Below are 57,671 nucleotides of genomic sequence, written 5' to 3' on the forward strand. Positions count from 1 at the left end.
AATCAGGCTCGTATCGCCGCTTGATGTGCTGCAATTGAACGATGATGTCCGGGGCAACCTCACCGGTTATGTTGCCGATATGATCGCGGATATCACGATCGATGATCTCCGCCCAGGATGTAAACGGCCCCTGCTCTCCGATCGGAACCCATCCGAACCCGGTGCCCAAGGGAAGCTCGGACACCTTGCGCTGGAAAACGATGATCTGTCCGGCGAGATCGTCCAATTGTTCATCCGTCATGCCCTCAAGCTCATATCGCAGATCACGGCCCGGAACATGCTCCAGCATCATGTATGCATAGGGGACCTTCTGAAGGGACACATCCGTTCGAATCACGCTCGGTACCGGCAAGCCCAGCGATGATAGGATCGCTATGTTGTTTGCAGTATGCTTCAGGACGTCGGGCTTGCGATTGGTTCGGAGAATGATTTGCCGGTCCGGAAATGTTACGCTGTACACCTGATTGGTATGGCCGAATGACATGGGCTCGACCTTAAGCGGCAGAATGCCGTATACCTCTGTCATCAACTCTTCGACGTTCAACATGAACACCTGCCTTAACGGTTATTGATTCGCCTCCCGGATACGTCCCAGCTGTCTGATATGCAGGGTCTCGTGTATCGCTATAAAATGGGCCCATTGTTCAGCATTCAGCTCGAATCCATACGGGTGAGGATCGTGCAGATCATTCGTATTTCGCTCAGCCAGCTTCGTTATGATCTGCTTCGTTGTTTCCCGTACTCGATTCAGCTTATCCATCGTTTCATCATAAGATAATATACCGGTGGGCATGGCTTGTTCAGAGGCTTTAAAAATAATGCTTCGATTCACACCTCTTCATAATGTTCTACAACAGGGAACGGATCATAAAAGTGATGCAGCCGTTGTTTCCAGTCCTGATATTCCGCCGATTCCCGAAAACCTATCGTGTGATCCTCCAGGGTCTCCCATTTCACCAGCAGAATGTACTTATGATCATCTTCCAAGCAACGCTTCAGCTCATGATGGATGTAGCCCTTCATCTTCGAGATGATTCCTGACGCGACTTGGAAATTCCGTTCAAAATCCGACGTTTGTCCTTGCTTTACCTGCAGCATGGCGACTTCGAGTATCATACATGCCTCCTCCTTTGGATTATGTTAAGGTATGACGGCCTTTCTATCCTTTATACTCAAGCTCAGGAGAAGCCTGGAACGCAAAAGCGCCGTCCTTATCCGCCTCCAAACGATAAACCTTCCGGACCGCATTCAGGTTTAACCCGCCATAAATATGCGGATACAGCTGATTCAGCTCATATAAATCCTCAAATATGATCTCCGCGTCCACCTGATCTTCTTGAATCCCCAGAACGATCAGATCGGTTCTGCCAGTGTACATTGTGTTAGCTACGCCGCTGACTTGCGCCTCGGTCGAGCAGTGAATAAATCGGTCCGTCTGCAGGCTTGGCGGCTCGTACATGTCCTTGCCTTGCGCTTCCATCCATGCTTGCTTCGAAATAATATGATAGATCATTCCGTCCAATCTCCTCCGTCTATTTTCCGTTTATCTTGACACACTTGCGATAGAAAAACCAGATCCCCGATACGTTATTTCAAGGTGACCTTCTTTTCGGATGAACTATATCGGATGAACTATAAAAGAAGACATCCTTCAAGATGTCCTCTTCACAATCGTATATCGGTCCTCGTCAAAATCCTCGTAGGTTACGGTGTAGACGGATTCCCCCAACGAGGACGCCAGCTGTCCATTGATAAAAACGGCGCATGCCTGCTCATCAATGCCGATGCCGTAACGCACTTTCCTTGTTTTCATTCCTTGCAGCAGGTTGGACTGGTCGTCCCACTCCGTATAATGGACGCTGATCAAGACATTCGAGAACAGCCCTACGCCTTGCTTAAACATCATGATGCCTTGTTCATTATCAAGCGGGGATATCAGGCATGTCTCCGGAAGAATTAGGGCACCTGCCGAATTGCCAGCAATCGGAACGCCGTTCTCGTAGCGGTCGATTAACAGCTCTTTAAAAGGCCCCGTCGCGTAATAGCGATGGTATTTCTCCGTGTTGCCCCCGCCAATAAATATTCCCGTGGCCCATGACAGCACCTGTTCAGCTTGTTCCATGTCCAGATTCCCGTCTTCATCGGGAACGATCACGCTCACGTTCTGGGTCATTCCCGCTTCAGTCCACATCTGCTGAAACAACGGGACATACTCCTCCCAGCCCGGCCGGTTCATGATGCATAACGCAATCCTGGCATGAGAACCGCCCGCTTGCTCTAGAAACCGTCGATTGGCTTCGGCTTGAAAGGAATGACCGCCAAGCAAAAATAGATATCGATCCTTCAAGATATCCCCCCTTACTTTTTCTTTCCCGAATCCCGTTTGTAAACAGAGTACAGCAGTACGGATATAAAATAGATCGGCAGCAGGATGATGCCAATCACGGCGCTTAACAGAACGATGGACAGTTGGCCGCGCTCAGCGATATCGTCATAATTCATATAACCGTATACAATCCAGACCAGCCAAACCAACGTAACGGCATAACCTATTTTATAAGGTAATCTCACAGCATCCATCACATCCTAGAAGTTGTTTGCTTGGCACATTTATAAACATTTCGAATACAACATCTCAACAAACTCATGTTGATTCCGTTCCATCCATTCTTTTCTGATCATAAGTTGCTTCAACATTAGTTGAAAATAGGAGGCGATGTTCCTTCCGGCCAAATGCTGTCCGATATAGATGCTTAATAACGAAACATAATATAACTGCATGGTATAGGGAATCCAATCGATCTCTGCACGGGTTAACCTCATATTTTTTCGATACTCATCTAAAAATAATTCGACCTTCGTCAAGGTCTGGTCCTCATGCTGAAGAAGATGGTTCAGACAGATGGATAGTTCCCATATCCGTATGTCCCTAGCGGCAAAATCAAAATCCAATACACCACTCATCTCCCTGGACTGGGGATCGATCAAGAGATTGAAAACTAAAATATCATGATGGACCATTTGCTTTGGCAGCACATTCAATTCAGGTGCACGGTTAAACCCACATTCATAGTATCCTTGCAATACCGCTATCTGTTCGGCATCAATCTCAAATGGAGGGCGTACCAAAAACTCATTAATTTTCGTCTGATTGGCTAGAGAATGGAGGTTGTAAAAATCATGGAACGCAATCGCAGGATAAGCTACATCAACGGAATCCGATTCGAATTGTTGAAGAGCATATGATATTTCCCCAACTGTCCGCCCATAACTAAGCACATCGGACATGCTGGATAGGTCAGGTACCTCTCCTTCGATAAACCATGTCAGGGAGCCCAGGGAACCATCCGATAGAACCACGTACTTGGCATCATCCTTACTGGAGACGAAACATGGAACATCAAACGATAAGCAACAACTTTCCAGATAGGCTGTTAGTCCAACCTCAAACCGTAATCTCTCTTCATTCTTCGTGTGACGATTGTATATTCTCGCGACGTATTTCTTTTGGTTCATTACGACAATTCGGGAATCATTCGTCATGCCGAAAGGCACGGTCTCGATCGAAGACACAGGGCCATGAAAATAATGCTGTAACAGCTCCTGAAATAAGTGTTCCAATATCTACACCTCTTTTCTGAACAGCGCGCTCCCCCTATGATCGAACTTATAAAACCCATCCTGATTCATGGTCTCACTCAGCAACTGCCCCTCGATTCGGGGAAATTTGGGGGTGGAGCTCCTCATGCAACTTATTTCTCAGACGACCATTAAACGCCTTGCTCCTCCCTATAATGACTGACATCCCCATGCAGGAGGATGGAAGGGACGTCATCGGTCAGCTCGATCTTGCTCAGGCATGTCGGATGGATGTAAGGCAGATCCCACAGTCGATCCAAACTTCTCCCCTCAAAATAAGCCATTAACAGCTTAACCACCACGGTATGCGTGACCAGCAAAATACGGGAACCTGGATATGAAGCGACAATTTCGTTCAGCTTGCTAACCGCACGCTCTCTGACCTCGTGAAACGTCTCGCTCCCCTCGACACCGAACAGCTCCGGATGATTCCAGAAATGATCCAGCTGCTGAGGATACATTTCTCGGATCCGTTCCTGGATCTCTCCTTCCCATACCCCCAGATTAATCTCTCTGAATTCATCGCACGCCGTAATTTGAACATTCCGGTTCCCCTTGATGAGCTCGGCCGTATGGTATGCCCTTGAACTGGTACCGGAGAAGATGAAATCAAATGGTTCATGCTGCAAGGCTTCGCCGAGCCATTCCGCTTGCTGAATGCCCAGCTTCGTCAGCGACGAATCCTTATGTCCTTGAAAACGATGCTGCACGTTCCACTCGGTTTGTCCGTGTCTGACAAGATAAATGGTGGTTGTCTCTTTCATGTTCCTTCCTCCCTACCTAGTGAGTCATCGTCGATTACTCTAAGCGGTCACCTTGTCGTATGGTATATGCCAGCTTGTAAAGATCCGCGATATCCTGCCTGTCCGTCTCCTCCAATCGTCTTACGGCTACCTCCAGATCAACCGCCTCCACTGCGATGACCTGCTCCCCATCCTTGGGATTCAACGGCTCCCCAACGATGCGTACATCCCCGTACCCAACCAATCGGACAAATTGAGGATGGGGAATATGCGGCCGATAAGGCGTCTTGCTGCTGGACTCGCAGCGAAACTGGCCAAAGACCCGGTATGACTCGAGTTCTGCGCCAAGCTCCTCCCTTACTTCCCGCCGGAGTCCCTCGATATAAGACTCGCCAGGCTCCAGGGTTCCGCCAGGAAGCTCCCAGCTGCCGTCCGCTATCTGAAAAATAACGCAGCGTTCCCCGGCGAATGGAATAATCGTGACATTGCTGACCATCGATTCTTCGAAATCTTCGCCCAGGGCAAAACGGGCTCGCACCACGCCCCAATGGATATCGTTCGATAGGGCCGGATACAGGGTTAGATCCGTGCTTTTTTTCATAAGCGTAATTCCTCCAGCCTTGCAGATATTCATACAACCTATGTAGCGTTGTAGTCGCGGACCATAAGCACCTGCTCCATCGAGCTGGCGAACCCAAGCGCCTCCAGCACATCCACCAATTCCTTATGCGAAGCCCTGATATTGAATGCGGATCGCTTGCAAGTGGAACCAGGCTGCATCATCTCGAGCGCGGCTGCCTTCAACACGGCTTGGGCTTCCCGGTAACCAGGAGCGGCTTCACAGCGGAACAGCGTGGTGGCCTGCAAACGGCCCGCAGCATCGAACGCCCGCTTGAACAAACCGTAGCCCACAAGTTCTTCCCCTTCATAAACAAGCACGCACTCGCCGTCCTTGATACTGGCAGCGTCTGTCTGCCAGACTTCGCCGGATCGATAGAAGTCTGCGGAGGCAGCCTCCGCGGCTAGGCCTCTGACCAACGTAAACGGAGTCGATGCATTCTGATGATCCTGCGTCTCTAACGATTGATCATTTGTCATGATGAGCAGCCGATCGATGATTTCATATCCGACGCTTTCATAAAGGCGAATCGCGGCCGCATTCGTGCTAATCGCCTCTAAATAGGCACGACGCACGCCTTGCTCCTTATAGAGGTCGTCGTTTTTCTCCATCATGGATTTGCCGATCCCTTTGCCCCGGAAATCCGGAGCTATTGCCGTCCCTCCGTTACGCGCAATGGATTCGCCGCGATCCAATCGAAAGCTGTTCATGACGATGCCGGCGGGTACGCCATCCACGTAACAAGCGAGTGAGCGCTCCAGACATAAAGCGTCATTCCCGATCCGGGCAATGAAGCGGTCCAGCGGCATGGAAGCGTTCACCATGTAGCCTTCAAACGAGAGATTCCAAAGCTCGGATACTTCCCGGATCGGAAGCTCGCTTAACGGTTTGTACGTAATCATGGTCTTTATTCCTCCTGGTTTATGGGCATTAAAAAGTGAGTCGCGTTTTGAGATGCTCACTATGAAAAACATGCAGGAAACACCTGAGTATGTACCCACTCGTGTGCTCCTGCATGTCTTTGCATAACTTATTTACGATTTAAAGAGCTGTATCGTCCACGCTGTCCAGCCAAGCTTCGATGCTGCCGATGACGGAAGTGACGCAGCCATCCTCGAATGGAGAGATCAGTCCTGCGACCTTCACCAATTCAGTGAAGGATTTGCTTCCGCCTTGACGGCACAGGTGCAGATAATCCGCCCATGCCGCGGATTGGTCCTCGTGCATCTTCTTCCAGAATTGGAATGCACAGATTTGAGCCAGCGTATAGTCGATATAATAGAACGGCGAATTGAAGATATGTCCTTGTTTATGCCAGAAGCCGCCTTGCTCCAGATACGTATTATCATCATAGTTCCGGTGCGGCAGATATTTCCGCTCGATCTCGCGCCATGCCTGTTTCCGTTCCGCCGGCGTAGCATCCGGATTCTCGTAAACGAAGTGCTGGAATTCATCAACCGTCACCCCGTAAGGAATGAAGATGAGTCCGCTCGCCAGATGGTCGAAGCGGTATTTATCCGCCTCGTCCTCGAAGAAGCGGTCCATCCACGGCCAAGTGAAGAATTCCATGCTCATGGAATGGATTTCGCATGCCTCATAAGTCGGGAATCCATACTCCGGCACCTCGAAACCTCTGCTCTCGTACACTTGGAACGCATGACCGGCTTCGTGCGTCAGCACGTCAATATCGCCGGAAGTCCCGTTGAAGTTGGAGAAGATAAACGGTGCGCCGTACTCGCTGATATAGGTACAGTATCCGCCGCTCTGCTTGCCTTTTTTGGCAACCAGGTCCATGAGGCCGTTCTCCTGCATGAAGGTGAAGAACTCGTGAGTTTCCGGAGACAATTCCTCGTACATCTTCGCGCCGTTGTTCACGATCCAGTCCGGGTCGCCCTTCGGCGTGGCATTCCCCGATTTGAAGGAAAAATTCTCGTCGTAGTACAGCAGTTGGTCCACATCGATCCGCTTCTGCTGACGTTCTTTCAGCTTGGACGCAACCGGAACGATATGCTCGAGCACCTGGTTACGGAAATTAGCCACCATCTCCGCATTGTAATCCGTGCGGGCCATGCGGGCATAACCCAGCTCTACGTAATTGTTGAAGCCAAGCTTCTTGGCAATCTTGGTTCTCACTTTAACCAGATCATCATAGATGCGATCGAAGGTGGCTTCGTTCTCGGCCATGAAACCGCTGGAAGCCTCCATTGCGCGTTTGCGCATATCGCGATCCGTCGATTGCTGGAACGGAATCAGCTGCGACAGGGTGCGTTCTTCGCCTTCGAACTGGATTTTTGCAGAAGCGATCAGCTTCGCATATTCCGTGGTCAGCTTGTTCTCCTGCTGCAAATCCTCGATGATCTCAGGGCTGAAGGTTTTGAGCGATAACTCTGCCAGCTGGAACAGCTGCCGTCCCCATTTGTCCTCCAGCTGGGCTCTGAATTTCGAATCCACGAGGGCGCGGTAATAATCCGTTATGTATTCCTGGATGACCGGTCCGTTCTCGTCGAAGAAATCCTGCTCTGCCTTATAGAACTCGTCGTTCGTATCAATCGAGTGGCGGATGTACACCAGTTGGCTCAGGGTATCCATCTCGCTGCGAAGTTTGTTAATACGGGTCATCGCCTCATCCTGTTCCTCGTACGTGCCGGCGGAGGTGAAGGCGTTCAGTTGTTCCTTGAACTTTTGCTCAAAAGCTTTTACGTCGGGGCGTTCATAGCGATACTCGCTGAATTTCATAAGATACACCTGTCCTTTCCAAAATAAAAAATGCATCCTGGCGTTTGATTGCATAGCTTCAAATCACCAAACTATATGTAAATTCTATATACAAATCCGAATATCCTTCACAGTCTATGAAATTCTGTACGCCCCGACTGGTTACGTCATAATCTTAAGTCCGATGGCTGAAGCAAGAATCAAAGCGATGAAGAACATACGACGCCATTCCTTCGGTTCTCCGAACGCAAACATCCCCAGCAGCGTGCTTCCTGCCGTCCCCATTCCCGTCCAAATCGCGTAGGCGGTTCCCATGGATATGAAATTCATCGCATACGTCAGCAGCAGGAAACTGGAGCCAAGCGAACAGGCTAAAAAAACGTAGGATCCCCAGCTGCGATGCAGGGTTACCCGTCTTAAGGCAATGACACCCAGTACCTCGCACAACCCGGCTGCAATCAGAGCGATCCATTCCATTAGACGCCACGCTCCTTCGCTTGACGATCCGTATCCTTCGTGACCAGCTTAAGCCCCAGCACGCCTGCGGCCAGCATGCCAATCAGTAGGAGCTTGACGGGATTCGCTTCCTCGCCAAACACGAGAATCTCCACCAGCACCGTGCCGGCTGTGCCGAGTCCCGTGAAGATCACATAGACCGTGCCGATGGGAAGCTTCGCCGCGGAGTCCAAAAAAACTTTAAAACTGAATACGATCGATGCGATGGTGATGACCCACTGCCACCATACATCGGAATGTTTTAAACCGGATACCCAGACAACCTCCAGCGCTCCCGCCAATAATAAGAGCCACCATGCCTTCTTCATCCTCCAACATCCCTTCCACTCTGTATTTGTTTAAATCGGGTTATGATGTCGTTGTGATTGTAATCCAAATTTGGCATGCTGTATAATGATCATTAATAATGATGCCATCATTTTTAGTGATGTCTGAAGGAGAGGAGTGTTGGCATGGAGCTTACTGATCTAAGGGTTTTTCTCAGGATTGCGGAGGAAGGTAACATCACCCGCGCCGCGGAGCAGCTTGGGTATGTGCAGTCGAATGTAACGGCACGGGTCAAAAAACTGGAGAATGAATTGGGGGTTCCCTTGTTTAACAGGCACTCCAATGGAGTAACCTTGACGGAGAAAGGGCGTATGTTCCTGGACTATGCGTGTACCATCATCAACCTGACCGAAGAAGCAGTGAGAACCGTGCAGGAACAGCCGTATCCAAGCGGTTCATTAGCCATTGGCGTCGTGGACACGGTTCATTGCGGGCACTTCATTCAATCCTTGTCCGACTATCAAACCAAGTACCCTGACGTCACGCTGTCCCTGTTGACCGGCAGCTCCTCGGAGCTGATTACTCAAGTTCTGAACTATCAGCTGGACGGGGCTTTTGTGACAGGAACCATTCCGCCGAAGCTGGTAGCCGATTATATAGAAGAGGATGAAGTCATGCTGTTGACCAAATCCAAAGAGCAGCCCTTTCCCGATCTTGCGGTAACCAAATGGGCCGTAGCCCCCGCGGGATGCCCGTTTCGAAGCGCCCTTGAAGCATGGTTGCTGAGCGAAGGCATTCCGCTAACCAATATGATCGAGGTCTCCTCGTTGGAAACCCAGCTCAGCATCGTGCGGTCAGGACTTGCGGCTGCGCTGCTCCCCAGCTCCGTCTTAAGCGGAGAATATGCCAATCTGGGCAGCTTCTCGATCCCGGAAGCCTTCCGGCACACCTCGACAAGCCTGGTCCGGCGCAACGACCGGTTCAGGAACAACGCGTTTTCCGCTTTTGCCGAGCTGGTTAAGGTCAATTTTGAGATGAAGGGAAGATCATGAGTTATAAATAACGACGGAGGTCTGAACATCACGCTGAGATTTAACCAGCCGTGAGATGCAGGCGATAGTTCCTCTTGAACAAACCGTCCGGCCGTTGAAATGTTTCGTAATGTTCTTCTCAAGCCTAATCAATATTCCCTGCAGCTAAAAGCTCCTCCATTTTGAACAGGGAATGCAAAGTAAGACCGGCTTCCTCCAGTTTCTGTCTTCCTGCCGGATTACGTTCAATGACGCAAATGACATGCTCGACGACCGCTCCAGCTTCTCTCAAATCGTGAACGCTTAACAAGATTTGTCCTCCTGTCGTCACCACGTCCTCAATCACACATACGCGTTTACCCTTAATGTCCGCACCTTCCGCCAATTTGCAGGTGCCGTATTCCTTTGCTTTTTTTCTTACAAATGCGGACGGAGTGCCTGACTTCAAGGATAGCGCAGTTGCAATCGGAATTCCTCCCATTTCAAGTCCTGCTAACACTTCCGTGTCTTCAGGGATAAGCCCGACCAGCTCCTCAGCTACTTGGGCCAGAATAGCGGGATCTGACTCAAACATGTATTTATCAAAATACTCATGAGACGTTTGACCCGAGCGTAAAGTAAAGGTTCCTGTTAAATGGGTTACATCATAGATTTCCTTTGCCAAATTCAACGTCATCATGATCCTCCCAGTGTGGATATAATCGTATGCTCTCCCGCCAGTTCCATCTGCTGCTCGATATAATGCGCCACGCCATCCAGCTCATTCGAGTCGATAATATGATCAGCCAGCTGCTGGATTGTCTCGTGCGCATTCCGGACCGCGATCCGCGTGCCTCCGGCCTCGAACAAGCCGACATCATTGATGTGGTCGCCGAACACCACCGTGTTCTCCAGATCAATCCCCATGTGGGCGGACCATAATTGGAGGCCGTCTCTTTTGTTTGCTTTGGCATGGCTGAATTCGAGGAAATAGTGGTTGCGAATGTAATAATCCGGCATCATATGAGCATGAATCACGTCGCCGTATAATGCCGTGACCTCTTGCCGAATCGGCTCCAATTCTTCATGTAATCCGATGTAGGTAAGAGCCAACGTCCGGTAATCCGGTGGACAGTTCAAGTTCTTCACTTCCAGGAACCGCGGATCATGGGGGCGGCCGGCATAGAACGTCATCTCTCCCTCTCTGCGCAGCGTCTCATGCAGAACACGCTCCCGCTGGTCCTTATCGAGCGAGAAATAAAAGGGTGTAATGCCGTGCTTTTTCCCAACGCAGATAATCTCATTCGAAATGTCGCGCTCCAGCCAGTATCCATCCACAACGGTTTGATTCGACCCGTCATATATCAAAGCGCCGTTATATAGAATCACGGGGTATTTCCACGGGATATCCGAAACGACGCTTTGAGCGCTAATATAGCCGCGGGCAGTCGCATACGTGACGATCAAGTCCCGCTCCAATGCATCCGTGACAACGTTCATCGTATAGGGTGATAAGGTTTGATCCGATCGCAGAAGCGTCCCGTCGAGATCCGTAATATATGCTCTTTTTTTCATAGTGAAGCAGTCCTCCTTCGCCGTCCGGTATGTGACAAAACCCAGCCTTAGAATAGCTCATGCCAAGACTGGGCCATACGTGTGAGTTAGACGTCTTCCATGATTATACAACTTCCGGGATGAAGATGGTAAAGCTTAATTGCTTATTTCGCTTCAATGTGCGTTTATTTCTGAGCCAGGGCTGTTAGCGCCGCATCGGGAAGGCTTCACCGCTCGGAATGAAGGCCCCGCCGGGCAAATGAAGCCGTTGAATCCTAGTACATCGGGTGTTGGATACATTGTTTGCAGGCATTGGGAACGAATGAACGGAGAGCAGGCATGACTTGCCCTTTCTTTGGTAACCTTACACACCGAGAATCAGGTATCCCAGTGTCATGTATAGAAAAAGAAATAATAGCAGTACGGAATGCCCTACAACGGCTGTGATACCGGTTCGTGATAGTTCACCACGAGTCATGCTAATGAGTGCCAACAGAATCCCCACGGGCGACAACAGGAGTATCGACGCATACGACAGTCCCTGTAAGGGACTGCCTGCCTCCGGCGGAAACATGAAGCTGTACAGCGTGAACAAGGTGATGCAGATAAATAGTGTCAGAGACACATGGGATAAATACCATCTCATCACGTAACCTCGGCCAGCATGCCCGACAGAATGCCGGCTCTGCGAACGACCTCAATCTTTAGAGGAATTTCCCTTATAAAACTCAGCATAGGGTTGGCACCTCCGAAAATTATTTAGTGATATGCGGCTGAAGATACCCCAAAACTTCTTGTATGTCCTGAATCTCGGCAAACGGAAAAACTCCCATGCGGTTCATTTTGGCGATGTCCCCACGATATGCGATAAACGGAATTCCGGCGCTCTCGGAGGCCTTGCCGTCCACCCAGGCATCTCCGACAGACAGCCATTCCTTCGGCGATGTATGGTGAAAATGCCTCAGCACCGCCATATATCCATCCGGTGCAGGCTTTAATAAGCCCATGGCTTCCCTGCCGATAATGAGATCGAAGTAATGAGCAATCCGGTTCTCTTCGAGTGCAGTCATCGCTGCTTCTACCGCGTTATTCGTCACGATAGCAAGATGCAGCTGTCCATATAATTCCTGGACGAGCTCCATAGCCCCATCTTCAAGTTTTGCTCCCATCATCCCTTGGATCTCATGTTCCTTGGCGATATCCCACATCATGCAGCTCAGCTCTTCCGACAGCTGCCCCGTATTCATGGCTTCAGCGATGACGGTTGAGGTGGTATGGGTGTCCATGGATAGGCCGGGGGGCAGAATGCTATGACTGCACAAAAAGGCATAGATGTCTCTTTTCATCGCTCCAATATCAATGCTGGAATGCAGCAGCGTATTATCCATGTCAAAGACAATCCCTTTTATCTTAAACTCGATATCTAATCAACTCCCGTCATGGTAACGCCATGAATGGCTGCTCCGCTAGGTAATCCTGATTTGCGTAACCCCTTCATTCCCTAATCATATACAACTTCCGTACCGGCGATAAAATCGTGCAGCGAACGCTTATCCTCGCGCAGCGCAACCATAAAGATGCTCACAATAATCCCGATTCCTAACGTTAACGCGTATACGATACCGGCCACGAGATTGCGAAGCAGCATCGTCCCGAGGCCCGGCGGCTCAAGAAAATCGAATTTGCGGATACGAATGCCGCACATGCGCTTACCGATCGTATACCCATTCCAATACACCGGCACCAGGATACCGTATAAACCGAATATCAAGTTACTGATCGGCTCATTCTCATAATTCCCCGTGATAAGTCCAGCTATGATCGTTAGCGGAAGCGACACAATAAGTCCATCCAGAATGTTGGCCCCTAGCCTGATCCAAAAGCCGGCCACTTGGTTATCGGTCATCTCGACTCCCCCTTGAATTCACTCCATACTCAAAAAAGACTTCCTGCCGACACTTCATTTGTTATTAGGCGGATCGAATTCCTTCCAGTTCTTCTTGATCTTATTCAAATCTTCCGAATTCCATTTGCCGATGCTCGGACCTAAGAAACACAAGATGCCGACAATCAGGCAGATCCAGCTTAATACCAGCGGGCCTTTGCCTACATAGGTCAACATCGAATCAAACATCTCTTTGCTCCATGACGTCAAGTTGGATCCGAATATGGCAGCTGCCAGATACCGCACAGCATACAAGAATACCGAAATGCAGATAAATATCATACCCATCGCTTTATGGTTCATAGAACGCCTCTTTCCACACAACATTTTCCAAATCCCTGATATCATTGTAAGCTTCGGTTCCCGATCGAACAATAGTTTTTCCACTTTTCCCCATTCCGTTGTCATCATACCAAGGAGTAAATAACCTTTACACGCAACAACATTCGCCACATAAAAGAAAGGAATGACTTCCTACGTTGTAGTGAAGCCATTCCATTCTGTTTGTTATACACTATTGTGCCGTTGGCCGGATTATGCAGCTATCCGCTCCTCCATTTCCTGACGACCCCCAGCAATTCACGAATATTTGTCCAAGACAAAATCCTCGATCATTTCAATATTTCTCCGATCCATAGCGTACTGTCTGATGTGTTTCTTAATATTCGGATACAAAATAATGTCGTCCAGCTGCTCGAGCGGTATCCATTTCACATCGGTTTGATTCGGATCTGGCACGGCCGGAAGCTTCGGAAATGACCCTTCAAGCGGATAACATTCGAACACGATGTATAACGTATGGATGCCCGATATGTTATCTCTGGACTGTTTATGCGGAGCATACTCGTACACGAATGCGACAGGCCCCACCTGCGCCTCCAGCGTGGTTTCCTCACGCAATTCCCTCAAGGCTCCCTCCACGATCGACTCCCCCGGCTCGGCCCCGCCCCCTGGCAAATTATAATGCAATCCGTTCTCATCTACATACTCGACTAATAACACAGACTCATCCCTCAGAACCAAGGCTGTCGGTCTCACCCGAATGTGATACGTCATCATAACCACCTCTCCCGGCTTACAAAAAACGGCCGAACGTACTTGATCTGTCTATCATACAATCAACGCGGCCGATATGGAAATATGATGCATCCTTTCCTCAGTATATCGCTAGTCAGTATATCCCGTGTTTGTTCTGCTATCATTCACTTCGATCGCTATCCTCCAGTCTCACGTTTTCTCCCGTTACGCGGGAAACATTCGCCGCCTCCAGAAAACGAACGATCTCCAGCGTTTCGGATAAGGGAACATCGGAAACCCCCGTCGTGAACATCTTCATGATCTGATCCAGCAGACTGGCATAATAGGGCTTGGGGTGCTCCATGATGTCCACGAAGCTGCTGGCCTCCGCGCGATGAACGGTCAACCCGAAGCGATCGTTGCCTGCCCGATTGCCCCGTATCGTTCCGATCCTCCCGTCATTCCAAACCGCCGTTAACACCTCGTGCAGCTCCGTTGCGGCTACATGGACGCTTACGCATCCGGGTCCGAGAACACGGTACAGCATTTCAGCCGCATGAATGCCGTACCAGAAAAATCCCGGCTGCGTACGTTGAAGGGGAAGCGGTCCTGCGCAATCCACGCCAATGATATTATCCGCCCCGCCCCGAGCCAATTCATCCTGTAATCCTTGCGCATACCGGAGAGACGAGCAACTCATAACGGTCACCTGATATTGCTCCGCCAATTCGGCAATTTCCCTTGCGTCCTTACTGCTCACCGCAAACGGCTTATCAATAAATACCTGTTTGCAATAAGGAGCAATCGCGCGAAATAAAGACAGATGCGACCTTCCGTCCACCGCTTCCAGCATGACGGCATCGACCTGTTTGGCCACGTCTTCCGGACTCTCCAATATCTCCGTTCCCCATGCCGCGAGTTCCTTTGTATATCCCTCCACTCGGTTTATGCTCAGCTCAAAGTCCGGCGACCCTCCGGGAAAAGCCGCCGTCACCCGTGCACCAGGAACGTGATATGGATGCGCCTTGTCATGGAGCATTTTCGCGAAAATGGAAGCATGGGATGTATCCAAACCAATCATACCGATCTTCATAGTCATAAGTTCATTCTCCTTTACCTTCAGCATTTTAGATGATCACGCTGATTTCCACTCACTACATTACTGAGGATATCCAGCTGCCGGACATAGGCTTTTCTTTCAACCATCATATCATCCTGTTCGACTAAAGGACGTGACTTTAAATCGTCTTTTAACCTGCACCTGGATCCAATACAAAAAGACCGCCTCCATCTGTCAACCAGATGAGGGGCAGCCTTTCGCATGGGCTTAAAAATGTGTTATGCATTTGCATAATGCTCACTTTCAATATTCTATGGCTGCATCCTCCACTTGATCACAAAGAAGCGGTTGGCCATAGCCACGATAGCGAACACGATGGCAAAGGTTATTAAACCAGAGTCGATCAGGCAAGCAACCGCGGTCGCAAAAATGAGGAATTCAATTAGCAGCACGACGGCAAGCGGCAGCTTGACCCTTGCCTTCGGCGATATGGTCATGCCCCAAATGACGGCTGCCAGCAGAGGCAGTCCAATCCCGAGAGCTACCTGTGCCGCGAGCCCGGAACCATAATGGAAGCCCCAGTAACCTATCGAAAATAACAGAATCAATTCCAACATAAATCGGAGGGCGAGATTCAGTACTTTGAACATGGAGGGACACCTTCCGTTTCAGTCATGCGCTTATTTTTACCGCAGGCATCAAAGCTCGATTTGCTCCAAATGATGGATCAGGTGATCAACATAATCGTTAAACAACCACTCCAGCGTGACCTCCGTTTTATCGGGCAGCACGCATTTCTTCTGGAAGTCGGATGAATCGGCTCTTTGCATGACCCGCAGAATCATCCGGTTAACCTGCTGCCACAGTGCCAGGACATCCGATTGATCATATCGATTCTGGTAATCGTTCACCCGGACCCAATCGTTCTGCGCGTAACCTTGAATCGCGATAGGGTAATCCGACACCAATATTTTTACAAACCGGATATGGTTATTGACCGCCGAATCGCACAGATGGCCCAGGATCTCCTTCTTGGACCATTTATCAGGCGTAAGCTTAAGATTGAATTCCACCTCGTCGATTGCCGTTACAATCTCCGTTACTTCAGAGATCAAAGATTCCAGCTTCATAATGGATTCCATGCGTTATTCCTCCTTCTCGTTCATGATTCTATTCGTGTAATCGGCAGGCCCATGAAATCACTGTAATGTTTAGCCGCCTCCCGAAACGCCTCTTTTCGATCGCCAAGCGGCGAGAACGGGCTTAACGTGATTTCGATGCCGCTGCGCTTGATCTCCCGCTTCCAGATACCGACCACTTCTCCCCCTGCGACCATGATGGGTTGGAAAACCCCGTTGCGAAAGGGAGCGATTTTGGCATCATGCTCTGACTCAATAATTGCGCTGCGATCCTTGTACCCCAAGTAATATTCATCAAAACCCGGAAGCAGAACCGCCGAATCCGTGTCAGCGGACGCGGATGGCCCAGTAACAGAGCTCCAGTATTCCGTGCCGTTGACAAAATCTAAACGAAGATTGGATCGGATGGCCTCAAAGCCTCGTTTAGCTTCTGTCAGCGTTAATCCGACCCACCATGCAAAATCCTGGACCGTTGCAGGCCCATGACCTGTAAAATAGCGGAGCGCAAGCTCCGCCAGCGATTCTTCGAGCGATAGCTCCCTTGAATTCGGGACCCACTCGTCGAGCAGCACGAAGCTTTGCTGTTTGCCTTCATGCGGGCCGAAACAGATCATGCCGGTCCGCCCCAAATATCCGAGAATGTAATAGCCGCGGCCATTCTTGGTGCTGATCCCCGCTTCCTCCAGCAGCTCCATCAGTTTGGGACGGGATACGGGTGAACAGCCCCTCAGCGCGTTGCCTATGATCGTACGGCATTGATGGAGCGTACCTTCGTCAAGCTCAAGTTCGGCCTGCTTCTTCTTATCATTCGTGTGCAACCGCGATGCCGTCAGCCTCAGCATCCACTTGGCATCCTCCGCAGGCACGAAGAAAATCGTTCCACGCATCGGCCAAGTCAGCACGATTTTGCGATCGATCACGGCCTGCTCCACATCGGATATCTTGGCGGACTGCGTACGGAGACCGATTCCCCATACCGCTTGGTGGTAATCCTGTGCCTGAACAGCGCCTAATTCTCTTACTGCTTCTACCGGGCTCACATGCTTCATCCCTGTTATGCGCTGATTGTAGAGCCGTTGATTCGCTATGGTGTGACTTAGCACATCTATCCACTCTCCCAGGCCATGAATATTGTCGGACGCAAAGCTTCTATTTCAAGTCCGGAATGGACATCCATGCCCGATCATTCTGCCAGCTCACCTCGACCGGCGTCTCAAAGAACGAGGTCAAATTGTCGCTGGTCAGCATGTCCCGGGAACGTCCCTTTCCGAAGACGGTGCCTCGGCGGATGAGCAAGGAGTGCGAGAAAATCGGCAGAATTTCTTCGATATGATGCGTAACGAACAGCAGGGTCGGCGCATCGGGCTTTGAAGCCAGTGCCGTAATGCTGGACAGCAGCGCTTCCCTCGACAGAAAATCCAGTCCGTTGCAGGCCTCGTCCAGTATCAACAGCCTTGGCGAAGCCATGAGGGCCCGGGCGATCAGCAGCTTCTGCTTCTCCCCTTGCGAACAAGTTTCATATGTACGCCCCAGCAGATGAATACAATTAAAATCCTTCATCAGCTGCTCGGCCCGTTCCCGGTCTGCTTCATCCACCTTCTGATACAGTCCGATCGAGGCGTGTTTGCCGCTAATCACGACGTCCAGCGTGGATTCGCTCGGGCGGATTCTTTCCTGCAGCGAGGAGCTGACCCAGCCTATCGATTTACGCAGTTCTCTTAAATCCACCCTGCCAAAACGATGCCCGAGCACCGAAACCGTGCCGCTGGTCGGCCAGATGTAACCGTTAATCATATTCAAAATGGTTGTCTTCCCGGAGCCGTTCAGTCCGAGCACCGCCCAATGCTCCCCTTGCTGCACGGTCCAATCCACTCCTGTAAGAACGGTCTTTTGCTCCCGTCTCCAGATTACGTCATTCAGTTCAATCATCGTGCTCATTGCCGCTCCCTCTCCTTCTTCAATCTGCTGCGCCATTTCGTTTCTCTTTTCAAGGATTATACCAGCAATTACATATTCCTCAATAGGGAGATGAAACCCCGCCTTGTGATCCGCCTACGACTTGGAATCATGCGAAGTATGCCAGGCAGGACATTTCATGCTAAACGAGGATTTTAGTTTCATAAATTAAATATTGACAAATAATTATTTTTATGTTATAATAAAATATTTTTCTGTTTACAAAGGTTTGTTGATTTGATAATCTACTTCTGCTCGTTCTTCTCTGGACATTGAATTTGGGAGAAGACATTCCAATATAGTGGAGGTATGTAAACATGCTACTAATCGATCAAGGCATTGCCATGCTGGAAATTTCCGCAGCCATGATGGGACGTACCGAAACGATCCACCCGACATTCCTCTGGGATCATCAGAATCGGGTGCTTATCGATACTGGCTACCCCGGTCAGCTCCCGCTGATTCAGGAGCAGATATCGGACTGCGGCTTTTCCGTTCAGGATGTAAGCAAAATTATTATAACACACCAGGATTTGGATCATATCGGCAGTTTGCCAGCTATTATCCAGCACTGCAAACAAGCCCCGGAAGTGTTCGCCAGCGAAATCGAAAAGCCTTATATCGAAGGAGATACAAGGCTTGTCAAATTATCGCCCGAGGCTATCGCGCAAGCGCTGGCTTCGTTGCCGGATAACGTGCCGCCGGAGTGGAGGAACGCGTTTAAACACACGCTGGAGAACCCGCCCTCAGCACCCGTGAACCGCATGTTGCGCGACGGCGAAGAGCTGCCGTTTGGCGGCGGTATCATCGCGATCCATACGCCGGGCCATACCCCCGGCCACACCAGTTTATATCATATACCAAGCAAAACCCTGATTGCAGCGGATGCGCTGAACGTCAGAGAGGGGCAACTGATCGGGCCGGATCCGGCAACTACTTTTGATTTGGCGTTCGCCCGGCTCTCCTTGCAGAAGCTCACTCACTATGATATCCGCAACGTGATCTGTTACCACGGCGGATTATTTACGGACAATCCCAACCAGCGCATTCGTGAATTGGCTTATCCTTAAGCGATTGCCGGTCCACTGTCGATCAAGAAGACTTCACTTCGTTCTTCTGCCGTTAATCCAGCTAATCTCAAGGTACCACGTATACGTGCCGCCGGCCGGCACTTCGGCCGCTGCCTGACGATGCATGGCATACGAGAGATCATCGAGCAGCCCCGTCGCAGGCTCAAGCGCAAGATGATACTGTCCCTGATAGCCGCCATAGTTCGCCCATATCGCTAGATAAGGCACCTGCTCTTTAGGAAACATCATACGTAGTCCTTCACCTGCAACCGGATCGTAAATGGAGGCTGTCCCCTCCGGCAGCTCACCAGCAAAATAAAACTTCTCCGCCGATGCTTCAAGCCTGCTGGCGGTACGATTCAAGCGGACATGGGGGTGTTCCTCCCATGGCTGCGGCCATTTCCGAATATCGCCGGATTCTCCCAATCGACCGTTCGCCGAGTACGATACGATGATCTCCCTCAGCTCGTGTGGAACGATAATCTCTGCACCTTCATCGATTTGAAACAACGGATGCGCAGCCCATAGGAAAGAGAATGGGAACGGACTCGCATTATGAACGGCATAATCGATCCGTAAGGTATCTTCACGGGGGAAGGAGTAGGTTTTGCGCAGCCGATAAGGAATTCGGATTCCCTGCACGCTGCAGTGAAGCTGTTCTTCCTCGCTGTGCGCCTTCCATGGAATGGACCATACCTCGCCATGATCCGGAAGCTCCGTTCCTTCCCATGGATGCGCGGGATACCGGCAGACATTGATCGTTGGAAACATTTCGTCCCAGCCGCTGCCGTCCCGCTTTCCGAAGGAGCTTGCATACCCGTTCTTTTCCAGAACTCCAGCAGGCTGCACCAGCCATTCCCGGCCTGTCATTCGATTGCGAAGCGAGATGACCCTGCTTCCGAGTTCAGGTACCACGACCATCTCCATCACCTCCGTGCGCCCTGTCCAAACCTCATATCCATCCAGCATCCCTTTGCTCCAGATCATCATCGTCATCCCCTCCGTTTAGTCAACGCATCACCCGGAATGTACAAATTCTCAAGGACCGTTCGTAACGGCCCTTGAGAATGAAGTGTAAATCTCTTACACCAACGTCTTGCAAAGCGCCAAATGCAGCGCAGCTCCTTGATGGTGAGACTCCAGCTGCAGCACCTCGCGGAACAGGGTTTCCGCGGACTGCCGGTCACCAAGTCCAAGATGACCGAGCCCCATCATATAGCGGCAATGAATTTCGTTCCTTCGGTCCAGATCTTCATCAAACACCAGGAAGTCCGGCAGCGATACGGCAAAGTAATCAATGCTCTGAGGCTCGAATATATGCTTCTCCCCGTAATCGATCAGCTTGTTAAACCGGCTGCGGGCTTCATTCTCCCGGCCCAGCCTATGCAGCGCGGCCCCTTGATAAAAAATCATGTGCGGCGGCTGATCGTTGTAATACATCGCGCTGGTCGGCTCATCCAGCCCCTCCGAAGCTTTCAGGAAGCACGCCTCCGCCTCTTCGGACAAGCTCAGCCCCTCGTATGCGCAGCCCAAGTAATAATCGATGTTATTCTCCTGCGCTCCCGTCAGCTTCCCTTCATTGATGTTGAGCGGATATTGCTTGGCAGCAAGCAGCTGCTCTACGGCTTCCTCATAGCGGCGATCCTGAAGCAGCTGCTTCGCTAGCTCCACGCGGGCCAATACATACTGGGCCGGCACCTTGCCCTCGCCGCCTTCCCAAGGGTGAAAGTTGCGTTTTAGAATCAATCCGAGCGCCTCCTCATAACGATTCAGCGTATTGTGCAGCGTCAAATATTCCAGATATACATCATCCCGCTGCTCGACCAGCTCCAAGTGCTCCTCCATCGCTTTCAAGCGATCAGCCGGAGCATGACCGAGCTTTTTATACAATTGGTCCAGTTCGTAGAAGACCCTGGCATCCGCCGGATTCAGCGAGAAGGCGGTTTGCAGGGATGACAATGCTTTATCGTGGTCCTGCCTCTTGTTATAGTAAGCGAGCGCCAGATTCCGATGCGGCGTAGCGAAGCTGCCATCCAAAGCAACCGAAGCTTCCCAGCTGCTTATGGCCTCCTCGCAGCGCTTCTTGTCGTACAGCAGATTCCCTAAGTAGTACAACGCCTTCGCATCCTGCGGCTGTACGCTGAGCGCCTGCTTTAACGTCACGTAGTCATACAGGGAATTCGGGAAGCAGTACGAGGGATCGGCCTCCGAAGCCAATCGGTAGCAAGCGGATGCCTCTTCCGTCCGGTTCATCTTCATGAGTGCACTGCCTTGGTAGTAATAAACCATCGGATAGACGGCAGATGCCGTAAGGCGTTCGATGCGCTGCAGCACATCCAAAGCGTCGCCATATTGGCCTGCATCCGCATAGTCCTGAGCTATGGCAATATAATGGTGCGGATTATCGCGCAGGCGCTGGACAAGCGATTCGTAGACATGCCGGCTCTTGTCCTCTTGCTTCAGTTCTTGATATACGGCTGCCTGCTCGTTCATCGCGCCCGCATCCATGGGATCCAGCTTGAGCGTTTCCTCAAGCCATGATGCCGCATCGGCCAAGCGTCCCAGCTTTCTTAAGACGATACCCTTGAGATGCCGCGCCTTATAATTACGGTACTGGGCAGCCAGGGATCGTTCGATCAGCTCGAACGCTTCCTCATATTCCCCCTTCCCGCAGGCAATCTGGGCCAAAGCCAGATATCCCGCCCCTTGCCATGCCCCCGACCAGACCGATTTGTACAGATAAGCGTACGCTTCATCCAAACGGTCCTGCCACTTCAAGGCTTTGCCCAAATGATAGAACGGTTCGCTGTCATAGGGCCGGGCGTTATGTCGGGTCAAGGTTTCGATCGCTTTTCTAAAATAAACCTCACTCTGCGTAAAGCACCCTCTGCGCAGCAGGAGCAAACCATAGGCATTGTTCAGCCTTGCATCTCCCGCATCGCGCCTTAGACCTTCCACATAATAGGCTTCCGGTTCATAGGTTGCGTGCCGGTACTGCTCCAGATGCTGCCCAGCCAAGAACAACGCTTCGGTATTCTTCAGTTCCTCCGGCTTGCCAATCGCCGTAGCCGGGTCCGGCGTTCGCTCCAAGGTACGCGGCTTGGGCTGGTAAGCGACCAGCTCTCTGCCGTCCGCAGCGAGTACCGCGACCCGTACATCTTCCTCCCTCATACCTGAGGCGAGTTCGATCTCGGCCTGGAAGGTATCGGCCGGCGACAGCTTGACCTTTCGATCCAAGCAGATGCTTCCCGCTCCGGTCACCAGAATGCGAGCCTCTTCGATAACCGAGGTTGCATAAGCATGTACGACGGCCTTGCGGCCGTGGACTTCGAGATTCACGGCGGCGTCAATGGACGCATTCTTCACGAGGCCAATGTCTTTATAGGGCATGAAGTACTGCTTGAAGCTTTTCTCCTCATACGGCGCCAGCCAGGTGAAATCGGGCTGGTTATCGGTATACACGCCGGTCATGAGCTCGATGTACGGACCGTCTTCGTCGGTCAGGTTGCGATCCCAGGCCTGGCCGAATTCGCCGTGCCCCCACGTCCACTGTTTTTTGCCGGGAGATATATGTTTATTGGCGACATGCAGAATCCCCGCTTTCAAGCCATGGTCATATCCGCCGACGAAATCGTAATCCGAATGATAAGCCATATAGGAGGTCGGAACGGGAATGTTGCGGTACATGGAAATATCGACGCCCGCCGAATAGTCCTGCTTATAGTACGTGCCGGTTGCGATCGGGAATTTGGACACGTCCCGCTTCCCATGATCGAACACCGCATGAACGTCCGGCGGAAATACGGATTGGGTATGATCGTTGACCGCTACGGCCGGATTCGCCCACCACAGAAAGGTCTGCGGCTCCGAAGTCCGATTGTACATTTGCGCGTGAATTTCAAGATACGCCTTGCCCGGATACAGCGTGAAGCCGGTAGACACCTTCGTGCCGTACATCCGGTCGATCTCGCCGACCCATACCGTCTTGCTGCCGTCCGGGTGATCCGTTAGACTCCACTCCACCTCGCCATAGGTGTTCGGACGGTGATGCTGCGGCCAGTTGAACTCGATTCCCCCGGATATCCATGGACCCGCAAGGCCAACCAAAGCCGGCTTGATCACTTGATTGTGGTATACAAAATCATAGTTGTTGGTTTTATCGATAGCCCGGTAGATCCGGCCGCCAATCTGCGGCATGATCTGAATCTGCACGTACTCATTTTCAAGGAAAATGATCCGGTAGGGCTTTACTACTTTCTCATCGTAAATTTTATCGATGACCGGCAGCGGATAGACACGCCCCGAGCTCCCCTGATACACCCGTTTCTCCAAAAACATCGGGTTCAGGTCCGGCTTCCCCACTTCATACGTGGGAATCTCCACGGTCTCTTCCCGTACGCTCACTTGCCGTTGTTTTGTCATGAGTCGTCATCCCTCCATTAGCATCCGCGTTGGCTGCGTTATGTCTCTATCTTATAAGCCAGCCTGCCGAAGAGCCATTGACGATATCATGTTGATGATGGATTATATTCTGATTATTGGGCGCTCCATCCGGTTGACAACAATTCCGTTCCGATTCATAGTAAAGCTATGGATACCATACGAAAACCAGACGGATTCGAGTCCCAGAAAATCATTGTCCTCCCGGATCATATTATGAAAGAGGCTGCCCGTCATCCGCTTGTGGAACCACTGCACGTAACCGACATCGGGTACTTTCCGCGTGCGCTGCATCACTACCGGGAACGCCCGGAAGGCAGCGGTGCGTACATCTTAATCTACTGCGTGGAGGGGGAAGGCTGGTACCGGTTGAACGGCGGCAAAACCTATTCTCTGCTCAAGGGACAGGCGGTTGTCATCCCGCCGGATACGCCGCATGAATATGCTTCATCGGAGTTTCATCCCTGGAGCATATACTGGTGGCACATGAAGGGGACGCATGCAGGTTTATTGTTCGAGGGCTTTACCGGCGCAGCCGAACCCGCCATCGTTCCGGTCGACCAGTCAAGGAGCATCGCGGAGCTGTTTCAGGAAAGTTACGAGCTGCTGCAAAAAGGGTATACGCTGAACCATATCATCCATGTCTCGTTGCTCGCCGGCCACTTGGCGGCCATCATCCGCCTCGCCCGGCTCCAACCGCAGCGGGGGCAACACCAGCACAACAAGCATGACATGGAACAGACGCTTCGGTTCATGACCGAGCATCTGGAGGGCCATGTGAGCTTGAAGGAGCTGGCGGCCTACGCCAATCTGTCCATACCTCACTTCACCTTCCGGTTCAAGGAAGCGACGGGCTACTCCCCCATCGATTACTATCTGCGGCTCAAAATCCAGCGGGCCTGCCAGCATCTGGACCTGACCGGCGAGAGCGTCAAGGAGATCAGCCACCGTCTCGGCTTCCAGGATCCCTACTACTTCTCGCGGCTGTTCAAAAAAATCATGGGGAAATCCCCTTCCGAATACCGAGATACCCGGAAGGGGTAGGATTTCCTGGTTATTTCCTTATACTGAACCCAACCTTTCGTTCGATTGACCACACTATTTTTCGATTGGGAGGAAATCATGATTAACAAATTCATACCCTGTCTAGTCATGTTTGCCATTATTATTTGTGGATGCAGCAATAACAGCAAAGAAAAAGACGAGCCTGTGAATAAATATGTAGGGTACGTCGTTCAAAAAGAAGAGGGTAGGATTTTGGTAACCCGTTATGATGGGAAATCAGATTTGAACGACGCAATATGGATCAGAACCAAAAGAAAAATAGAGTTAGGACTACAAGTTTCGATCGAAATTGACGGAGGTATTGAAACCTCCTATCCAGCTCAAGCTTCAGCTAAAGACATAGATATCCTGACAATCGAACGTCCTAAATCTTCCAAATTCGGTCAACAAGAAGTAATCGTTATGACATTGGAGCATTTTGATCAAATTGAAGTACCTTTCATTAAGTCTATACACTACTCCGATGTAAACAACGTTTGGACTGTCGTCATTCTTGACGGCATATCGGATTCCAAAAAGGAAATGGAATTTACGATAGAGGGCTAGCATGACAACAATAGAATATGGACCCATTTCCTAAAACAGAGAATCCAATATGGGTAATACTTATACATTGTATAGTTCAACCGCAAAGAGCGTCGTATCGCGAAAGGCAATACGACGCTCTTCTATTTCATCTCATCCCTGTCTCTGAATCCGGTACGCCAAGCTGTCGAAATCCCCGCGCAGCGGCAGCTCGATCCCGATGTTCATGAGCGCCCTGCCGCTCCATGTACCGGCCACCCCCTCAATGGCATACGATTGATCGGCTTGCAGCCCGGTCAGCCGCAGTCTCGGCAGCGGCTCGCCCAGCTTCTGGCTGTGCAGGAACGCAAACAGCACGTTGTCGCTGCCGTCTTCGCTGACGTACTGCACGGCCGTTACGCCTTTATGCCGAAGTGAGTCCAGGCGATGCTGACTGCCGAACTGAACCAGATGGCGAATGGATTTATACTGCTCCACATATTCGGCCGATTCCGCAATCCGCTCATCGCTCCACTCATTCAGGTTGGAGCCGATGCCGAGCGTTCCCATCATGGCGCTGTGGAAGCGGTATTTCAGGGATACCTGTCTGCGATTCATCCCTGTCGGCGACTCCGTCACCCAGCAGGTCATCATCCGCGGAGCATACGTGTACGAGAAGCCCTCCTGAATGCTGAGGCGGTCAAAGGCATCGGTGTTATCGCTCGGCCAGGATTGGTCGGCATACCGGAAGATGCCAAGGTCGATGCGCGCTCCGCCGCCGGCGCAGGTTTCGAACGCCACATGCGGGAATTTGCGCCGCAGCTCCGCCCAAATCTCGTACAGGCTCTGAACATGGCGAATCCAGATCTCCTTCTGGCGGTGAAGCGGATGGTCCTTCATGCCGGGTTCAGTTACGGTTCGGTTCATGTCCCATTTAATGAACTTGATGTCATGCTTCTCCAGCAGGTCCGTCATAAACTGCAAAATGTAAGCCTTAACCTCCGGCTTCGAAATGTTCAGCAGCAGCTGATTGCGAAGCTCCGAGCGCTCCCGCGTCTCGAAATGGTACACCCAATCCGGGTGCTCCCGGTACAGGTCGCTGTCCGGATTGACGGCCTCCGGCTCCACCCAGATGCCGAAATCCATGCCGAGCTCATGCACCTTGTCAATCAGCTCGCCGAGACCGTTCGGGAACTTCTTCCGGTTCACGAACCAATCGCCAAGCCCGGCGCGATCATGGTTGCGCCCGCCGAACCACCCGTCGTCCACGACGAACAATTCCACGCCCAAACGCGCTGCTCTTTCGGCCAAAGCCATTTGATCCTTGGCATTGACATCGAAGTACGTTGCTTCCCAGGAGTTATACAAGACCGGTCTCGTTTCGCGGCCCGGCAGGACATCCGAATACTGATAGCGGTGCAGCCGCCGGCTCATCCCGCCAAAGCCGCCGCTGCTGTATCCCCCGACGAAGCCGGGCGTATCGAAGGCTTCTCCCGCTCCCAGCACCCACTCGCTGTCGAAATCATTGATGCCTCCGGTCACCCGAACATGATCGAAGACCGTCCGCTCGGCCGTAATCTTCCAGTTCCCGCTCCAGGCCAGCGCCCCGAACCAGACCTGCCCCGCCGACTCCGTGGCATGTCCGTCATCCATCGCAAACCACGGGTTGGCATGGCTGTCCGTAAAGCCCCTGCGGGATTCCAGCACCTTCTTTCCTTCGGTGAGGAAGGTGCTGCGCAGCTGAAATTCGCCGGACCATTTTCCCGTCACGTGCGTGAGGCGGTAATCCGCCAGATAGGGGATGACCCATGCCGCGGATTGCGCGTTCTCCAGCACGATATCCGCCTCGCCGCGGTTGACGATCCGGGCCGAACGTTCGATCAGGTCGCACCCGGGAATCGCCCGGTAGGACAGCTCCACTTCAAGCGGGTATGCTTCGTCCTTCATAACGATGATCAGCGTCTCCCTGCCTTCCGTCTGCAGCGTGCGGTGCCCTGCATAACGAACCGCCAAGTCGCGGACGCCATCCGGCATGCGGACCTTCAGGCTGGGCTCGCTGTATTTGACTCCGCCCCAGAAGCTGTATTCCTCCACCTCCGAATGGACTTCCGCGTCAAACGAGCTGTGCGATCTCGGCCGCAGCAGCGGCGCCGCGTCTTCGATCGCGATGGACTCTCCCCAGTATAGATGCTGCAGATTGCCGCTGTCGTTGATGCCGAACAGATAGGAGCTGTTATCGGTTTGTATCGCGAACACGCGAAACTGTTCTTGGTATTGAATGGTCACAGAATATCATCCTTCCGATTCGTGTTGATATCGTTTTTGCCTGTTCAAGAAAAAAAGGGGAGCCAAAAGACGAAGCATCTTTTGACTCCCTTTAGCCAGATTATTTGCCCCACAGCTCTTGACGTTTGTTGAAGTTGTCCGTATAAATCTTTTCCAGCTTGGCCAGGCCGGCCGCCTCGATCTCGGCCATCATCTGGTTATAGGATTCCACCACTTGGTCCTCGGACGGCGACAGGGCCATCTTCAGGAAATATTTATTGATGGTGTCGTTCACCTTCGTTTCCATAATGGCTTCCGGCGTTCCGCCAGCCGGACCCAGGTTGTCATACGGTGCCGTATCAAACGACGTATCGGCCAGGTTCTTGATCGCCAGATCCGTGACCGGATCGGTCTGGTAACGGCCCATCAGGTCATACGGGGTTCCGTCCTCGCCGGGACCGTTCTTGATCATCCAGGTCCACTTGCGAATGCCCGTCGTACGGGAAGCTTCGTCCCAATTCTTCTTGAAAGCGTCCAGCACTTCTTGTCTTGGCACATGCTTGCCGTCCTTCATGTCCCAATGCTCGCCCTCTACTCCCCACATCAGCAGATACTGGCCTTCCTCGCTGGCCAGGAAATCCAGCAGCTTCATCGTCCGGGCCGGATCCTTGTTGGAGCGGCTGATGGCGACGCCGTCCCAGCCCAGGGAGCTCTTCGGACCGTAAGTGGCCTCTTCCGGCTTCACGCCCGGAGCCAGCACTTTATATTGGTAGAACTGACGCTCTTCCTCCGTGGCCTTATCGGCTGCCTCGGTTTTGAGCAGCGCATTCGCATTGCCTACATTCCAGAGCGCTTCCGCCGTGGCAAACACGTTGCCGTTGCCGAGCTTCTGCTCGAACTGCTTGGTCTTCATCGTTGCCCATTCTTTATCGAGCAGGCCTTTGCGGTAAAGGGAATTCAGATATTTGACCATTTCGAGATAGCGCGGATCGCGGACGTCCTTCTTCAGCTCTCCGTTCGTTTCATAATACGGCATCATGCCGTACATGCCCTTGAAGCTGCCGGTCACCGCTCCGACATTCTCGCCGTTGAGCGTCATCGGAATGCTTTCTTTTCCATCGATGGTTGGATACTTCTCCTTGAACTTAACCAGCAGCTCCTCGAATTCCTCCGCGGTAAACGGCTCGCCGTTGTTCACCTTATCGCCGACGCCCAGCTCCTTCATGATGTCCATGCGCATCATGAATCCGAATACCGGGTACTGCTCCAAGCCGTACCAGTTGGAGAAATAATAATTGTTGCCGTCCTCGCTTCGCGTTTTGGCGAGCGTGTCACCGTACATTTTTTGGATATTCGGTCCGTGCTCTTCAATCAGGTCATTCAGCGGGATCACCGCGCCCGAGGTAATATACTTGTTCATGATATCGCTTCCACGACTCATCAAAATAACGTCCGGAAGATCGCCGCTGGCCAGCATCAGATTCAGCTTCTCAACCGGATTGCCCGTAGGCTGCTGGATCTCGACGGTCACGCCAGTTTTTTCCGTAATCACTTTAGCGACCGGATTGGTAAAGGCATCCCCCGTGTTTTGGTCAAACCAGGTTAACGTGATCGGCGCGCTGCTGTCCGCATTCGTACCGCTGTCTCCGCCCGATGCCGCCTTCTGGTTGCCGCCGCAAGCCGAAAGCGTTGTCATAACTAGGGCTGCCGCCAGCATCAATTTTAATTTCTTCATTCCCTGAACCCCTTTCTAAGGTCGTCATATTCATGTGCTCGAATATATCTATCATTGTAAAAATCGGGAGTTCATTGATCTATAACGCAATCTTACAATCCATGATGCAAAATGTCTTTCATTCAGGGTAACGCCTGCTGCGGGTCCCGTTCGTTTGCAGGATGCCTATCGGAGATTACAGGTATCCGAATGGTCACCGCGGTTCCGATGCCTAGCCGGCTGAAGATGCTGACGCCATATTCTTCCCCGTAAGTCAGTTTGATCCGGTCATTCACGTTTTTCACGCCATATCCAGACAGATTATCCGATTTGCTCAGCGCGCGATCGAGCTGTTCGGGGGTCATTCCGATGCCGTCGTCGATGACCTGGAGCAAGATGTCGTCTCCCTCCTGCCTGAGCTTCACGTTAATGTTGATTCCCGATTCGTCCCCAATGGCATGATTGATGCAGTTCTCGATGAACGGCTGCAGAATCAGCTTGATCGTTGTGTTCCCGAACAGCTGCTCATCCAGGTCGTAATGCATATGAAGCTTGTCCCGGAACCGAATCTTCTGGATCGCGACATAATTCTTCACCAGATTGATTTCCTGCTCCAGCAGAATGATGCGCTTTCCTTTATTCAGCGACACCCTGTAATACTTGGCCAAGTAATTGACCATCTGGTACACCTGCATAGCCCCTTCTTTGATCGCCAGGGAAGAGATCGAGGACAAGGTGTTGTATAGAAAATGGGGGTTGATCTGGGCCTGGAGCGTATTCAGCTCCGACTCCTTCCTTGCGATCTCCTTCACATACACGTCATGGATCAGGGATTGTATGGTTGAGGCCATCTTATTGAACGCAAAGGACACCTGGCCGATCTCGTCATGCCCCATCGGCTTAATCGACAGCCGGAAATCCCCGCGCTCCACCTTCCGGATCTGCTGCAGCAGCACCTCGATGCGCTTGGTCATGACCTTCGTCGTAAAATAAAGCAGCAGGATGGCAATGCCAATCGCCAGCACGGAGAACCAGATGACGTTCCTGGTCGCCTGATTCGCATTGGCCAGCAGCTCGTCGTAGGGCACGGTGATGACCGTGGACCAGCCGTTGCTGAGCTTTTTATACGTGAAAAAGCGCTCCTGGCCGTTAATCTTCATATCGAATGAGCCCGCATCCCGGGTCATCCGCTCCTGAATCGGAAACACGTCGAACAGCTGGTTCGATGGGAGGTTCTGATCCCCCGTGCTGATCACGCCGCCAAACTCGTCGATAATATAGACGCTTTTGTTGTCGTTCTCCATTTTGATCAGGGAGTAGAATTCGTTCGCGTTAATATCCATGGTCAATATCCCGTACGGATGCTGCAGGCTGAAATAACTTAACGAACGGGCAATGGTGATATGTGCATCATCGGCCTTGAAATTCCCGGAATGGAAGTACACCGTATTGCCGGCGGCATCCAGCACCTGCTCCTCCATCGCCCGGGGCAGCTCTTCCGTATATTTGACGTATTGACCGTCGGAATAGAGGGTATGGTTCCCCGTATAAATCGTGATGCCCAGAATGTTGGCATTCAGGGTCATCAGGGACGGCAGCGTCCGGTTGATATATTGGAAGGCATCCAGATAATAGTACGCCTGCTCATAATCGGTAGAGAGATAATTGCGGAGCTGGGCATCCATGTAGAGGATGTTCGACAGCTGATTGTAATACTCCAGCCGCTTCTCCACGTTGGTGTTAATCTGTGCCAGCGATCCGCCCAAGGCCGTATAGGTATGCTCCGTAATCGTGCTGCGGGTCGAAGAATACGAATAATAGATCAGCAGCGAGAACGGAAGGATGATCACGATCAGAAAGATGAAAAAGAACTTGTGCCGGAGCCGCCAATTGGTGTATGCGCGTAAGTGCGCGAACGGGAAAGCCCCTGCCAGCCGGCTCCACGGGCCGGACGGGCTAGATGTTTTTGCGGTATTCATTCGGCGTAACTCCTTGGCTTTTTAAGAATAAGGAAATGAAGTAGGATGTGCTCTCATAACCGACCCTTTGGGCGATGTCCTGCACTTTGAGCGAATCGTCGGCCAGCAGCTCCTTGGCTTTGTTCAGCCGGATTCTCGTTAGGTAATCATGGATCGTCATGCCGGTTTTCTCCTTAAAGATGGAACGCAGGTAGTTGGGAGACAGATACACCTGATCGGACAAGCTGTTGATCGTGATGGCCTGATGATAGGTCTGGTCGATCGTCGTGCGCACCTGATGCACCAGCCTTGCATTTTTGTCCATGAACCGGTGTTCCAACGTCCGAATCGCATGCCCGGCAAAATCCATGATGATCGCTTCGATTTCAATAATGGTTCGGCACTGATAGATGGCATGGTAAAGCTCCGCACGTTTGTGGCTCTCCGTGATCGGTTCGTGAATCCCCTCCAGCAGAGACTCCACCAGTCCGATGGCAAAGTCGCACACTTCGGTTTTTCGGATTCGCAGCATGACCAGCCGGTTGAAGTAATCCCGCAGCTTCTGCGCGGCCTGCTCGGACGCCAACTGATGAATATCCTCGAAATAGGCCGTTTCTTGGAAAGGAGGAATTTGCCGGCTCTCCAGCTGCCGCAACACGTCCTTGGCATAGATGACTCTCCCGTTGCCGACGTAAAACATCTCCTCCAGCATCTGCCGCGTCTCCCGGTATATATCCTGGATGCGGGACAGCTCCTCCGGCTCCTCGTTCACGGCTGCAGTCATCGTAAAGCCCAGCGTATTCTGCATCTGCTTCAGCAGATCCTCCCACGTAAAGCGGCTCAGATGGCTGGCGGCATCCATGAAGATGCCCAGCTCGCCTTCCCGGCAGACGACCAGATCCGCCTCGAGTTTCTTGTCCGCAAGCCACTCCTCCATAAACGTCTGCAGGCGCGCCATGCCATCCTCGAGGGACGGTCCCGGCTGTGCAGCGTGCGGAGCATCGATGCCGAGCAGCGTAAGGGTATACGTTCTCGGCTCCGTATGGCGGGACAGCTTATGGTAGCTGGCAGCGAGGTTTCGGAGTCGCTCCTCGTTCTGCTCGAATATCATCTCTCGTACAATATTGGATTTGGTCACGCGAATGGAGCGGTTCTTCATCCGCACTTCCTCGCAGCGCCGCTTGACTTTATCGATAACGCTTACAATTTCGCTCAGATCCAGCGGCTTCAATAAATAGCCGACGGCTCCCACGTTTAAGGCCGACTTCACATAATTGAATTCATCGTGTCCGGTCAGGAAGACGAACTGAATCCAGTCGAATAACTCACTCACCCGTTTCGCCATATCAAGCCCGTTCATGACGGGCATCTGGACGTCCGTCAGTACGATATCGGGCTGAATCACCTCGATCTTCTCCAGGGCATCCCTGCCGTTCAGGGCTGTTCCGGCTACATATATCCCCATCTCTTCCCAACGAATATAATCTCGGATCATCTCAAGCTCCAGCTCTTCGTCATCTACGAGAAAAATGCTATACATGCTCATACCCCCTGTGTCGGCTTTATCCCTTAATATTATAGCGATTTCGTTTTTTTAACTATGGGAATTCGCGATATAAGTCATTTTCAAGCATCTTTCGTTACATTGTCATATCGACACTCATTTTTTCCGAGTCTTATAATTTGAGTTAACTTGAGATGCGAGGTGCCCCATATGAAACCTGCTACAACCTTACAGACGCGGAGTGACTTGAACTTGAGTCCTCATCGAAAAAGCCGCTGGGCCATGCTGAAGCAGCAGAAGTATCTATTCCTGATGATGCTGCCCGGATTGATCTGGGCCATTGTGTTTGCGTATACGCCCATGGTTGGCCTATACATGTCCTTCGTCAATTACCAGCCGACGCTCGGCGGCTTCTGGTCAACCCTGTTCACGAGCGAGTTCGTCGGCCTGGAATGGTTCCGTTACTTTTTCAACAACGGCGATTTCTGGATCGTCATGCGGAATACGCTGGCTTCCACGCTGATCACGCTGCTCTTCTCCTTCCCGATGCCGATCCTGATCGCCATCGCGATTAATGAGATCAAGAACGTGAAATTCAAAAAGACGGTGCAAACCGCCTCCTATCTTCCCTATTTCATATCCTGGGTTATTGCGGCCAACATCATCGTGACCCTCCTCTCCTCGGACGGCGCGATTAACGGCATATTGAAATTCCTACACATCACCGATGAAAGCGTTTTATTCCTGCAGAACGGCAAGTATTTCTGGTGGATCGTCGCGCTCGGCAATACGTGGAAGGATATGGGCTACAGCTCGATCATGTATTTGGCGGCCATCTCGTCGATTAACCAGGAGCTCTATGAAGCGGCCAAGGTCGACGGCGCCAACCGCTTTAAGCAGATCCGGTACATCACCCTGCCCCATCTGAAGCCAACGATTGTCATTTTGCTGATTCTGGCGCTTGGCGGCATCCTGAACGCGGGCTTCGACCAGCACTTCCTGCTCGGCAATGACCTGACGCGGGATTACTCCGACGTCCTGTCCACCTATTCGTTCCGCTATGGTATTCAGAACGGCATGTTCTCCTATGCGGCAGCCGTCGGCATGTTCAGCTCCGTGGTGGCGTTCATCATCGTGGTCATCGTCAACTATACGGCGAAGAAGCTGAACGGGCAGTCCCTATTCTAAACCATAAGGAGGTACATCCATGTTAAGCAAAAAAACCGTGCCCGAGCGTATCTTCGATGCCTCTTTATACCTGTTCCTGACCGGCATCTTTCTCGTGACCTTCTATCCGTTCTGGAACATCCTGGTCATCTCCTTGAACGATGCGACCGATACGATGCGGGGCAACCTGTACTTCTGGCCGCGCGTGCCAACCATCGAGAGCTACCTGACCATCTTCCGGAATCCGGAGATCTGGAGTGCCATCAAAATCACCGTGCTGCGGACCGTCGTCGGGACGGCAGTATCCATCTTCTTCATCACGCTGCTCGCCTACCCGCTCAGCAAGCGCAATCTGCTCGGATGGAAATACTTCTCCTTCTTCTTTGTGTTCACGATGTATTTCGGAGGCGGGCTGATCCCGACGTATATGATCATCAAATCCTTGGGATTGATCGACTCCTTCTGGGTCTACATCTTCCCTGGCTTAATCGGCGTGTTCCTGATGATTCTGGTGCGCACCTTCATGGAGCAGATCCCCGGCGAGATCGAGGAATCCTCCAAAATCGACGGCGCCAACGACCTGCAGACGTTCTTCCGCATCATCATGCCGCTGTGCGTGCCGGTGCTCGCCACGATCGGCCTGTTCCTGGCCATCGGGCACTGGAACTCCTGGTATGACTCCTATGTGTATACCTACAAGCCGGAGCTCAAGACCCTGCAGGCCGTCTTGGTCAAAATCCTCAACCAGTTCCAGACCGCCGGCATGATGTCCGACGCCCAGCAGCTGGCGCAAGGCTCCAAACGGATCCCGGTCTCCAGCGAAAGCATCCGGATGGCCGTGACCATGGTCGCTACGCTGCCGATCATTATGGTGTATCCTTTTGTGCAAAGGTATTTTGTGAAGGGGATTATGATGGGGGCTATTAAGAGTTAGCATTTTGTTGGGAAATGAAGAGGGCCCTTACCCGGGAGGGGTAAGGGCTTTTTTGTGTGTAGGCGGATTACTTCACGTTAAATTGAACTGTTTAGTGCTCGCACGCATGAAACGATGCTCCTCCGGCATTCCACTAAAGCCTGGAACAATCCTTTAACTTTCTTTTGTAGGCGTATGATTAACCACTTTCCATTGACCATCCTGGTAGGCTAAGGTTATTTTTGAAGAGAGCCCACCTTCATTTGTACGATACTTACTTACCTCTATAATCACATTATTTTTATCTGACTGCTCTTGCTTTTCAATTTTCAACAGAATCCCTTTAAGCGTGCTTTTTTCAGTGTCATATAAACCTTCATCAATCAATTGTTCGTAGGTAAAATTATAAATCTTCACATTATATTTGCTTTGGAGGTATTCTTCAATGCTTTGCTTATCGGAATCCTTTAAGGGAAGTTGATCATCGAGATCCAGTGAAATGTACTCCATGTTTTCATTAAGAGCTGTATCTGTCGATATTAGTTCATCCAACGCTAAGCTGTAAGGTTCAGCCGACCCGATTTTATCACCTGAGTCAGCAACACCATTAGCACAAGCTGATGTTAGAAAAACAGCTATAACACTGAGTACAAAAAACAGCGACTTGACGTTTATGACAATCACCTCCTTGACATTCTTATCTAAACTAACGCGATCAAAATCAAAAATGTTGCAGTATAAAAGCAGCCCTGGAGGGCTGCTTTTTTATATACTATTAGCTAAATATTACTTTCCTCGCCTTCTGGTAGGAATATTCTTGGAATGTTATGAACCTTGTTATATGTTTCAATCCGATCGATTTCATTTTGAATATTGTTTAAATCAAAGCTGTGCGTATCTGTGTTATTTTCAATAAAGCTTTGAGGGTAGGCTCCAATATTAAACTTTCCTTGGGCCTGTCCCACCAAATAATATCCGAAGTCGTTTTTATCGGGTCTCAATCCTTTGTTACCAGTCAAGAATACCAAGACTTCTTCTCCAACATGAAATGCAGGGGCTGCTTCTTCATCGAGAATATAAATCATTTCGGCTGTTTCTCCGCCATTCACCCGTATTTCCACAGTCTGGCCAGGATCGCCTTTATATACGTTATTAACTTTAACTATTGTATCCGTAACAGGGAAGCCTTCAAAATCGCTTTGCACTTCTTGAGAAATGACAGTTCCAGAGATAACAACATCCGCTTCATTAACAAGTTGATTCTTGTCATATTGGATTACCTCTGCGTCAGAATGAACAACAACTTTGGAAGCTTCAGTTAAGACGGAGTTTCCATCATCATTTGCTTTCAATAGGTCGCTCTTCCATCTCGAAACGGAATATTGAGCTGCCTCTTTATCGGCGGTCGTTAGCGTTCTTTTATAATCCGTATTCATTGAACCAGATCCATACATTGTATCGTCATAAACAGGTGAATGCCCTACACGTAGAGAGTGACCCAATTCATGAGTCATCGTACTTTGAATATCATAATAATTCGGTTTTGGAGAATTGGCCCAGTTATGGCTGGTATTGATCCTGATGTCTGATTCAACAACTCTATTGGAAGAGTTAACATAAGGCAAATGTTCGCCGGTAAAAGAGTTGGCTCCATATGCATTTTTTGTTATGGTGTTAATATTGTTTTGACTCGGGCTACTGTCACTAGTCTCTGTAGCAGACTTGTATAAAAAGCTACCAGATGGTAATGCATTATTCCATTGATTCATTGCCGTTTGCATCTGTGTTTTGGTAGTCGCATCAAAAGTAGATTGGACGGTATAAACGACACTTGATCTTCCCTGCGTCCAAATTGTAGAGTACAGTTCATGACTGTAAGCAGCAAAAGATGTACCTGCACTGCTCATTAACATGAGTAATGAACCCGCAATAATTAAAGGTTTTTTCAATTGTTTCTTAGGCATATTGTTTCCCTCCCAATAAGACAGAAATAAGTATTAACAGACCTTCAATACTCACATTCTATATACAGCCATTCCCCTCCCTTCAAAGTGGTTAATCCCCAATTCCCTGCTTTATGTAGCATTATTATCGTGTACTTTTTTCTAGGCTGATTGATTTGCTACAGAAAAGCAAAGAGCATTACATTATTGAATGCTTTGCAGTATCCTCCCTATTATTTAGGGATTATTCTGATATAAAATAGCATTCAATATATAAACACATTTAAAAGAAAAAAGTTTTACTAATTTGTTATTTTTTTCAATAAAATCCAAATTACCTCTTGTACTATGCTTTCTTTTGACTATGTTAAAAAAACAAGATAGTGCAACTACGTAAAAGTTGCCTTCATTTCAGCTTAATCCGAAAAAACTGAATCGCTCCAACGTCTGCAAAAACTCTTCTGGACAAAAAAATAAGTATAAAAGGGACCTGTTTTTTTCTGAACATAGTTCCTTTTATACTTTCTAGAGAAATTGTTTTTTTAATTCAGTATTTAAAAATACATATTATTTAAAGATCAATCTATCGATCGTCTCCCCATCCACCTCCATCTCCCTCCCCCCATAAAACACCCTCACACTCCCACTCTCATTCCCCTTAACCCTCGCCTCAACCAGCTTCCCGTTCTCCCAGCTCATATCCACCTCAATATTCCCTTTCGCCTTCAGCCCTTTCACGCTGCCTTTCGGCCATATCGCCGGCAGTGCAGGCAGAAGATGAATCTCGCCTTCGTGGCTCTGCAGCAGCATTTCCACAATGGCGGCGGTGCCGCCGAAGTTGCCGTCAATGACAAAGATGTTGGCCTTGGCTCCGGCTACGCCGGGTTTGGAGTAGGTGAGCATGTTGTCAAAGCACAGCTCCCCGATCAGGTGGGCGATATGCTGCACGGCTTGATCTCCGTCATGCAATCGGGCATAGAAGAGCCCGAACAGCGCTGCGGTAAATTCGATATCCTCCAGGTCGGCCCGGCCGTTCCGGTTCTCCAGTGTCACTCGGGCTGCCGCAGCGAGTTCCGGCGTATGATGCGGGGTGATTTGGCTGCCGGGATACAGGGCATATAGATGCGACAGATGTCGATGCTCCGGCTGCGCCTCCTCATAGTCCTCCAGCCATTCCTGCAGCTGCCCCTTCTTACCGATCATCAGCGGAGGCAGTTGATCCAGCGCCGTCTGCCACTTCCGCTGAAGCTCCTCATCCACGCCCAGCGTCTGTGCTGCCTTCAGGCAGAACGCCAGCAGATCCCGGACCAGGACCTGATCCATGGTCGGGCCCATGGACAGCTGCTGATGCCCATCCTCCGGATGGCCGGTATAAAAGCTGTTCTCCGGCGAATTCGACGGACCTGTCACCAGCCAGCCATATTTCGGATGCATGGTCATGTAATCCATGAAAAAGGCTGCGGCCTCCTTCAGGACGGGATAAGCCAGCTCCTCCAGAAAAGCCTGATCGCGGTTGTACGCGTAGTGCTCCATCATATGCGTCGCGATCCACAATCCGCCCGTCACGTTCAGCCCCCAGGAGGTTCCCCACCCCGGTGACGCAAATCCCCAGGCATTGGAGAATACATGGGCCACCCAGCCTTCGGCATCATAATAATGGCGCGCCGCCGAGCGTCCGGCCACCGACAGCTGCTGGATATACCGCATGAGCGGCTCATGGCTCTCGCTCAGGTTCGCGGCCTCCGTCGGTAAATAGTTCATCTGGGTGTTCACATCCAGGTGATAATCGCAGCTCCAGGCCATTTTGTTGGCTTCGCCGTCATTCCATATGCCTTGCAAATGCATGGGCAGGATGGAATCTTGTCGTGACCCGCTAATCGTCAAGTACCGGCCGTATTGATAAAACAACGCAAACAACGCCGGATCGTCCCAGTTGCCCTGCTTAAACCTGCCGATCCGCTCGTCCGTAGGCAGACTGGAATGCTCGGAGCTTCCCAGATCTAAGCTTACACGGGCATACAGCGGCTGATAATCCGCCAGATGTTTGGCTCTCAGCGCGTCATATCCCAGCAGCACAGCCTGCTCCAGCTGCAACGCGCTTTTCTCACGCCAGCTCTCAAATTCTTGGCGGTAATCCGTATTCACCGCAAAATAAATCGCCGCCTCATCCGCCCCGGATACGTTTATGACGTCATCTGTGCAGCTCAACTGCCCGCCTTCCGTTACGACGCGCAGCTGGCCTTGGCAAGACACCCCGCACTCCCCATTGCTATGTACGCTTTCCAGCGCCTGTCCCTGGAATTCGATCGTATCCTTCCCAGTAACAACAGCATGAAAAGGACCATTCTCGCCTCGAATCGAAATGCGGAATGACACACCTAACGAGCCATGGCTGCAGCGAATCCGCGAAACGATGACCTGAGCGGCATGGGAAGCAAATACCTCTCGCGTCATCTCGGCTCCATCGGTCTCGCAAGAAGAACGTGCCACCGCCTCCACCAGATCCAGTTCCCGATGGAACAGCGGCTCAACTGCTGCATCTTGTCTCCCGCCCTCGGATGGCTTTCCGTTATGATCAAACTCCAGAACGACTTGGCATAGTCCCAGATTGGTGCCAAAATTCATTTTTTCCGGCTCCAGGTGCTTCTTGGCCAGTCGATCGCCTTCGCGATAATCGCCCTGGAAGAAATACTGCCGCATCTGCTCCAAATCCGCTTTGCTGCTGCTTCGCCCTTGAGCCGGCTCCGGTTGGCCGGACCAATAGGTGGTTTCGGTGATATTCCATATTTCTCTGTCAGGAGTGGATACCACCACGTTCCCCATTCGGCCATTGCCGATCGGCAGTCCTTGCGACCAGCCCTGAGCCGGTTTTGTATACCAAAGCTTCATATCTGACATGTTGTTTTCTCCTCTTCATATGATTTTCCAATATAGAGACAAGCACTACCCTTACAGCAAAAGCAAGAAATCGCGATCCCCGGATGGAGCCGAGAACCGCGATGAATTTGCAGTTGTTCATGATTAATCTATGTTTACTTGTTATGGATTAGGGACGATTTTATAAAGCTTGGATTCGGCCGCTTTTAGCGTCACATCCAGCGAAGAGCCAGACGACGTCTGAGATTGGCCGCTCCAAACATCCGTCACCGTATAGGACGCCGCCCCTTCCGAAGCGATACCGGCACGAACGAGATCCACGGTGCGCTGTGCCGCATTTTGCGTATAGTTAAACACGGCAACGTAGTGGGTTCCCTGATCGTCCAGCACGAATACGTTTGCTGCCTGCGTGCCCGTATTGCCTTCTACCGGCCGGAACGCCTTGCCCTTCATCGCCAGCCCGTTCACTTCCGGGTTGGTCAGCAGCGTTTCCATGTACTGCCGTGCCGTCGCATCCGTGACGTCATCCGAATTCAGGAAGACCGTACCGGAGATCGCGGCCGCATTGACGCGCGACTGCGCGCCTTCCATCGATCCGCCTTTGGTTAAGTGCATATAGTCCGGATCGGTATAATGGTAGATCGTTCCGTTCTGCCACCAGCCGTATGTGAGATTGTTCAGCTGGTATTCCGTGCTGCCGATGCTGCCGTCGATATCGCAGGAGATGCGGCGGCTGTGCGCATATTGGCTAGGGAACAGCGGCGCGATGGAAGCGCTGATGAACATGGAGCCGTCCAGCACTTCATTCACGTAAGCCATCCCTTGGTTATAGGCCTGGATGCCGGTTTGAACGTTGGCATCATAATGCTTGCCTTCCATTGCCCCATGGCTCAGAAAATCGATTTTGATATATTCAAAGCCCTTGCTCTTGAACTTATTCATGTAATAATCGATCCGCTGCTTCACGCCCGGATGCGTCGGATCCACGGCATAAGCGCCGTCCAGCGTCGGCAGGACGTTGCCGTCCCAATCGCGCAGCACGATATCGCCGTATTTATATTTGCCGCTCGTCCCTTCGACTTCCTGCTCCATATTGTTGCCCCAGTACACGAACGGCGAATAGTAGATGCCGGCCTTCTGTCCATTGCTGTGAATGAGCTGAACCAGATCCGTCAGCTGCTGATCCGTCATGTTATCCCAATAGGAATCGAGATTGATGTAGATATGGCCTTCATTGTTGAAGGAATGGTTCTGAATATGGTCTTTAACATAATTCGAGACCGAAACCGCCTTGTCAAAGCTTAAATCGCTGGCATACGCTCCCCAGCTGTTCCAGCCGACCGGAACGCCTTCAGGAATGTCTTCGCCAAAGGCCAACGGAGGCTGGATCGCTGCATTCACCTGGCCAAACGCCTCCATCCCGGTCCGGTAGTCCTCGAAAAATCCGACCATGATTTTCGGCGAAGCAATTTGCTTGCCCGTTACTTTTCCATGCGGGATCGTGTCCCACGTAGAGGTGGATGACGTAAATCCACCATATACGCGCAGTTTGTTCAATTTGTCATTCGAGCCGCTCCAATAGATGCCGGTCTTCCACGTGTCATGCGTCACCGATCCGATGACGAGACCGTTCCGGCTCGTATTGTCATAGATGGCCGTCAGCTCCGAGCTGACATACAGCCCGTTGTTGAGGCCGGTATTCATCGACTTCGCTTGGTATCTGGACCAAGCATCATTGTCGAAAGGAACGACGAGGACCCGGTTAGCGTCATAGCTGCCGATGTCGATGCCGCCTCTCGCTTCCATCGCGATGGGTGCTATGTTCCCCGTAGAAATTGCGGAATGATGGGAAGCGACCGTTTCCGTAAGCAGATACGGCCCGTCTTCATAGACGTAATAGATTTGGCTGAGCGATGGCATTCCCCCATCCTCATTCACGACCGTCACCTTGATGCCCTTGCCGGTGGCATCCTGGAATGGGACCACTTGATTTTTATAGAATTTATGATGTTTATAATCTGTACTTGCAACCATCCGGTCGAGCTGGATCTCGCTGTATAACCCCTTGGCAACCGGTTTGCCGTTCCAATTGTATTGCGACAATCCGGTCGAGGTGTTGTACAGCAGCTCATACGTCGGATTGGATACCTTGAAGCCGTTGGCATATTCGGTTAAGGTGATGGAGCCATAGCTCGTGGCTTTCTTTTGTTTGCCTAAATCGCCAATGCTGCCATCCGGGCCTGATCCGTTTTCGCCGGCTGAATCAAAGGTCAGCTCAATCTTGTCAAAATCGGGCGAGTATCCGCCTGCATCATCGAACAGAATCGTGTTGCTGCCCTGATTCAAGTAAATTTGAATCTGGTAGGTGCCGATCGTGTTCCAATCCGCTGTTTTCGGAAAACTGAAATTCTCCTTCTCCGCTCCGTTCACGGAGATCGAAGCCGCGCGGGAATCCCCGGAGATGTAGAACATGTTCATATTGTAGATACCGGCCTTATCGACCTGAATCCCGTTGAACGTCAGCGTGGAACCGCCGTATAGATTGCCGGCTTTTTGCCCGCCTGAACAGAAGCCGCAATCGACCGCTCCTGCATTGCCGGTAAACGTGTTCTGAGATGCCTCGGCCTCGTAGGAAAAGATGCCTCCGGCCGTTTGACTCGGCCGCTGCGGTTCTGCCGAAGCCAAGGAACTTCCTAGCCCAGACACCGCTAACAGAATCGATAAGAAGAGCATGAATGGCTTTTGGAAGAATTTGAACGGATGAATACGCACTGAACCTCTCCTCCTTTTATTGATTTCGAATTAATTTCAAGATTTTCGATTCGGCTGGCGCCAGCTCGACCACAAGCGTGCCTTCCGATTGACCTGCCGTTCCTTCCCACACATCCAGAACCGTATAAGATGCGTGCGCCTCGAGGCCGCAGCGTCCCAAGGAAACCGTCTTCAGCACGGACTCGGCCCCGTCAAAGTTAAACACGGCAATATACGTCGTTCCCGCTTCGCTCGGATGGGTCAGCACAAACGTATCCGCAGCCTGTTTCCCGAGATTCCCCTCTACGGGCACAAAGGTTCTGCCCAGTCTCGCAATCTCGATGATCGCCTCATTTCCCAGCCAGTTCTTGGCGCGCCATGCCGCTTCCTCATGCCGGAAGTCATCGCCCAGCAGCAGCACCGTTCCCGAGATCACGGACGCGGTCAGACGGCTTCGCCCTTCATGGCGGGTCGTCGAATCCTGGTTGAAGCTTTTATAGATCACGGCATGGTCCGGATCGTTAAAACGGTACAGCGTATCGTTCATCCACCACCCGTGCGTCAGCGAGTTCAGCAAATATTCCGTATCCTTGATCGTTCCGAACACATCGCAGGAAATTCTGCGGCTGTGCGCATAGGAATAAGGAAACAGCGGGGCAATCGACAGGTTGATGAAGAACGGTCTGCCGATCCGCTCCGGGGAGAGTTTATCCGTCAGATACGACAATCCGTAATTGTATGCAGCGATCCCCGTCGTAATATCCGGGTCGTAATGCTTGCCTTCCAGAGCCCCGTGAGCCATGAAATCCAGCTTGATATACTCAAATCCCTCGGAGACGAATTTATCCATGAACCAATCGATTCGCGCCAGGTTCCCGGGATGCGTAGGATCAATCGCAAGTCCGCCGTCGACATCCGGCAAAATCTCGCCATCCTGGTCGCGAAGCAGGATATCGCTATAGGTGTACTTCCCATCGGTGCCCTCCACGGGGCTGCCGAACCCAGCCGGACTTCCCCAAAACGCAAACGGTGTCCAGTATGTACCGGGTTTGTGCCCGTTCTCGCGGACCCTTTTCAAGGCATCCTCCATCTCGGCAGGCGTCAGGCGATCCCAGAACGCATCGAAATTCATGTACAGGGTATCCTCGTTGTGAAAGCCCTGCGGCTGAACCTCCCGCTTCAGAAAATCGCTCGTCGCCACATAGAGATCGTAATCCAGTGTGCTCATGGCGGCCGACCAGCTGTTCCAGCCGATCGGGACGCCGCCGTCCCAGCTCAGAGCAGGCGCTATCTTCGCATTCGCTTCCCCATACGCTTCGAGTCCTGTCCGGTAATCGTCGTAATCCCCTACCATAACCAGCGGCGATGCGACGCGAGTTCCTCTTACGTAGCCATGCGGCTGGGAATCTCGGGTCATGATGTCGGCCGCGCCAGCGTACAGTTCCAGTTCATCCAGCTTGCCAGCGGTTTCCCCTTTCACGCGAATGCCGGTCTTCCACACGTCATGACTGATCGATCCCAGGATCAATCCATTGCGGCTATCCAGCTGGAACAAGGCCGTCACTTCGTAGCTTTCCGTCTCCAGCGGGGCCGTCTCCGTCAGGTAGCGCACCCATTTGTCATTGTCATACGGCACGCGCAGCACATGCAGCGCTTCTCCCGGAACCGTCTCGCTCCCTCTCGATACGCTATCGGTTTTCACCACCGCGATGCGGTTTACCTTTAAGTCCTCTTGACCGACAATGACGACTCTTGTGATGAAAGATGAAGTTCCCTCATAGACGTAAAAATGCTGTTCCAGGCCTGGGAGCAGATCGGATTCATGCTTAATCACGGCATGGATTCCCGTACCGAACGGATCTTGGATCTTCTCCGGCTGTCCCATCATATAGTGGCGGTCGTAATGTCCCGTATGGTATTCCCGGCCCTGCCATCGAAAGCCGCTTCGTACTTCTTGCAGAGCGAATCCCCTGCTGCCTGCGTAGGCGTAACCGCCTTTTTCCAAATCCACCTCAATGGCCACCAGGCCATTCGCCAAGCGAATGTGAGTTTCTGCATTCACCCCCACGTTCACCGCCGTATCGCTGCTTCCTAACATCTGTGGATTGCCTCCTTCTGCGTGCATCTATGCTGCATTCAGGCCGTTATCGCATCAAGCGCCTTTTACAGCTTGCTACCATTATAGAAGCGAGGGTAAAGCGCTTACTATACAACGATCTTCCGATCCATATCGGGATATAACGCATCTGGAGCGACCCATTTGTTAAAATGCAATATGGCCACTTTCCGCCGATTGCTGACAATAACCCGTTCAGAAAAAAAAGGTTATCGCAGGGCGACTTAGCACCCCGGATAACCTGTTTCCGTATGGATTTTGATAGAGAGAACATCAAATTGCATTCCAATCACGCGCCGAAGCAGAGAACAGTTATGGATTCTCTGCATAAAAATCATAACTGACCTGCCATGCGAACTTCTCTCCTTGCTTTAGTTCCGGTGTCGTCCCTTTGATCTGCAAGAAATAGGTCTTGCCATATTCCTGCGTGAAGATGACAGGCATATGGTCAGCGAGATTTGCCAAAGCTCCTAGCCCATATTGTCGATCCAGTCTTACACGCAGTTTGTGCTGGAACCCACCCTGATCGCTAGAGCTAAGTAGATAGCTGTCGACTTTCGGTTTCACGGCTTTCGCGCCCGAATCGCTATATATATTCGCAGGGCTTGAAGCAACTTCCTGATCGCCTGCGAAGTAGCGAACCGTTTCGTTCCATGCGCCATTCACCGACTGAAGTCCGTAATACGTATCGAACGTGATGTCTTCCAGCGCCTCGATTTCATTATGGACCTGTATATGGCCGTTCGAGATCTCGTACGTAACGGTCTCCTTAAGCACAGGTCTTCCGGAACCATCCGCCTCTTTCGTGTTATAGGCTTGGATCAGATTGACCACTTCGATCTTCGTATAAACGCTCGCCGTCACGGTGCCGTCAGCTACTTCCACACCGTCCGCCCAAACGCGGAACGAATCCGTCGTTCCCGTAGGCGAACTGGTGCTGCCGCCATCATAGTTGTGGTTGCCTCCCGTGAAATCCCAAGCATTTCCGTTTCCGTTCGCATTCGCTCTAACCACGTAGGGCCCAATCCAGTCCGATACATCCGCCTGAAGAAGCGTCGATGGACGAGACATATCCGGATTCACAGTCGTTCCCGTATTCTCGGCCAGTCGCCACTCCTTAAGACCTTCCAGCTTATTCGCACCAAAACGGTCGAATACGATCCACATATCGCTTTGGTCATTGTATTTGTGAGCAATCGTAATTTCGGTGCCGCATTTCACGACTTATTGCGTCGCATCCGAAGCCACGGGACCTTCCGGCTGTTTAGAGCAAGGTTTTGGCTTCGCATACGTCCCTTTCACGAACTGAACCATGAGGTCGTAATTCTGACGAACCATCGGGTCCGTACTCTTGGCACTGCGGAGTAATGAAGCCGTACGGCCTTGATCGAATGCCAACAATGCTTGACTCATATAGCCATAGTCAATGCCTCCGTTCAGCAAATCGACGTATCGTGCCTGCTTATCAGTGTCGGTATTGATCTGTTCATCGAACTCCAGCTCGATTCCCATCTGATATTGCTTCGCTAAGACCGCGGCATCCTCTACTCGCTGCGGAATAGCGGAAGCGTAAGCGCCCGACTCTAGCAGCGCGGCGTCAAACCCCAAATACCTCTAATCATAATTCCGGTTGCCTTGGAAGCTTGGAATCCAGTAGAAGTTCATATCCTGCTTATGCACTTGCTTACTCGTTGCCTGGATTACATTCGTTTCGTTCAGATCGGTCATGCTAATGCCTTTGCCGCCCCAATAGATGCCGTTCAGCTTCAGATTTGAGTACTTCTCTTCCTTCCAACGCTGCTTGAGCTGCTGAATCCACCAGGTAACCGCCTTTTGCTTATTGGCGGAAGCCGCTTCGGCGCCAATGGCGGTGGAATTAAAATTCTCAGTCACACCATCGCCATCCACATCGCCGAAATCCGTCACGGTATCACCCGGGTTCGGCATCATCAACACGACGTTCACCTTATGACCCCGTTCTCCCAGTTTCCTGCCCGCTTCGGTCACCGCTTCGTTCAACTGCTGCAGATCGCCCTGATCCGCGAACATCTGGTCTAAATAACCCTTCCAATCGCCGAAGGTAGCAGTTCCTTTCGTGAAATCCTGTCCACTCGGTGACAACACGCTGTGGAACAGCACCCCCTCGAACAACCAATCCTCCGGTTCACCTTGTTCATTCACGTAACTGACGTAAGGGATTAGGTTATCTTTCGTCCACCTATCAGCCCCACTCGGACCATTCTCGTTATTCAATAGCACGAGATTACGCATTCCGCCTGTTGCTTTCCCAGGTTCGTGATATGCAAGCCGATCCGCAGATACCTGCTTGGCTTTGTTCAATTTGCCATCCGTCCCCCAGATCTCGATCTCATCCAAAAACACGAACACATCGGTGGTAAATGTAACTTTGACATATTGGGCATAGGCCATTGTCGCATTGGGGTGATGCTGAACCAACCCATCCTCGCTGCCGTCCCAGATATAGTTTTGAGCGCCTGCCGGAACTTCTGCCCATCTCACTTCACGGCTAGGGATGTGCGCGAGGGTTCCCCACTGCGAGCCATCGTTGGACGCATACATGGACACCGTGTTCGGATAGGCAATTCCGACCGAAGAATCTTGGAGGAAATGCGCTTGAATCCGAGCGATCGATTTCTTCTCCCCTAGGTCGAAGATGACGCTGCGCGTGGACTTGCGGAGATGTCCTGTCCATGCCGGATCCGTGAAGAGCGTCGAACCGTACTTCCCGTCCGTTAACTTATTCCCCGCATCCCCATAGCTTGGTTCCGGCTGCTCCGACCATGTGTACCCGATACCTGCAGCGAGGTTTCGCAATTCAGGCTGGTCTTTGGCCGCCTCGGCTGTCGGCAGCCATAACAGTACTATCCATATTGCAATAACTGCGGCAATCCCTTGCCTTCTGTTTCGTTTCATTCATTTCCCTCCCGACTTGGATACTGGTTCATGAATGCGGTTTCATATGTGACTTGGTAATACTGTGCCATACATAGCGTAATTCCCACCATCAGCCATTTGAACCAAATGGAAATTTTGGATTGCCGTCGAATCGTGTGGTTTTATGTGCATGATTGCGGATTAAAAAAGGACACCTGCTATAGGCGCCCTTCGTCAGACCTATTCATACCTAAAGTTACCTAGCCGTTATTCTTGACATAAGAAGACCAACCTTGCGGAATGACCCACGATAGCCACTGATCTAAAGCATTGCTAACTCATCGAAAGATCACGCCAATCACCTTCGCCACGACCACGCACTCCATGACGAAGATCAGTAAACAACAAAAATAGAAAACGGACAGCTTGAGCTCCCCGAACTGATCCTTCCAAAAACGTCTGCGGAACAAGGAGATAATATCCGGCGTTAACGAATACTTCACCGACTGCTTCAGATCATCCACGTCATCGAATATCCGTCTAAAGATCCACTTATAGATCGGAATATTCAGGATGAACAACGCGACATAGATTAGAAGCTCCACGTGGCCGCGTCACCTCCTAGTTAAACATGCTTCCACCAGACCCCCGCGCACTCCGGCACCGTTGACCATTGGTTCGCTATGATCTTGTCCGTTAACTCTTCACCGAAAAAGAAGCCTGTGTTTAGCAATGCCTCCTCTACCGTATCAAAAACATAATCGGTCCGAATCCACTGATGGCTGAACCCGTATTGCTGCTCCAATTGAGCGTAATAACCGGTTAGGAAGTCGGGAGGATTCGGCGTCTCCGTTCCGGTTCCCATCGTTTCCAGTATCAAGATCGTCCCCCCGGGTCTCAAAACTCGATGCAGCTCCGACATCACAAGTTCAAGATTCTCACGCCATTCCTCGTGGCTGGAATCGGCCAGATAACTAATGCTCCAGCCCGATACAATCAGATCTACACTCGATGAAGCAACCGGGAGATTGCGATGATCAGCAACCATGGTGGTCCAATTGCGAGCATCTAAAGCTTCAGAGCATTTATCGTCCAAAATATCAAGCATGGGTTGCGATATGTCGGTACAGATCAATGATCTAGCGTCGGCGGCAAGCAGCATGGATAATCGGCCTGATCCTGCCCCCAAATCAAGGACATCCAGTCCTTCGTACGGTTTGACCCTGTGGATAAGTCCAGATAAAACAGGCTGTCTGCTAACCATGGCCTCATAGGCTTGAGCCTGCTTGTCGTAAATTTCATCAATAGACACAATTTGTCCCCCTATCCAGCCCGCTTACGGAATTAATTCTCCGCGGATGTTCCTTGTCTTCTGTTCATGATGTGCTGTATCAGTTTGTACATGAAGCACAGCAGCAGCGAGAAGGCAATCATCATGAAATACGTGTTCCAATTGAAAAATTGATTGTTCATATGTATCGAAAGGAGTCCGCCGGACGTTATCGATTCGATGTGATCCCAGTCCGTTTGGCCCCACCTCAATTGGAAAGCCTCGGCTAGGATTTCTCTATAGATTTCGAGTCGATGAAGCTGATATGCATAACCCGCTGTGATATAGCCAGCCAGAGCTAAGATCACGAGGCTTAACCAGCTGAGAGGCATCTTCAGGTCTTTAAAAATACGAATCCATTGATAGACCAACATAAGAAAAAGAATGCTTAAAGGGATGAGCAGCAGGATGGCAGGATTGCCGTTTCCGGAGCTGCTGCCAGGTCGAGGCGTCATCATATTGCCGAATAGAACCACGCCTAGCAAGGCAAGCGCAATGATGATTAAAGCGGCAAAACGTCTCATTTTCATATCGGCACACCTCGCTCAAGCTTCCTTGCAAAAGCCTATAATCTCTTCATGAACGAGCTCCGGCATCTCATGGTTAATGGCGTGACCCGCCCCGTTAACGATGCGGTAGCGCATCCCGTTCGTCTCCAATCTGGCAACCGCTTTCGGATAATGACTAAGCAAATCCCGCTCGCCAATAACGAACATGGACTTGCTGCGAATAGCCTGAATGTCGGCAGGCGAATGGATCGTAATCGCATGCTTCATCATGGAGCGATTGTTGAAGTACTTCAGCAAGTAGAACCAGTGCTGCATAAGCTCCGGGTTGTTCTCAAATGCATCTGCATGGGTACCGCACAGCTTACGAAGCAATGAACGCACATTCCGTTCCGAAGGGAATAAGGCTTCCGGCAGAAAAGCCCGCATCATTTTGCTCATCACTTCAAACTGGCTTCCGGCAATGCTTCCAGCCAAACATACAATCTTGTTCACACGATCCGGTCTGACGATGGCGTAATGATAGGCCAGATAAGCTCCGTAGGATACGCCCGCGATATAGACAGCGTCCACGTTCATTGCCTCAAGGACCTCGTCCAACCATGTTGCCTGATTGAATTCGCGAGCATACTTGTCGTTCGGCTCGCTCTTCCCGGACCCTCCGATATTATCCACCGCGATGATATGAAAGTTACGGGATAGCTCCTCCACGTTATATATCCACATCATGGCGACGTTATCGCCCGTTCCATGCAGTAGCAGCAGCGGAGGAAGATCCGAAGAACCTACTGTTATAACGTGGGTCATACCGTAGGAAGTAGAAATATTATGCTGCTCATACGGTACCGTCCACGCTGACAGCAGGCGGTCGTAGGATGCATAGACGAGCTTTTGTCCATGATTGCTTTTGAATCGCTTCAATACCTGCACCTCCAATGACATAAACTTTATCTTATGCACTTGCCTTCATGGTGTTCGGCATAGATAGGAATCAATTGTTCCAGCTTACGTATGGTCCTATATGGCTTCACGTCCAAAGAGTCGTCCCATCTCCCGTCTCTTGTATACCAGATGGCTTTGATACCGCATTGTGCGGCCCCGATTACATCGTTATGCGGATGGTCTCCGACGTACCATGTCTCTGATGGCATCGCGTGAAGTCGGCTCAGAGCTCTCGTAAAGATTGCCGGATCCGGCTTTTTGACGCCAGCCTCTTCGGAGATCACGATAGAATCGAAGTATTCGCGAATCCCCAGCTGATGGATCTTGCCCTCTTGGACTTGAACGGTTCCATTGGTGATAATGCCAAGCTTAAGTCCCCAAGTCTTCAACTCGCGCAGGACGGAAACCAGCTGATCCATCGGCTGGATACAACTGGCGATTTCCCCTCTGAAAAATGACAGGTATTCATCCGCCTTCGGGGGATTCACCCACGGAAGCTGCTCGACCAGCATCTCATATACTTCGCGCTTATCCCGATAGCCGTTATGATCCGCTTCCTTGAATCGATTGGCTATCATCATTTGGGCAGCTTCATCGGAGTCGGGAAAGTACCTGGCAATCAATCGCTTGATGAACGTGTTAATCGCTGCCCTTCTGTCCGTTAATGTCTCATCCAGATCGAAGATGATCGATTTTACTGTCATAGGCGCCTGCTTTCTATTAAAAATGGGCTCTCTCTCCATTTCCCTTGATGAAGATAGGTTCCGGATATTTCAAAGCCGTCTGTGGCCGCTGATCCTCCGGATAGAACGCCAGCTCCGCAAACTCGTCATTCTCCGGGTCCAGCTCACCGCTCACAACGCTGCACTCGAACACAATGGTCAGGTACTCCACTTGGTGCCCATTGCTGTATGTATATCGGCGTTCTTTTCCGCCATACACCCCAATGATTCGCTCAGGATTGATATCAAGCCCCGTCTCTTCCTTCGCCTCGCGAATCATCGCCTCCGCCGGCGACTCACCCAGCTCGATGGCACCTGCTACAAGGCCCCATAATTCTTCCTGATGCTTTCTTCCGAACAAAATATCATCCTGATCATTTCGGATAATGCCTGCAACGGACGGCATGAATATCAGCTGATCTCCGATCTTGTCTCTCAAATCTTTATAGTAATCCGACATTCCCATGGCTTTACGCTCCTTTGGTTTTGTTCTTCATGCTGACATGGAAGGCTTGGAATCTACCTTCTTCTGCCTGGATCTCCAGCTCAAATGGGCTCACTCCTTATGTAACTTCACAGTTTCGAGGTTCGCTATGGATCTAATCTGTGCGATATGATGCTGGTTGTGCCATACGAATCGCTGCAAGGCGATGTCCAGGGTAAAGCTGCCGAGCACTTGGGTTCTCATGGTTCTTTTGAAATCCTCGGGATGTAGATCCTTAAGCAGGATAAGAAAACGAAAATGGAGTGTTTCCAGAAGCGAGAGCGAGTTCTCCACGGGAACTTCCGTGTAATCGCTCAGCTCAGCCCATAAATCCTCCCGGTACGAGCTTGCCAGCGGCTCATCCTCGGTCAATGCCCGTTTGAATCGCAAGTAAGCGTTCATGTCGTTATCGGCGAGGTGGTGCACGATTTGCTGAATGCTCCAGCCACCTTCACGGTATGGCATGTGCAGCTGGGAAAGAGGACACTTCATGATGATTTGCCGAAGCGTCGGTACGATTGAAGGGATCTGCTGCATAAACTTCTGTCTGTCCTCCAAAGTTGGCTCCACCAATGGCTCAAAGGAGCCCAGGGGATAACGGATGCTGACCACCACTTCCTTACCTCCTCAATACATCATCGTACCCTTCATATGTTTCTAGTCGCAGATAGATCGAATAAACAATACACCGGATAATACGGAAAGCAGCATGTGTATTTCCGGTTTCCCGAACATCTCAATAACAAACAGCCTTCCAAGTCCAAACCACTCGATCCAATAAACACCAGGAATAAAGATGATAACTGTAAGTATAGCAGCGGGCAATAACAGCCACCTTAATCGAACTTGCCCCTGAATTAAACTACCCAGTGCTCTCCACTCTATTAAAACTCCGAACAGGAATCCGTATAAACTCATCTTTAATAACGAGAATTGCTGGGGAGATAAATCTGTATAGGCCCTTTGAATTTCATTATGAGTTTCTGTCATCAGGTAGAGCAGCATGACCATACCGATCACAACAAATCCGCCAAAAGCCATTTTTTTAGGTTGGATCATCCCTCTTTCGCTCCTTTATTCGAAAAAATAATACGAAATATCCGCTAAGAATTATGATTATGCGATGCCCCCGAAGTTAGAAGCGTTAAGACGGATGAAACAGCGCAAGCGGGTGCTGTACGCCTTTTTCGAGGCTCTCCACAATCCGCCTCATAACTTCGGCATCCCGGAATATCATGCTGTCATCCGCGAAGATATCAGGCAGCGTGACCCAGCGGCAATCCTTGATCTCGTCAGCTCCCAACTCAAGCGATCCCCCCGTCACGATTCCGGTAAAATGAAACATGACGATATGGTAATTCAAACTGCTGATGAACTGATAAACCCCTGTTGTGCCCGTCAGTTGTACTTCATACCCTGTTTCTTCCTTCACTTCTCTAATAGCCGCCTCAAACATCGTTTCCCCAGGCTCGATGCGCCCTCCCGGGAAGTTCCAGGTATCCCGAACCGAAGGTTTATTTTCTTGGATAATAAACACTTGATCTCCCTGTACGAGGGTAACGCTGACCACAAGCACGATCCCATTTTCCGTCATATCCACAATCCTTTGCACATGATCTACATAAACAGAACCCGCCTTTGGCGTTAACCACGAGGAGGGTTCTTGGATGAAATATCTGGTAACTCCCCTTATTCTACCGTTAACGCACATAACACGCAATCGAACGACGTTGTTGAGCCTTCAACTCGAATGCCTCTCCTTCCCAAGCATTTGGCCCACCGCTGCTAGAAGTCTTTTTTAAAGATAGAGTCACGCGTCGGGTCAAGCTAATAAGGCAGAGAGTATATTATTGAATACTGAATGCTCCAGAACATCGCCCCATGATCATGATGTCAAATTCTCCGGTTACCCTTCTGAATGCCAGTATTGCAAGAAGCAAGCATGTTCTACAGAACATTCCCATCGGAGATTTTTCTACCTATTTATTTTCTTCGAAATAAGGAAACTACGATAAATTGGAGGTTGAGCGATGTCCGGGTATGTAAATATTGATGTCCCGATCGAACTGCTGTTCACGGATCTGATTACGGAGGAAAGAAAAAAAGATATTCCCAACTACACCGATAGCTGGTACGAACATCATAAGCTTTCCGCTGATATGCCGATCATGCGTTTTGATTCGCACAAGAGCCTGTACCGATATTTCATGAACGAACAAGCCAGCCCGTCCAAGTACCTGGATTGGTATAAGAAGATCTTTCTCACCAGGGGAATCGACCCGCCTTTACAGGATGAAGAGGTCCTCTCCTTTAGGAAAAATCAGTATCACATGATGAAGGTGGATCTGTCGTCCAATAGCGCTTTTTTTCACCAAGACCCGCCTTTGGTGAAATTTAATCGCGCAGGAGGTTATTTTAACCTGAGGGACGGACATCACAGGTCGACTTTTTTGTATTGCCAAGGTAAACGGAGCATGAAAGTCAAAATGTCCAGCGAAGATTATATGGACTGGATGAATATCGAAGGGCTGTCAGAGGTTGCCGATTCTTTTCAGAGATATAAACGGAGCCTTATTTATACCCCCATACTGCACCCTTCCTATCTTCATTTGAAGAGCGAGCGCGATCAAGCCTATCCGACAAGACTTGATGTCATTATGGATTTCTTGGGTACACGTTCTCTTCTCGGCACGAAAGTGATCGATATCGGCTGCAATATCGGATATTACGCGCGGCATTTCTCCCGCCAAGGTGCGCACGTGACCGGACTGGAGCCGCTGGCTGAGCATTATGATCTGGCTTTGCGGCTGAATCGGCTGGAAAGGGTGAACTTTGACCTTCTTCCGGACCGCTTCGAATCTTCATCAAGACTTCAGCGGTATGAGATCGGCCTCCTGTTAACCGTTTTTTATCATCATATGGGAGACCAAGATATCCGTAACGCTTTTATGCGGAAAATCAATCAATGCATTACCGATATGCTCTTCTGGGAATCAGGCGGCGAGCCGGAAACGGAAAAAGCGTTGCTGCTGCAAAATACGCATTTCACCCGGTATGTAAAGCTGGCGGCCACATCGGGCACAGGGAAAGTAAGGGAACTCGGTGTATTCTTAAAAACCTGAAATGGGTGGTTACAAAAAACTCGGGAGCCTGTGCTTCTTGAGGCGTTATTTACGTTCATGACGGTATTGAGGTCAAAGGGGCCTGCAGGACAATGGCCTTCTTGGCCTCATTCTTGTTCCCTACCACTGCGGAGCCGGAAACAACCGGAGAGGCGGAGCTAGGTTTACATATTACAAACAGCCTGATGGACTTCCATGGATCAACCCGCGAGGGATCACAGGTGGCTTTCCAAAGAATAACCAAAACAACAGCAAAAACCTAAAAAAATGTAAATACGCAGCCCGCTAAAAATACGATATGATATGGGCAAATCAGGAAGGGAGGACAAGTGACCTGCTTAGCATCCATTAGGAATATATTCTTGCACATGACAAAGGAGGAATTTTTATGAGAATCCCCAAAATCACCAGCCTGTTCATGATGCTTACATTTCTGACGACGGCATCGCTATCCGCTTCCGGCGAAATGGGAAGCACCGCGGAAGCATCGTCGGGTCCTTTAAAGGTTATGAGCTTCAACCTGCGGTATGCCGCCAATGACAGTCAGCCATGGGAGAAACGCCGCCCAGTCACCAGAAACCTCATCCTGGAGCATCAACCGGACGTCATTGGAACGCAGGAAGGACTTCACCGGCAAATCGTGGATCTGGAGAATGATCTGCCGGGATATGATCGGATCGGAGTCGGACGTGAAGGCGGGAGCCTAGGGGAATATATGGCGATTTTTTATAATACGGAACGGCTGAGGCCACTGGAGCAGTCTCACTTTTGGCTGTCCGATACGCCCCAGACGATCAGCTCGGCCAGCTGGGGCAACCAAATTCCGCGGATGGCAACCTGGGTTCGCTTTCAGGATCTTCGAAACGGCAAAACCTTCTATATGGTGAACACGCATCTGGATCATCAATCCGAGGTTTCCCGGCAGAAGAGTGCGGCACTTATCGTTGATAAGATGAAGGCATTTGACCCGGATATCCCCGTTGTAATCACCGGCGATTTCAACACGCTTCCGGGGAGCGATACGTATTCGATTTTTACAAGCAACGGGTTGTCGGATGCGCATGTCACGGCCAAGAAGCGAACCAACGATGATCTGGGAACCTTCCATAACTACAAGGACCCTACGGGCGGCGGCAGCGGAAACCGGATCGACTGGATTCTGCACGGCCAAGGTTGGAATGTCCTGCACAGCGAGATTATCAACTACAAGGAAGACGACCAATACCCTAGCGATCATTATCCCGTCATGATGGAGGGCACCCTGCAACAATCCAACAAAACCACCGGAGAAACGGTGCCCAAGCAGCCCTTGACCACGGCTCTGCATATCACCGAAGTGGTCGCCAACTCGAACGAGCAAGGGAATTACAATTATGTGGAGATCTATAACCCCACGAACCGGGAAATCGACCTGGAAGGGTATCAAATCTACTATTATTACGACCCTGCCCTTCCGTTCGACAAATCCAAGTCCAACCGCTGGACCATTACGAAGGATCGCTACAGCACCAACACCCTTATCGGCCCGAATGAAACCAAGGTGGTCTGGATCAAGAAGCAGCCTTGCTGTTATGACCTGAGCTTGGAGCAGTTCCTTGCCAACTATCATGCCGATGGGGATGAGCTCTTACCGTCTCAGATGCTTGCCGTCTTCACGCCGGGCAACAATCAGGGCCTGAACGGAACCTCCACCAGCGGACGTTCCTTGGGTATTTCATCGCCATCCGGCACGCATCTCGTAGGGGTCCAGTTTAATAACGGACAGCTGGATGCCGGTGTGAACGAATCGATCACCTATCAGGAGCCTGCGCCGCTGATGAGCATTATGCAGAAAAAAGACACATTTCAGCGCCCTTCCCCTGGTCAGCCGTAAGCTTCATACTCCAAAAAAACAGATAAACCTTCCACATGCCATGACTCAGGCTCATGGTGCGTGGAAGGTTTTTTAGGTATTCACCCTCAGAAATCTAGTTCTATGTAATTAATTTCATCTTTTCATGTCATATAACATAACATAAATATTGTTAAACTTATCCTTCTCCATGTATAATGCTGCTAGATTGATAATATGCACAGGATATGGGGGAGATAATATGTCATCAAGGAAAAGAAATAATCGCTTTCATTCCATCACCGCAGCTTTATGTACGATTTCCTTGTTCGCCGCTGTACCCGCGCAAGCCGCTGCCCTCGATTCGTTTCCCATCCTGCAATCCACCAGCAATGAGCAACTCGGAGCCGATTATTATGTCCCCAGCACCGTAGAGAATATCAGTTGGGGGCATCTACCGAATCGGGACAGCAAATCCATCATGACCGTCACCTCCGGCAGCACCGTCACGTTTGATACGATATCCCATGAAGGCATCCTTGAAGACCAGGGAAGGGATCCGGAGAAGTACTTTGCTTCCTTCGGCATCCGGCCGGATCAAGTGCTAGATGACGCTAAAGCGGTTGCTGCCTCTGAGCTGCAGCATGATTTTGACAACGATGGACCGCATGTCGTAACGGGACCGATCGGAATCCAGGGAGCAGAACCTGGAGACGTGTTGAAGGTCGAGGTTCTTTCTCTCACCCCCCGGGTTCCCTACGGCGTCATATCCAACCGGCATTATAAGGGTGCCCTTCCCGGCGAATATCCCGAGAATGAAGGGCGCAAGGAAGGAGCAAGCGCAGCAAATCCGGAGTTATACCAAAATATTTCCAAATTCACGCCGGTAGAAGAAATCAACGGTAAACTCTATGGCGTGCTTCCCGTTGAACAGGGCGGGCATGTCCGCTTCCCGCTCAAGCCTTTTATGGGACTTATGGGCGTCGCACCGGATACCAGTGAAAAAGTTAGCAGCGTCCCGCCGATCGAAACCGGAGGCAATATCGATATCAATGAGCTTGGCGTCGGATCTACACTGTATCTTCCGATTCAGGTAAAAGGCGGGCTCTTCTATACCGGCGATCCTCATTTTGCACAGGGAGACGGCGAGGTTGCCTTGACCGCAATGGAGGCCTCCCTTCGCGGTACCTTCCGGTTGACGGTGCTGAAAGCTGGCGATCCATCCTTGCCGCGTGCAGAGCTCAAGCAGCCTTTTGCCGAAACGGAGGATTACTGGATTCCCGTCGGTCTCGACCCCGATCTGGATGAGGCCATGAAGGAAGCGGTGCGCGAAGCCCTTGGCTTCTTGAATGAGAAGCTGGGCATGGATCGC

At 50.9% G+C, this 57,671-nt stretch carries 55 protein-coding genes and 1 pseudogene (2 of these 56 only partly in view); 9 read left to right on the forward strand and 47 right to left on the reverse strand.

The genetic code is table 11. The annotated features are described in order from the left end of the window. The 13 genes from RB297_RS10325 to RB297_RS10385 all read right to left on the reverse strand — a co-directional run. Positions 1-547 carry the 5' portion of a phosphotransferase family protein gene (locus tag RB297_RS10325; protein WP_375120367.1) on the reverse strand. It extends 368 nt beyond the left edge of the window, so 547 of the gene's 915 nt are visible here — the first part of the coding sequence; its start codon is at positions 545-547; the stop codon falls past the left edge of the window. An 18-nt stretch (positions 548-565) separates the two neighbouring features. After that, on the reverse strand, positions 566-832 hold the full coding sequence (locus tag RB297_RS10330) for a DinB family protein (RefSeq protein ID WP_375120368.1): 267 nt from the start codon (positions 830-832) through the stop codon (positions 566-568). Further along, a complete protein-coding gene (locus tag RB297_RS10335; protein WP_096776807.1) occupies positions 829-1,116 on the reverse strand; it encodes an antibiotic biosynthesis monooxygenase family protein in 288 nt (95 codons plus the stop codon). Before RB297_RS10335 ends, RB297_RS10330 begins: the two co-directional genes overlap by 4 nt. A 43-nt stretch (positions 1,117-1,159) precedes the next feature. Beyond that, complete coding sequence (locus RB297_RS10340) at positions 1,160-1,513, reverse strand: DUF952 domain-containing protein (protein ID WP_192571190.1); 354 nt, start codon at positions 1,511-1,513, stop codon at positions 1,160-1,162. Between the two features lie 138 nt (positions 1,514-1,651). After that, the gene (locus tag RB297_RS10345) at positions 1,652-2,347 is read right to left on the reverse strand and encodes a cyanophycinase (RefSeq protein WP_096776809.1); all 696 of its coding nucleotides are present in this window, start codon (positions 2,345-2,347) and stop codon (positions 1,652-1,654) included. 11 nt (positions 2,348-2,358) lie between these two features. After that, entirely contained in the window at positions 2,359-2,580 is a 222-nt protein-coding gene (locus RB297_RS10350; RefSeq protein WP_015736480.1) for a hypothetical protein, read from the reverse strand. A 30-nt stretch (positions 2,581-2,610) separates the two neighbouring features. Next, complete coding sequence (locus RB297_RS10355) at positions 2,611-3,621, reverse strand: phosphotransferase enzyme family protein (RefSeq protein WP_375120369.1); 1,011 nt, start codon at positions 3,619-3,621, stop codon at positions 2,611-2,613. Between the two features lie 149 nt (positions 3,622-3,770). Continuing rightward, a complete protein-coding gene (locus tag RB297_RS10360) occupies positions 3,771-4,403 on the reverse strand; it encodes a histidine phosphatase family protein (RefSeq protein WP_375120370.1) in 633 nt (210 codons plus the stop codon). A 34-nt stretch (positions 4,404-4,437) separates the two neighbouring features. Beyond that, a complete protein-coding gene (locus tag RB297_RS10365) occupies positions 4,438-4,983 on the reverse strand; it encodes an NUDIX hydrolase (protein ID WP_375120371.1) in 546 nt (181 codons plus the stop codon). Positions 4,984-5,021: 38 nt separating this feature from the next. Further along, complete coding sequence (locus RB297_RS10370; RefSeq protein WP_375120372.1) at positions 5,022-5,903, reverse strand: GNAT family N-acetyltransferase; 882 nt, start codon at positions 5,901-5,903, stop codon at positions 5,022-5,024. Between the two features lie 139 nt (positions 5,904-6,042). Next, positions 6,043-7,737, reverse strand: a complete 1,695-nt coding sequence (locus tag RB297_RS10375) for a M3 family oligoendopeptidase (protein WP_192571185.1) — start codon at positions 7,735-7,737, stop codon at positions 6,043-6,045. Between the two features lie 141 nt (positions 7,738-7,878). After that, positions 7,879-8,193 (reverse strand): DMT family transporter, encoded by a 315-nt coding sequence (locus tag RB297_RS10380; RefSeq protein WP_375120373.1) that lies wholly within the window; start codon positions 8,191-8,193, stop codon positions 7,879-7,881. Beyond that, on the reverse strand, positions 8,193-8,540 hold the full coding sequence (locus RB297_RS10385; protein WP_096776813.1) for a DMT family transporter: 348 nt from the start codon (positions 8,538-8,540) through the stop codon (positions 8,193-8,195). The genes RB297_RS10380 and RB297_RS10385 overlap by 1 nt, the downstream gene beginning before the upstream one ends. Before the next feature lie 144 nt (positions 8,541-8,684). On the opposite strand from RB297_RS10385, the gene RB297_RS10390 reads away from it, so the two are divergent. After that, on the forward strand, positions 8,685-9,551 hold the full coding sequence (locus RB297_RS10390) for a LysR family transcriptional regulator (RefSeq protein WP_375120374.1): 867 nt from the start codon (positions 8,685-8,687) through the stop codon (positions 9,549-9,551). Between the two features lie 124 nt (positions 9,552-9,675). Here RB297_RS10390 and pyrE read toward each other — a convergent pair whose 3' ends face one another. The 12 genes from pyrE to RB297_RS10450 all read right to left on the reverse strand — a co-directional run bounded on the left by pyrE (position 9,676) and on the right by RB297_RS10450 (position 18,162). Further along, a complete protein-coding gene (gene pyrE, locus RB297_RS10395; RefSeq protein ID WP_374705869.1) occupies positions 9,676-10,209 on the reverse strand; it encodes an orotate phosphoribosyltransferase in 534 nt (177 codons plus the stop codon). Next, positions 10,206-11,084 (reverse strand): HAD family hydrolase, encoded by an 879-nt coding sequence (locus RB297_RS10400; RefSeq protein WP_375120375.1) that lies wholly within the window; start codon positions 11,082-11,084, stop codon positions 10,206-10,208. Before RB297_RS10400 ends, pyrE begins: the two co-directional genes overlap by 4 nt. Before the next feature lie 343 nt (positions 11,085-11,427). Further along, complete coding sequence (locus tag RB297_RS10405; RefSeq protein ID WP_096776817.1) at positions 11,428-11,709, reverse strand: hypothetical protein; 282 nt, start codon at positions 11,707-11,709, stop codon at positions 11,428-11,430. 109 nt (positions 11,710-11,818) lie between these two features. Continuing rightward, complete coding sequence (locus RB297_RS10410) at positions 11,819-12,484, reverse strand: HAD family hydrolase (RefSeq protein ID WP_375120591.1); 666 nt, start codon at positions 12,482-12,484, stop codon at positions 11,819-11,821. An 80-nt stretch (positions 12,485-12,564) separates the two neighbouring features. Beyond that, positions 12,565-12,969: an RDD family protein gene (locus RB297_RS10415; protein ID WP_009589894.1), complete on the reverse strand. Its 405-nt coding sequence runs from the start codon at positions 12,967-12,969 to the stop codon at positions 12,565-12,567. A 54-nt stretch (positions 12,970-13,023) separates the two neighbouring features. Next, positions 13,024-13,311: a hypothetical protein gene (locus RB297_RS10420; protein ID WP_375120376.1), complete on the reverse strand. Its 288-nt coding sequence runs from the start codon at positions 13,309-13,311 to the stop codon at positions 13,024-13,026. Between the two features lie 276 nt (positions 13,312-13,587). Then, positions 13,588-14,064 carry an NUDIX domain-containing protein gene (locus tag RB297_RS10425; protein ID WP_096776849.1) on the reverse strand — a complete coding sequence of 159 codons (477 nt, stop codon included), beginning with the start codon at positions 14,062-14,064 and terminating at the stop codon, positions 13,588-13,590. Between the two features lie 142 nt (positions 14,065-14,206). Then, the gene (locus RB297_RS10430; protein WP_375120377.1) at positions 14,207-15,124 is read right to left on the reverse strand and encodes a Gfo/Idh/MocA family protein; all 918 of its coding nucleotides are present in this window, start codon (positions 15,122-15,124) and stop codon (positions 14,207-14,209) included. Between the two features lie 272 nt (positions 15,125-15,396). Beyond that, a complete protein-coding gene (locus RB297_RS10435; protein WP_375120378.1) occupies positions 15,397-15,735 on the reverse strand; it encodes a YrdB family protein in 339 nt (112 codons plus the stop codon). A 48-nt stretch (positions 15,736-15,783) separates the two neighbouring features. Beyond that, positions 15,784-16,227, reverse strand: a complete 444-nt coding sequence (locus RB297_RS10440; protein ID WP_015736499.1) for a DinB family protein — start codon at positions 16,225-16,227, stop codon at positions 15,784-15,786. A gap of 20 nt (positions 16,228-16,247) precedes the next feature. Next, entirely contained in the window at positions 16,248-17,327 is a 1,080-nt protein-coding gene (locus RB297_RS10445; protein ID WP_375120379.1) for a winged helix DNA-binding domain-containing protein, read from the reverse strand. Positions 17,328-17,373: 46 nt separating this feature from the next. Continuing rightward, positions 17,374-18,162, reverse strand: coding sequence for an ABC transporter ATP-binding protein (locus RB297_RS10450; RefSeq protein ID WP_375120592.1), 789 nt, complete (start codon positions 18,160-18,162; stop codon positions 17,374-17,376). 335 nt (positions 18,163-18,497) lie between these two features. Here RB297_RS10450 and RB297_RS10455 point away from each other — a divergent pair, with 335 nt between their 5' ends. Further along, positions 18,498-19,250 (forward strand): MBL fold metallo-hydrolase, encoded by a 753-nt coding sequence (locus RB297_RS10455; protein ID WP_375120380.1) that lies wholly within the window; start codon positions 18,498-18,500, stop codon positions 19,248-19,250. 33 nt (positions 19,251-19,283) lie between these two features. Here RB297_RS10455 and RB297_RS10460 read toward each other — a convergent pair whose 3' ends face one another. Then, on the reverse strand, positions 19,284-20,237 hold the full coding sequence (locus tag RB297_RS10460; protein ID WP_332295536.1) for an aldose epimerase family protein: 954 nt from the start codon (positions 20,235-20,237) through the stop codon (positions 19,284-19,286). Between the two features lie 96 nt (positions 20,238-20,333). Then, positions 20,334-23,672, reverse strand: a complete 3,339-nt coding sequence (locus tag RB297_RS10465) for a tetratricopeptide repeat protein (protein ID WP_375120381.1) — start codon at positions 23,670-23,672, stop codon at positions 20,334-20,336. Positions 23,673-23,840: 168 nt separating this feature from the next. Between RB297_RS10465 and RB297_RS10470 the strand changes: the two genes are divergently transcribed. Further along, the gene (locus RB297_RS10470) at positions 23,841-24,734 is read left to right on the forward strand and encodes an AraC family transcriptional regulator (protein WP_375120382.1); all 894 of its coding nucleotides are present in this window, start codon (positions 23,841-23,843) and stop codon (positions 24,732-24,734) included. Positions 24,735-24,812: 78 nt separating this feature from the next. After that, positions 24,813-25,301: a DUF3221 domain-containing protein gene (locus RB297_RS10475; RefSeq protein WP_375120383.1), complete on the forward strand. Its 489-nt coding sequence runs from the start codon at positions 24,813-24,815 to the stop codon at positions 25,299-25,301. Positions 25,302-25,433: 132 nt separating this feature from the next. Here RB297_RS10475 and RB297_RS10480 read toward each other — a convergent pair whose 3' ends face one another. From RB297_RS10480 to RB297_RS10495, 4 genes are all read right to left on the reverse strand, one after another. Further along, positions 25,434-27,545, reverse strand: a complete 2,112-nt coding sequence (locus tag RB297_RS10480; RefSeq protein ID WP_375120384.1) for an alpha-galactosidase — start codon at positions 27,543-27,545, stop codon at positions 25,434-25,436. A gap of 100 nt (positions 27,546-27,645) precedes the next feature. Further along, positions 27,646-29,259 carry an ABC transporter substrate-binding protein gene (locus tag RB297_RS10485; protein ID WP_375120385.1) on the reverse strand — a complete coding sequence of 538 codons (1,614 nt, stop codon included), beginning with the start codon at positions 29,257-29,259 and terminating at the stop codon, positions 27,646-27,648. 122 nt (positions 29,260-29,381) lie between these two features. Then, complete coding sequence (locus RB297_RS10490) at positions 29,382-31,217, reverse strand: cache domain-containing sensor histidine kinase (protein WP_375120386.1); 1,836 nt, start codon at positions 31,215-31,217, stop codon at positions 29,382-29,384. After that, entirely contained in the window at positions 31,195-32,736 is a 1,542-nt protein-coding gene (locus tag RB297_RS10495; protein WP_375120387.1) for a response regulator, read from the reverse strand. Before RB297_RS10495 ends, RB297_RS10490 begins: the two co-directional genes overlap by 23 nt. Positions 32,737-32,910: 174 nt before the next feature. On the opposite strand from RB297_RS10495, the gene RB297_RS10500 reads away from it, so the two are divergent. Both RB297_RS10500 and RB297_RS10505 read left to right on the forward strand, forming a co-directional pair. After that, positions 32,911-33,888, forward strand: coding sequence for an ABC transporter permease (locus RB297_RS10500; protein WP_076325175.1), 978 nt, complete (start codon positions 32,911-32,913; stop codon positions 33,886-33,888). A 19-nt stretch (positions 33,889-33,907) separates the two neighbouring features. Continuing rightward, positions 33,908-34,801 (forward strand): carbohydrate ABC transporter permease, encoded by an 894-nt coding sequence (locus RB297_RS10505; RefSeq protein ID WP_213579266.1) that lies wholly within the window; start codon positions 33,908-33,910, stop codon positions 34,799-34,801. A gap of 153 nt (positions 34,802-34,954) precedes the next feature. Here RB297_RS10505 and RB297_RS10510 read toward each other — a convergent pair whose 3' ends face one another. The 16 genes and pseudogenes from RB297_RS10510 to RB297_RS10585 form a co-directional block, all read right to left on the reverse strand. Next, complete coding sequence (locus RB297_RS10510) at positions 34,955-35,464, reverse strand: hypothetical protein (RefSeq protein ID WP_213579267.1); 510 nt, start codon at positions 35,462-35,464, stop codon at positions 34,955-34,957. 95 nt (positions 35,465-35,559) lie between these two features. Further along, positions 35,560-36,744, reverse strand: a complete 1,185-nt coding sequence (locus RB297_RS10515; protein WP_213579268.1) for a matrixin family metalloprotease — start codon at positions 36,742-36,744, stop codon at positions 35,560-35,562. A 546-nt stretch (positions 36,745-37,290) separates the two neighbouring features. Further along, on the reverse strand, positions 37,291-39,621 hold the full coding sequence (locus RB297_RS10520; protein WP_375120388.1) for a glycoside hydrolase family 95 protein: 2,331 nt from the start codon (positions 39,619-39,621) through the stop codon (positions 37,291-37,293). 141 nt (positions 39,622-39,762) lie between these two features. Then, a complete protein-coding gene (locus RB297_RS10525; protein ID WP_375120389.1) occupies positions 39,763-42,372 on the reverse strand; it encodes a carbohydrate-binding protein in 2,610 nt (869 codons plus the stop codon). Between the two features lie 16 nt (positions 42,373-42,388). Beyond that, complete coding sequence (locus RB297_RS10530) at positions 42,389-44,449, reverse strand: alpha-galactosidase (RefSeq protein ID WP_375120390.1); 2,061 nt, start codon at positions 44,447-44,449, stop codon at positions 42,389-42,391. A 330-nt stretch (positions 44,450-44,779) separates the two neighbouring features. Continuing rightward, entirely contained in the window at positions 44,780-45,688 is a 909-nt protein-coding gene (locus RB297_RS10535) for a hypothetical protein (protein WP_375120391.1), read from the reverse strand. Between the two features lie 3 nt (positions 45,689-45,691). Continuing rightward, positions 45,692-47,401, reverse strand: a pseudogene (locus tag RB297_RS10540) (DUF4855 domain-containing protein). A gap of 299 nt (positions 47,402-47,700) precedes the next feature. After that, positions 47,701-47,967 carry a hypothetical protein gene (locus RB297_RS10545; protein WP_096775901.1) on the reverse strand — a complete coding sequence of 89 codons (267 nt, stop codon included), beginning with the start codon at positions 47,965-47,967 and terminating at the stop codon, positions 47,701-47,703. A gap of 20 nt (positions 47,968-47,987) precedes the next feature. Next, a complete protein-coding gene (locus tag RB297_RS10550) occupies positions 47,988-48,674 on the reverse strand; it encodes a class I SAM-dependent methyltransferase (protein ID WP_375120392.1) in 687 nt (228 codons plus the stop codon). Positions 48,675-48,706: 32 nt separating this feature from the next. Continuing rightward, positions 48,707-49,222: a hypothetical protein gene (locus RB297_RS10555; RefSeq protein WP_096775903.1), complete on the reverse strand. Its 516-nt coding sequence runs from the start codon at positions 49,220-49,222 to the stop codon at positions 48,707-48,709. 15 nt (positions 49,223-49,237) lie between these two features. Further along, positions 49,238-50,119 carry an alpha/beta fold hydrolase gene (locus RB297_RS10560; protein WP_096775904.1) on the reverse strand — a complete coding sequence of 294 codons (882 nt, stop codon included), beginning with the start codon at positions 50,117-50,119 and terminating at the stop codon, positions 49,238-49,240. 26 nt (positions 50,120-50,145) lie between these two features. Continuing rightward, complete coding sequence (locus RB297_RS10565; RefSeq protein WP_375120393.1) at positions 50,146-50,844, reverse strand: HAD family hydrolase; 699 nt, start codon at positions 50,842-50,844, stop codon at positions 50,146-50,148. Between the two features lie 16 nt (positions 50,845-50,860). Continuing rightward, the gene (locus tag RB297_RS10570) at positions 50,861-51,328 is read right to left on the reverse strand and encodes an NUDIX domain-containing protein (protein ID WP_096775906.1); all 468 of its coding nucleotides are present in this window, start codon (positions 51,326-51,328) and stop codon (positions 50,861-50,863) included. Between the two features lie 90 nt (positions 51,329-51,418). Continuing rightward, positions 51,419-51,961, reverse strand: a complete 543-nt coding sequence (locus tag RB297_RS10575; RefSeq protein ID WP_015736525.1) for a YfiT family bacillithiol transferase — start codon at positions 51,959-51,961, stop codon at positions 51,419-51,421. Positions 51,962-52,003: 42 nt separating this feature from the next. Next, positions 52,004-52,405 (reverse strand): hypothetical protein, encoded by a 402-nt coding sequence (locus RB297_RS10580; RefSeq protein WP_192571159.1) that lies wholly within the window; start codon positions 52,403-52,405, stop codon positions 52,004-52,006. 85 nt (positions 52,406-52,490) lie between these two features. Next, positions 52,491-52,940 (reverse strand): NUDIX domain-containing protein, encoded by a 450-nt coding sequence (locus tag RB297_RS10585; protein ID WP_375120394.1) that lies wholly within the window; start codon positions 52,938-52,940, stop codon positions 52,491-52,493. 436 nt (positions 52,941-53,376) lie between these two features. Here RB297_RS10585 and RB297_RS10590 point away from each other — a divergent pair, with 436 nt between their 5' ends. From RB297_RS10590 to RB297_RS10600, 3 genes are all read left to right on the forward strand, one after another. Further along, positions 53,377-54,468: a class I SAM-dependent methyltransferase gene (locus RB297_RS10590; RefSeq protein WP_375120395.1), complete on the forward strand. Its 1,092-nt coding sequence runs from the start codon at positions 53,377-53,379 to the stop codon at positions 54,466-54,468. A gap of 388 nt (positions 54,469-54,856) precedes the next feature. Next, a complete protein-coding gene (locus RB297_RS10595; RefSeq protein ID WP_096775911.1) occupies positions 54,857-56,341 on the forward strand; it encodes an endonuclease/exonuclease/phosphatase family protein in 1,485 nt (494 codons plus the stop codon). Positions 56,342-56,561: 220 nt separating this feature from the next. Next, positions 56,562-57,671, forward strand: the 5' portion of a protein-coding gene (locus tag RB297_RS10600; protein WP_096775912.1) for an acetamidase/formamidase family protein. 462 nt of this gene lie beyond the right edge of the window; 1,110 of the gene's 1,572 nt are visible here — the first part of the coding sequence; the start codon lies at positions 56,562-56,564; the stop codon falls past the right edge of the window.

The organism is Paenibacillus sp. CR_12 (assembly GCF_041953985.1).
GTDB classification, from domain to species: domain Bacteria; phylum Bacillota; class Bacilli; order Paenibacillales; family Paenibacillaceae; genus Paenibacillus_AQ; species Paenibacillus_AQ lautus_A.

Coding starts and splice junctions, on each gene's coding strand:
- RB297_RS10335 (WP_096776807.1), bottom strand. CDS start 1,116: ATGATACTCGAAGTCGCCATGCTGCAGGTAAAGCAAGGACAAACGTCG.
- RB297_RS10340 (WP_192571190.1), bottom strand. CDS start 1,513: ATGATCTATCATATTATTTCGAAGCAAGCATGGATGGAAGCGCAAGGC.
- RB297_RS10350 (WP_015736480.1), bottom strand. CDS start 2,580: ATGGATGCTGTGAGATTACCTTATAAAATAGGTTATGCCGTTACGTTG.
- RB297_RS10360 (WP_375120370.1), bottom strand. CDS start 4,403: ATGAAAGAGACAACCACCATTTATCTTGTCAGACACGGACAAACCGAG.
- RB297_RS10365 (WP_375120371.1), bottom strand. CDS start 4,983: ATGAAAAAAAGCACGGATCTAACCCTGTATCCGGCCCTATCGAACGAT.
- RB297_RS10370 (WP_375120372.1), bottom strand. CDS start 5,903: ATGATTACGTACAAACCGTTAAGCGAGCTTCCGATCCGGGAAGTATCC.
- RB297_RS10375 (WP_192571185.1), bottom strand. CDS start 7,737: ATGAAATTCAGCGAGTATCGCTATGAACGCCCCGACGTAAAAGCTTTT.
- RB297_RS10380 (WP_375120373.1), bottom strand. CDS start 8,193: ATGGAATGGATCGCTCTGATTGCAGCCGGGTTGTGCGAGGTACTGGGT.
- RB297_RS10385 (WP_096776813.1), bottom strand. CDS start 8,540: ATGAAGAAGGCATGGTGGCTCTTATTATTGGCGGGAGCGCTGGAGGTT.
- RB297_RS10390 (WP_375120374.1), top strand. CDS start 8,685: ATGGAGCTTACTGATCTAAGGGTTTTTCTCAGGATTGCGGAGGAAGGT.
- pyrE (WP_374705869.1), bottom strand. CDS start 10,209: ATGATGACGTTGAATTTGGCAAAGGAAATCTATGATGTAACCCATTTA.
- RB297_RS10400 (WP_375120375.1), bottom strand. CDS start 11,084: ATGAAAAAAAGAGCATATATTACGGATCTCGACGGGACGCTTCTGCGA.
- RB297_RS10405 (WP_096776817.1), bottom strand. CDS start 11,709: ATGAGATGGTATTTATCCCATGTGTCTCTGACACTATTTATCTGCATC.
- RB297_RS10415 (WP_009589894.1), bottom strand. CDS start 12,969: ATGACCGATAACCAAGTGGCCGGCTTTTGGATCAGGCTAGGGGCCAAC.
- RB297_RS10420 (WP_375120376.1), bottom strand. CDS start 13,311: ATGAACCATAAAGCGATGGGTATGATATTTATCTGCATTTCGGTATTC.
- RB297_RS10425 (WP_096776849.1), bottom strand. CDS start 14,064: ATGACGTATCACATTCGGGTGAGACCGACAGCCTTGGTTCTGAGGGAT.
- RB297_RS10430 (WP_375120377.1), bottom strand. CDS start 15,124: ATGACTATGAAGATCGGTATGATTGGTTTGGATACATCCCATGCTTCC.
- RB297_RS10435 (WP_375120378.1), bottom strand. CDS start 15,735: ATGTTCAAAGTACTGAATCTCGCCCTCCGATTTATGTTGGAATTGATT.
- RB297_RS10440 (WP_015736499.1), bottom strand. CDS start 16,227: ATGGAATCCATTATGAAGCTGGAATCTTTGATCTCTGAAGTAACGGAG.
- RB297_RS10450 (WP_375120592.1), bottom strand. CDS start 18,162: ATGAGCACGATGATTGAACTGAATGACGTAATCTGGAGACGGGAGCAA.
- RB297_RS10455 (WP_375120380.1), top strand. CDS start 18,498: ATGCTACTAATCGATCAAGGCATTGCCATGCTGGAAATTTCCGCAGCC.
- RB297_RS10460 (WP_332295536.1), bottom strand. CDS start 20,237: ATGATCTGGAGCAAAGGGATGCTGGATGGATATGAGGTTTGGACAGGG.
- RB297_RS10465 (WP_375120381.1), bottom strand. CDS start 23,672: ATGACAAAACAACGGCAAGTGAGCGTACGGGAAGAGACCGTGGAGATT.
- RB297_RS10470 (WP_375120382.1), top strand. CDS start 23,841: ATGGATACCATACGAAAACCAGACGGATTCGAGTCCCAGAAAATCATT.
- RB297_RS10475 (WP_375120383.1), top strand. CDS start 24,813: ATGATTAACAAATTCATACCCTGTCTAGTCATGTTTGCCATTATTATT.
- RB297_RS10485 (WP_375120385.1), bottom strand. CDS start 29,259: ATGAAGAAATTAAAATTGATGCTGGCGGCAGCCCTAGTTATGACAACG.
- RB297_RS10490 (WP_375120386.1), bottom strand. CDS start 31,217: ATGAATACCGCAAAAACATCTAGCCCGTCCGGCCCGTGGAGCCGGCTG.
- RB297_RS10495 (WP_375120387.1), bottom strand. CDS start 32,736: ATGTATAGCATTTTTCTCGTAGATGACGAAGAGCTGGAGCTTGAGATG.
- RB297_RS10500 (WP_076325175.1), top strand. CDS start 32,911: ATGAAACCTGCTACAACCTTACAGACGCGGAGTGACTTGAACTTGAGT.
- RB297_RS10505 (WP_213579266.1), top strand. CDS start 33,908: ATGTTAAGCAAAAAAACCGTGCCCGAGCGTATCTTCGATGCCTCTTTA.
- RB297_RS10515 (WP_213579268.1), bottom strand. CDS start 36,744: ATGCCTAAGAAACAATTGAAAAAACCTTTAATTATTGCGGGTTCATTA.
- RB297_RS10520 (WP_375120388.1), bottom strand. CDS start 39,621: ATGTCAGATATGAAGCTTTGGTATACAAAACCGGCTCAGGGCTGGTCG.
- RB297_RS10530 (WP_375120390.1), bottom strand. CDS start 44,449: ATGTTAGGAAGCAGCGATACGGCGGTGAACGTGGGGGTGAATGCAGAA.
- RB297_RS10555 (WP_096775903.1), bottom strand. CDS start 49,222: ATGAAAATGAGACGTTTTGCCGCTTTAATCATCATTGCGCTTGCCTTG.
- RB297_RS10565 (WP_375120393.1), bottom strand. CDS start 50,844: ATGACAGTAAAATCGATCATCTTCGATCTGGATGAGACATTAACGGAC.
- RB297_RS10570 (WP_096775906.1), bottom strand. CDS start 51,328: ATGGGAATGTCGGATTACTATAAAGATTTGAGAGACAAGATCGGAGAT.
- RB297_RS10580 (WP_192571159.1), bottom strand. CDS start 52,405: ATGATCCAACCTAAAAAAATGGCTTTTGGCGGATTTGTTGTGATCGGT.
- RB297_RS10585 (WP_375120394.1), bottom strand. CDS start 52,940: ATGACGGAAAATGGGATCGTGCTTGTGGTCAGCGTTACCCTCGTACAG.
- RB297_RS10590 (WP_375120395.1), top strand. CDS start 53,377: ATGTCCGGGTATGTAAATATTGATGTCCCGATCGAACTGCTGTTCACG.
- RB297_RS10595 (WP_096775911.1), top strand. CDS start 54,857: ATGAGAATCCCCAAAATCACCAGCCTGTTCATGATGCTTACATTTCTG.